The 57,550-nt window shown below is 66.2% G+C and carries 53 protein-coding genes (1 of these 53 cut by a window edge); 22 read left to right on the forward strand and 31 right to left on the reverse strand.

All coding sequences use genetic code 11. The annotated features are described in order from the left end of the window. Positions 1–171 precede the first annotated feature (171 nt). The 6 genes from IEY68_RS13415 to IEY68_RS13440 form a co-directional block, all read right to left on the reverse strand. A complete protein-coding gene (locus IEY68_RS13415; protein WP_062997984.1) occupies positions 172–630 on the reverse strand; it encodes a MaoC family dehydratase in 459 nt (152 codons plus the stop codon). Positions 631–787: 157 nt separating this feature from the next. Next, positions 788–2,572 (reverse strand): acyl-CoA dehydrogenase, encoded by a 1,785-nt coding sequence (locus tag IEY68_RS13420; protein ID WP_062998105.1) that lies wholly within the window; start codon positions 2,570–2,572, stop codon positions 788–790. A 166-nt stretch (positions 2,573–2,738) separates the two neighbouring features. Next, positions 2,739–3,668, reverse strand: a complete 930-nt coding sequence (locus IEY68_RS13425; RefSeq protein ID WP_062997982.1) for an SDR family NAD(P)-dependent oxidoreductase — start codon at positions 3,666–3,668, stop codon at positions 2,739–2,741. Between the two features lie 46 nt (positions 3,669–3,714). Further along, positions 3,715–5,352, reverse strand: coding sequence for an FAD-dependent oxidoreductase (locus tag IEY68_RS13430; protein WP_062997980.1), 1,638 nt, complete (start codon positions 5,350–5,352; stop codon positions 3,715–3,717). Then, positions 5,349–6,617 carry a cytochrome P450 gene (locus IEY68_RS13435; RefSeq protein WP_062997978.1) on the reverse strand — a complete coding sequence of 423 codons (1,269 nt, stop codon included), beginning with the start codon at positions 6,615–6,617 and terminating at the stop codon, positions 5,349–5,351. Before IEY68_RS13435 ends, IEY68_RS13430 begins: the two co-directional genes overlap by 4 nt. 3 nt (positions 6,618–6,620) lie before the next feature. Next, on the reverse strand, positions 6,621–6,815 hold the full coding sequence (locus tag IEY68_RS13440; RefSeq protein WP_062997975.1) for a ferredoxin: 195 nt from the start codon (positions 6,813–6,815) through the stop codon (positions 6,621–6,623). 293 nt (positions 6,816–7,108) lie between these two features. Between IEY68_RS13440 and IEY68_RS13445 the strand changes: the two genes are divergently transcribed. Genes IEY68_RS13445 through IEY68_RS13460 form a run of 4 tightly spaced genes read left to right on the forward strand, consistent with a single transcriptional unit; the run spans position 7,109 to position 13,770 of the window. Beyond that, entirely contained in the window at positions 7,109–8,902 is a 1,794-nt protein-coding gene (locus IEY68_RS13445) for a flavin-containing monooxygenase (protein WP_062997973.1), read from the forward strand. Positions 8,903–8,960: 58 nt separating this feature from the next. Further along, positions 8,961–10,598, forward strand: a complete 1,638-nt coding sequence (locus tag IEY68_RS13450; protein WP_062997971.1) for a flavin-containing monooxygenase — start codon at positions 8,961–8,963, stop codon at positions 10,596–10,598. A gap of 44 nt (positions 10,599–10,642) precedes the next feature. Continuing rightward, the gene (locus IEY68_RS13455) at positions 10,643–12,076 is read left to right on the forward strand and encodes an aldehyde dehydrogenase family protein (protein WP_062998103.1); all 1,434 of its coding nucleotides are present in this window, start codon (positions 10,643–10,645) and stop codon (positions 12,074–12,076) included. Between the two features lie 38 nt (positions 12,077–12,114). After that, positions 12,115–13,770, forward strand: a complete 1,656-nt coding sequence (locus IEY68_RS13460; protein ID WP_062997969.1) for a fatty acid--CoA ligase — start codon at positions 12,115–12,117, stop codon at positions 13,768–13,770. A 31-nt stretch (positions 13,771–13,801) separates the two neighbouring features. Here the strand turns inward: IEY68_RS13460 and IEY68_RS13465 are convergent, their stop codons facing one another. The 11 genes from IEY68_RS13465 to IEY68_RS13515 all read right to left on the reverse strand — a co-directional run bounded on the left by IEY68_RS13465 (position 13,802) and on the right by IEY68_RS13515 (position 24,234). Further along, entirely contained in the window at positions 13,802–13,999 is a 198-nt protein-coding gene (locus IEY68_RS13465; protein ID WP_189094243.1) for a hypothetical protein, read from the reverse strand. A 539-nt stretch (positions 14,000–14,538) separates the two neighbouring features. Then, the gene (locus IEY68_RS13470) at positions 14,539–15,339 is read right to left on the reverse strand and encodes an SDR family NAD(P)-dependent oxidoreductase (protein ID WP_062997967.1); all 801 of its coding nucleotides are present in this window, start codon (positions 15,337–15,339) and stop codon (positions 14,539–14,541) included. 4 nt (positions 15,340–15,343) lie between these two features. Then, a complete protein-coding gene (locus IEY68_RS13475; RefSeq protein WP_062997965.1) occupies positions 15,344–15,751 on the reverse strand; it encodes an aconitase X swivel domain-containing protein in 408 nt (135 codons plus the stop codon). Then, entirely contained in the window at positions 15,744–17,024 is a 1,281-nt protein-coding gene (locus IEY68_RS13480) for an aconitase X (RefSeq protein ID WP_229718762.1), read from the reverse strand. Before IEY68_RS13480 ends, IEY68_RS13475 begins: the two co-directional genes overlap by 8 nt. After that, positions 17,006–18,352: an FAD-dependent oxidoreductase gene (locus IEY68_RS13485; RefSeq protein WP_189094244.1), complete on the reverse strand. Its 1,347-nt coding sequence runs from the start codon at positions 18,350–18,352 to the stop codon at positions 17,006–17,008. Before IEY68_RS13485 ends, IEY68_RS13480 begins: the two co-directional genes overlap by 19 nt. Continuing rightward, positions 18,349–19,122, reverse strand: a complete 774-nt coding sequence (locus IEY68_RS13490; protein ID WP_063916276.1) for an alpha/beta fold hydrolase — start codon at positions 19,120–19,122, stop codon at positions 18,349–18,351. The genes IEY68_RS13485 and IEY68_RS13490 overlap by 4 nt, the downstream gene beginning before the upstream one ends. After that, positions 19,119–19,922 (reverse strand): ABC transporter ATP-binding protein, encoded by an 804-nt coding sequence (locus IEY68_RS13495; protein ID WP_062997959.1) that lies wholly within the window; start codon positions 19,920–19,922, stop codon positions 19,119–19,121. The genes IEY68_RS13490 and IEY68_RS13495 overlap by 4 nt, the downstream gene beginning before the upstream one ends. Next, entirely contained in the window at positions 19,922–20,698 is a 777-nt protein-coding gene (locus tag IEY68_RS13500) for an ABC transporter permease (RefSeq protein WP_062997957.1), read from the reverse strand. The genes IEY68_RS13495 and IEY68_RS13500 overlap by 1 nt, the downstream gene beginning before the upstream one ends. Next, positions 20,695–21,525, reverse strand: coding sequence for an ABC transporter permease (locus tag IEY68_RS13505; RefSeq protein ID WP_189094245.1), 831 nt, complete (start codon positions 21,523–21,525; stop codon positions 20,695–20,697). The genes IEY68_RS13500 and IEY68_RS13505 overlap by 4 nt, the downstream gene beginning before the upstream one ends. Further along, the gene (locus IEY68_RS13510) at positions 21,522–23,234 is read right to left on the reverse strand and encodes a dihydroxy-acid dehydratase domain-containing protein (RefSeq protein ID WP_062997955.1); all 1,713 of its coding nucleotides are present in this window, start codon (positions 23,232–23,234) and stop codon (positions 21,522–21,524) included. The genes IEY68_RS13505 and IEY68_RS13510 overlap by 4 nt, the downstream gene beginning before the upstream one ends. Position 23,235: 1 nt before the next feature. Further along, a complete protein-coding gene (locus IEY68_RS13515) occupies positions 23,236–24,234 on the reverse strand; it encodes an ABC transporter substrate-binding protein (RefSeq protein ID WP_062997953.1) in 999 nt (332 codons plus the stop codon). Positions 24,235–24,436: 202 nt separating this feature from the next. On the opposite strand from IEY68_RS13515, the gene IEY68_RS13520 reads away from it, so the two are divergent. The 6 genes from IEY68_RS13520 (at position 24,437) to IEY68_RS13545 (ending at position 29,824) form a co-directional block, all read left to right on the forward strand. Beyond that, positions 24,437–25,225 (forward strand): IclR family transcriptional regulator domain-containing protein, encoded by a 789-nt coding sequence (locus tag IEY68_RS13520; RefSeq protein WP_062997951.1) that lies wholly within the window; start codon positions 24,437–24,439, stop codon positions 25,223–25,225. 296 nt (positions 25,226–25,521) lie between these two features. Next, positions 25,522–26,256: a TetR/AcrR family transcriptional regulator gene (locus tag IEY68_RS13525; protein WP_229718763.1), complete on the forward strand. Its 735-nt coding sequence runs from the start codon at positions 25,522–25,524 to the stop codon at positions 26,254–26,256. A gap of 91 nt (positions 26,257–26,347) precedes the next feature. Next, the gene (locus tag IEY68_RS13530; RefSeq protein WP_062997949.1) at positions 26,348–26,542 is read left to right on the forward strand and encodes a ferredoxin; all 195 of its coding nucleotides are present in this window, start codon (positions 26,348–26,350) and stop codon (positions 26,540–26,542) included. Then, complete coding sequence (locus tag IEY68_RS13535) at positions 26,539–27,393, forward strand: NAD(P)/FAD-dependent oxidoreductase (RefSeq protein ID WP_189094247.1); 855 nt, start codon at positions 26,539–26,541, stop codon at positions 27,391–27,393. Before IEY68_RS13530 ends, IEY68_RS13535 begins: the two co-directional genes overlap by 4 nt. Then, positions 27,393–28,610 carry an NAD(P)-binding domain-containing protein gene (locus IEY68_RS13540; RefSeq protein ID WP_062997947.1) on the forward strand — a complete coding sequence of 406 codons (1,218 nt, stop codon included), beginning with the start codon at positions 27,393–27,395 and terminating at the stop codon, positions 28,608–28,610. The genes IEY68_RS13535 and IEY68_RS13540 overlap by 1 nt, the downstream gene beginning before the upstream one ends. Next, positions 28,610–29,824 carry a cytochrome P450 gene (locus tag IEY68_RS13545; RefSeq protein ID WP_062997945.1) on the forward strand — a complete coding sequence of 405 codons (1,215 nt, stop codon included), beginning with the start codon at positions 28,610–28,612 and terminating at the stop codon, positions 29,822–29,824. Before IEY68_RS13540 ends, IEY68_RS13545 begins: the two co-directional genes overlap by 1 nt. A gap of 48 nt (positions 29,825–29,872) precedes the next feature. On the opposite strand, the gene IEY68_RS13550 is transcribed toward IEY68_RS13545, so the two are convergent. The 3 genes from IEY68_RS13550 to IEY68_RS13560 all read right to left on the reverse strand — a co-directional run bounded on the left by IEY68_RS13550 (position 29,873) and on the right by IEY68_RS13560 (position 32,272). Beyond that, complete coding sequence (locus tag IEY68_RS13550) at positions 29,873–31,000, reverse strand: 3,4-dihydroxy-2-butanone-4-phosphate synthase (RefSeq protein ID WP_189094248.1); 1,128 nt, start codon at positions 30,998–31,000, stop codon at positions 29,873–29,875. 16 nt (positions 31,001–31,016) lie between these two features. After that, positions 31,017–31,223 carry a cysteine hydrolase family protein gene (locus IEY68_RS13555; protein ID WP_062997941.1) on the reverse strand — a complete coding sequence of 69 codons (207 nt, stop codon included), beginning with the start codon at positions 31,221–31,223 and terminating at the stop codon, positions 31,017–31,019. Between the two features lie 101 nt (positions 31,224–31,324). Continuing rightward, positions 31,325–32,272: an NADP-dependent oxidoreductase gene (locus IEY68_RS13560; protein WP_062997939.1), complete on the reverse strand. Its 948-nt coding sequence runs from the start codon at positions 32,270–32,272 to the stop codon at positions 31,325–31,327. Between the two features lie 639 nt (positions 32,273–32,911). On the opposite strand from IEY68_RS13560, the gene IEY68_RS13565 reads away from it, so the two are divergent. From IEY68_RS13565 to IEY68_RS13580, 4 genes are all read left to right on the forward strand, one after another. Continuing rightward, positions 32,912–33,223 carry a hypothetical protein gene (locus tag IEY68_RS13565; protein WP_189094249.1) on the forward strand — a complete coding sequence of 104 codons (312 nt, stop codon included), beginning with the start codon at positions 32,912–32,914 and terminating at the stop codon, positions 33,221–33,223. A gap of 79 nt (positions 33,224–33,302) precedes the next feature. Continuing rightward, positions 33,303–33,569, forward strand: coding sequence for a hypothetical protein (locus IEY68_RS13570; protein ID WP_062997935.1), 267 nt, complete (start codon positions 33,303–33,305; stop codon positions 33,567–33,569). A gap of 139 nt (positions 33,570–33,708) precedes the next feature. Beyond that, a complete protein-coding gene (locus tag IEY68_RS13575) occupies positions 33,709–34,248 on the forward strand; it encodes a nuclear transport factor 2 family protein (RefSeq protein WP_189094250.1) in 540 nt (179 codons plus the stop codon). Then, positions 34,245–34,391, forward strand: a complete 147-nt coding sequence (locus IEY68_RS13580; protein WP_189094251.1) for a hypothetical protein — start codon at positions 34,245–34,247, stop codon at positions 34,389–34,391. The genes IEY68_RS13575 and IEY68_RS13580 overlap by 4 nt, the downstream gene beginning before the upstream one ends. A gap of 722 nt (positions 34,392–35,113) precedes the next feature. On the opposite strand, the gene IEY68_RS13585 is transcribed toward IEY68_RS13580, so the two are convergent. Next, complete coding sequence (locus IEY68_RS13585) at positions 35,114–35,842, reverse strand: FadR/GntR family transcriptional regulator (RefSeq protein ID WP_062997931.1); 729 nt, start codon at positions 35,840–35,842, stop codon at positions 35,114–35,116. Between the two features lie 137 nt (positions 35,843–35,979). Next, positions 35,980–37,650: an FAD-dependent monooxygenase gene (locus tag IEY68_RS13590; RefSeq protein WP_062998095.1), complete on the reverse strand. Its 1,671-nt coding sequence runs from the start codon at positions 37,648–37,650 to the stop codon at positions 35,980–35,982. Between the two features lie 226 nt (positions 37,651–37,876). Between IEY68_RS13590 and IEY68_RS13595 the strand changes: the two genes are divergently transcribed. Genes IEY68_RS13595 through IEY68_RS13605 form a run of 3 tightly spaced genes read left to right on the forward strand, consistent with a single transcriptional unit; the run spans position 37,877 to position 40,991 of the window. Continuing rightward, the gene (locus IEY68_RS13595; RefSeq protein WP_063916258.1) at positions 37,877–38,950 is read left to right on the forward strand and encodes a cupin domain-containing protein; all 1,074 of its coding nucleotides are present in this window, start codon (positions 37,877–37,879) and stop codon (positions 38,948–38,950) included. Continuing rightward, positions 38,947–39,831, forward strand: coding sequence for a fumarylacetoacetate hydrolase family protein (locus IEY68_RS13600; protein WP_062997929.1), 885 nt, complete (start codon positions 38,947–38,949; stop codon positions 39,829–39,831). The genes IEY68_RS13595 and IEY68_RS13600 overlap by 4 nt, the downstream gene beginning before the upstream one ends. A gap of 23 nt (positions 39,832–39,854) precedes the next feature. Next, a complete protein-coding gene (locus tag IEY68_RS13605) occupies positions 39,855–40,991 on the forward strand; it encodes a 2-methylaconitate cis-trans isomerase PrpF family protein (protein ID WP_062997927.1) in 1,137 nt (378 codons plus the stop codon). Between the two features lie 46 nt (positions 40,992–41,037). On the opposite strand, the gene IEY68_RS13610 is transcribed toward IEY68_RS13605, so the two are convergent. After that, positions 41,038–41,769 (reverse strand): dienelactone hydrolase family protein, encoded by a 732-nt coding sequence (locus IEY68_RS13610; RefSeq protein ID WP_062997925.1) that lies wholly within the window; start codon positions 41,767–41,769, stop codon positions 41,038–41,040. Positions 41,770–42,041: 272 nt separating this feature from the next. Here IEY68_RS13610 and IEY68_RS13615 point away from each other — a divergent pair, with 272 nt between their 5' ends. From IEY68_RS13615 to IEY68_RS36175, 4 genes are all read left to right on the forward strand, one after another. Next, a complete protein-coding gene (locus IEY68_RS13615; RefSeq protein ID WP_062997923.1) occupies positions 42,042–43,643 on the forward strand; it encodes a class I adenylate-forming enzyme family protein in 1,602 nt (533 codons plus the stop codon). Positions 43,644–43,730: 87 nt separating this feature from the next. Then, the gene (locus IEY68_RS13620; protein WP_189094252.1) at positions 43,731–44,927 is read left to right on the forward strand and encodes an acyl-CoA dehydrogenase family protein; all 1,197 of its coding nucleotides are present in this window, start codon (positions 43,731–43,733) and stop codon (positions 44,925–44,927) included. Positions 44,928–44,934: 7 nt separating this feature from the next. Continuing rightward, entirely contained in the window at positions 44,935–45,771 is an 837-nt protein-coding gene (locus tag IEY68_RS13625) for an alpha/beta fold hydrolase (RefSeq protein WP_062997921.1), read from the forward strand. Between the two features lie 74 nt (positions 45,772–45,845). After that, the gene (locus tag IEY68_RS36175; RefSeq protein ID WP_268241627.1) at positions 45,846–46,814 is read left to right on the forward strand and encodes an alcohol dehydrogenase catalytic domain-containing protein; all 969 of its coding nucleotides are present in this window, start codon (positions 45,846–45,848) and stop codon (positions 46,812–46,814) included. Positions 46,815–46,923: 109 nt separating this feature from the next. On the opposite strand, the gene IEY68_RS13635 is transcribed toward IEY68_RS36175, so the two are convergent. Both IEY68_RS13635 and IEY68_RS13640 read right to left on the reverse strand, forming a co-directional pair. Then, the gene (locus tag IEY68_RS13635; RefSeq protein WP_373292977.1) at positions 46,924–47,883 is read right to left on the reverse strand and encodes a cytochrome P450; all 960 of its coding nucleotides are present in this window, start codon (positions 47,881–47,883) and stop codon (positions 46,924–46,926) included. Positions 47,884–48,330: 447 nt separating this feature from the next. Continuing rightward, positions 48,331–49,110, reverse strand: coding sequence for an IclR family transcriptional regulator (locus IEY68_RS13640; protein WP_189094253.1), 780 nt, complete (start codon positions 49,108–49,110; stop codon positions 48,331–48,333). 424 nt (positions 49,111–49,534) lie between these two features. Here IEY68_RS13640 and IEY68_RS13645 point away from each other — a divergent pair, with 424 nt between their 5' ends. Further along, positions 49,535–50,866 carry an MFS transporter gene (locus tag IEY68_RS13645; RefSeq protein ID WP_062997913.1) on the forward strand — a complete coding sequence of 444 codons (1,332 nt, stop codon included), beginning with the start codon at positions 49,535–49,537 and terminating at the stop codon, positions 50,864–50,866. Between the two features lie 406 nt (positions 50,867–51,272). On the opposite strand, the gene IEY68_RS13650 is transcribed toward IEY68_RS13645, so the two are convergent. The 6 genes from IEY68_RS13650 to IEY68_RS13675 form a co-directional block, all read right to left on the reverse strand. Continuing rightward, positions 51,273–52,088: a mycofactocin-coupled SDR family oxidoreductase gene (locus IEY68_RS13650; RefSeq protein ID WP_062998091.1), complete on the reverse strand. Its 816-nt coding sequence runs from the start codon at positions 52,086–52,088 to the stop codon at positions 51,273–51,275. Between the two features lie 80 nt (positions 52,089–52,168). After that, a complete protein-coding gene (locus IEY68_RS13655) occupies positions 52,169–53,653 on the reverse strand; it encodes an NAD-dependent succinate-semialdehyde dehydrogenase (protein ID WP_062997911.1) in 1,485 nt (494 codons plus the stop codon). A gap of 76 nt (positions 53,654–53,729) precedes the next feature. Then, a complete protein-coding gene (locus IEY68_RS13660) occupies positions 53,730–54,611 on the reverse strand; it encodes an enoyl-CoA hydratase/isomerase family protein (protein ID WP_062997909.1) in 882 nt (293 codons plus the stop codon). After that, entirely contained in the window at positions 54,608–55,756 is a 1,149-nt protein-coding gene (locus tag IEY68_RS13665; RefSeq protein WP_062997907.1) for a CoA transferase, read from the reverse strand. Before IEY68_RS13665 ends, IEY68_RS13660 begins: the two co-directional genes overlap by 4 nt. Continuing rightward, on the reverse strand, positions 55,753–56,907 hold the full coding sequence (locus IEY68_RS13670; protein ID WP_062997905.1) for a CaiB/BaiF CoA transferase family protein: 1,155 nt from the start codon (positions 56,905–56,907) through the stop codon (positions 55,753–55,755). Before IEY68_RS13670 ends, IEY68_RS13665 begins: the two co-directional genes overlap by 4 nt. 1 nt (position 56,908) lies before the next feature. Next, on the reverse strand, positions 56,909–57,550 hold the 3' portion of the coding sequence (locus IEY68_RS13675; protein WP_062997903.1) for an SDR family NAD(P)-dependent oxidoreductase. Its footprint extends 162 nt past the window's final position; 642 of the gene's 804 nt are visible here — the last part of the coding sequence; its start codon lies beyond the right edge, outside the window; its stop codon occupies positions 56,909–56,911.

Raw genomic sequence — 57,550 nt, forward strand, 5'->3', positions numbered from 1 at the left:
TCACACCGCGATGCTGTTCGGGGACGCGAAGAAATCGGTCGGCGCGGTCACCGAGGAACTCAAAGCCCTCTGACCTCCGCGACGATGGGCCCCGGTCGACCGACCGGGGCCCATCGTACAGATGAGATAACGGGCGGCTCCGATGAATCCCCGGAGCCGCCCGGCGGCGAATCAGTCGTAGAAGCGGTAGACCGCCTCGGCGACGCAGACCGGCTTGTCGGCGCGATCGCATTCCACGATGGCCGCCACCACGACCTGAACTCCCCCCGACACCCGTTCGGCCGACAGGAGCGTGGCGGCCAGCCTGATGCGGGAGCCCACCGGAACCGGGGCCGGGAAGCGGACCCTGTTCAAGCCGTAGTTGACGCCCATCGAAACCGGCTCGACGGTAAGCACCCGCCCGACCATTTCGCTGAGCAGTGACAACGTCAGATAACCATGCGCGATCGGGCCGCCGAACCGGCTTTCCGCGGCCGCTCGCCGCGGGTCGACATGAATCCACTGATGGTCGTCGGTAGCGTCGGCGAAGAGGTCCACCCGGTCCTGAGTGATCTCGTACCAGTCAGTGGTTCCCAGCTCCGTGCCCGCGAGCAACAGCAGGCCCGGGACGGTCGTAATCTTCGTGGCCATAAGTGTGGTATTTCCTCCTGTGGGTCAAAAGTCACGTGACAGTGACGCCGCCGTGGACGATGGCAGTCCATCCGGCGATAGAACCGGGGCCGATCCGTCGACCCGAATCCCCCTGCGAGCACACTCATGCGCCCATCCCCTGACCAGCACCGCGACCTCAGAACCAGTCGGGGTGCGCGTCGAGGGTGGTGCGGTCCAGTCCGGCGAGCAGGTCGAACCGAGGTGCGACCGTCGGGAGCTCGTGCGCGAAGAAGTACTGAGCCGCGATGCGTTTACCGTTATAGAAGTCGCCGCGTCGATCACCCACGACGAGCAGCTGTTCCAACCAGATCCAGGCGATCACGACGTGCCCGGCGGCCTCGAGATACACCGACGAATTCGCCAGCGCGAGAGCTGGATCACCGTCCGACCACAGAGTCGCGGTGACCTCCCCCAGCCGGTCGACGAAAGCCTGTAATTCCTTCGCGTATCCGGCGATCTCGCCGGACCGAGCGCGAGCTTGGTCGAGAGTTTCAGCCATGATGCCCAGCAGTAGCTTCAGGCCCGCGCTGTCGTTCGCGACGACCTTACGGCCGAGCAGATCCAAACCTTGAATACCGTGGGTGCCTTCGTGGATGGGATTGAGCCGATTGTCCCGATAGAACTGTTCGACATCGTATTCCCGGGTGTAGCCGTAGCCGCCGTGTACCTGGATCGCGAGACTGTTGGCGAGCAGACACCACTGCGACGGCCAGCTCTTGGCGATCGGTGTCAGCACCTCGAGCAGGAGCTGTGCCCGCGCCGCCGACTCGGGGTCGGCGGCGGTTTTCTGTTCGTCGACCAGTTGTGAACAGTAGAGCACCAGTGCCAGCGCACCTTGGACGTAGCTTTTCTGGGCCAACAGCATCCGTTTGACGTCAGCGTGCTCGATCAGTGCCACCGGGGCGGCGCCGGGGTTGCGAGGACCGAGCGCCCGGCCTTGGGTTCGTGTGCGCGCGTAGTCGACCGACTGCAGGTAGCCGGTGTATCCGAGCGCGGTGGCGAGCGCACCGACGCCGATGCGGGCCTCGTTCATCATGTGGAACATATAGGACAGCCCACGGTGCTCCCGGCCGACCAGATATCCCACGGCGCCGGGTTCGCCGGTCGGGCTATAGCGGCCCTCACCGAAGTTCAGCAGGGTGTTGGTGGTACCCCGGTTGCCCATCTTGTGGTTCAGGCCGACCAGCGCGACATCGTTGCGGGCGCCGCCCGGCAAGTATTTGGGCACCAGCAACAGGGAGATCCCTTCGACGCCGGGGCCGCCGCCGGGAATCTTCGCAAGCACCAGGTGCACGATGTTCTCGGTGAGTTCGTGATCGCCGCCGGAGATCCACATCTTCGTCCCGGTGACACGGTAGGTGCCGTCACCGGCCGGCCGCGCCGTGGTAGTGATATCGGCCAGCGACGAACCGGCCTGCGGCTCCGACAGACACATCGTGCCGGAGTACCGGCCGGCCAGCATCGGCCGCACATAGGTCTCGATCTGTTCCTCGGTGCCGTACTCGACGAGCAGATTGGCATTCGCGATCGTCAGGAACGGATACGACGTGGTCGCCGCGTTCGCGGCCTGGAACCACGCCAACGACGCGCGGGCGATGGTCACGGGCAGCTGCGAGCCGCCGAGATCCTCATCGAACTGACCCGCGATCATTCCCGCGGCGGCGAAGTCGTCGAGGGCCTTTTTGATGTCGTCGATCAATACGACTGTGCCATCCGGATGCATCACCGGCTCGGTGGCGTCGGATTTCTTGTTGTGCGACCGGAAGCGCGCGGCGGCGAGGTCGGCACTGAGGTCGAGGACAGCGTCGAAGGTTTCGCGGGAGTGTTCGGCAAACCGCTCGCGCGCACACAGCGCGGTGACATCGAGCCATTCGTAGAGGAGGAATTCGAGGTCACGGCGGGAAAGTATCGGGGCCGGCATATTCATCACTTCCGGGTCGGTCTCGGTCGGAACACTTCGAACAGGCCCGCTGCGTCCGGTCCGCCGCGTGCACACTCGGTCACCACCACATGCTCGGCCCAGCGCTGCCGACAGGTGTGGTGCGGGTGGCCGAGCGACCGCGCGGTGGAGGCGAAGACGGTGTTTCTCATTCCGATGTTCCAGTCGGTGCCGCGTCCGCCCGGTCTGCGATCGTCAGGTATCGGCCGGTCTGGTCGAACGCGGATTCGGTGACGACGGCGTCGGTCATATCGCTGATCTCCGCCCACCGCTGCGCGATCACCTCCGGCGCGCGAACCGCCTCGGGCAGGTACACGCCCGCGGACTCCGTCATACGCGCGACCGCGAACACCCCGCCGCCCGCAGCGAGAACAGTCTTGGTCGGCGCATCATCGGATACCAAGAAGAGAGCACCGGGAGAGATCGATTCAGGGGCGAGCCGCGCGAACGCGTCAGCGTCGACGAGCCCTTCGGTCATCCGGGTCGCGGCGGTCGGGGCGAGGGAGTTGACCCGAATATCCCGTCGGGCGCCCTCGATCGCGAGCACGTTCATCAGTCCGACTACCCCCGATTTCGCCGCACCGTAGTTCGCCTGGCCGAAGTTGCCGTAGATACCCGACGCGGAGGTGGTCATCAGTATCCGGCCGTATCCCTGGTCGGCCATATGCGGCCATACGGCTTTCGTGCAGTGCACCGACCCCATCAGGTGGACATCGATCACCGTGCGGAAATCATCCAGGTCCACTTTGGCGAACGATTTGTCACGCAGGATTCCCGCGTTGTTGATCAGGATGTCGATGCGCCCCCACCGGTCCAGGGCACGGGCGACCATATCGGCTACCGCATCCACGTCGGTGACATCGGCCCGGTTCGCCATTCCTTCTCCGCCGCGGCGTTCGATCTCGGCGACCACCGCCGCGGCGGGCCCCTCGTCGGAACCTCCGCCCGCGACGGAGCCGCCCCTGTCGTTGACGACCACCCGGGCGCCCCGTTCGGCCAGCGCGAGCGCGTGCGCGCGGCCCAATCCGCCGCCCGCGCCAGTGACGACGGCTACCTTTCCGCTGAAGTCGACAGTCAAGAAAAAGATCCTTTCAGTGCCATGCACCGGCGGACGGGAAGGTCGATCACCTGCCCGCCGCGGCCAGCATTTCCGCTAATGTCACGAATTTCTCCCGCGGCCGTGTCGGTGAATCAGCGGCGCGCCGCTTTTCCGCGGCATCGATCGCCAGCCACGCACCGTGGTCGACGATCGACGGCTGCCGCGCGGCGATCACCGCGGCCAACTCGTCCGCCGAGCAACCCGGTTCCCCGAGTGTGCCGCCGAGGAAGTCATCGAGCACCGCCTCGACGGTTTCGGCGGCGCAGACTTGATTCGTCCCGATCACCCCGCTCGGGCCGCGCTTGGCCCAGCCGACGCAGTACAACCCGAGCTCGGGATCCTCTGGCGAGGAGTGGTGAATCCGCCCGACCCGGTGCGCGATAGTCCCGGTTTCCGAATTCAGAGGAAGGCCGTCGATGGGCGCGGCCCGGTACCCGATGGCACGCAGCACCAGGCCGGTGGACAGTGTCTCCAGCTCGGCGTTCCCGTCGGGCACCGTGGGGTCCCGCCGGAAGGTGAACGATTCCACCCGGCCGCTGCCGTTGAGCGAAACCGGAACCATGTTGTAGCGCAGAATGATTCGTTTACCACCCTGGCGCGGTGTGTGCGACGCGGCCTCGGCCACATGCAGTTTGCGGCGGGTAGTGGATCGTCGTAGTCGCCGATCGTCCGCGTCGTAACCGAGTTCGGACGACTCGGCGAGCAACTCCACCCCGGGCATACGAGTCAATGCGAGCAGTTCGGGTGTGGTGTAGGCCGCGTCGAGGACACCACGCCGGGCAGCGATGACCACCTCGCGAACGTCGGCCTGCCGCAACGCTTCCACCGCGTCGCGGGCCATATCCGTGGCCTCGAGAGCATGTTCATCGGTCACCATCAGCCGGGCCGCGTCCAGCGCCACGTTTCCGTTGCCGATGATCACTACTCGCTCACCCGACAGATCGAACCGCCGGCCGGCGTGGTCGGGGTGCCCGTTGTACCAGGCGACGAAATCGCGGGCCGAATGCACACCCGCCAATTCCTCCCCGGGTATGCCCAGAGTCCGCGCCTCGTCCGCCCCGGTCGCCATGACGACCGCGTGATGGGCGCCGAGCAGTTCGCCGATCGACACGTGCACGCCTACCTCGACATTGAACAGGCAATGCACATTCGGTCGTCGAATCACCTTGGCGAACACCTTGGCGGTGTCCTTGGTCGCCAGATGGTCGGGCGCGACACCGGCCCGCACCAATCCGTACGGCGTGGGCAGGCGGTCGATCAAGGTGACCCGCACTCCGGGGATCCGGCTCAGTTGGTCCACGGTATAGCAGCCCGACGGGCCCGAACCGACCACGGCAACCCGCAACTCCGGACGATCTCCGGACAGGCGGCGCCGCACGGTCCGCGCGTCCTCGACGACCTCGAGCGGGTTCTCGGCGAAATACTCCGCGTTGATCTCCCGGAACACCTCGAGGTCTCGGGGCATATCGTTCTCGTCGTAGACGGCTCCCACCGGGCATTCGGTCATACATGCCGCGCAGTCGATACAGGAATCGGGGTCGATGTAGAGCTGTTCAGCGGACATGAACTCCGGATCATCGGGCCGTGGCCGGATGCAGTCGACCGGACATGCGCTCACGCACGCGGCGTCACTACAGCAGCCCTGCGCGATAACGAAGGTCACAGCGCCTCCAGGATCCGTTCGCTGCGCACCTTGCGACCCGGCGTATAGCGGATCCTCAGCTCGGAGAACCCGGCGTTCACACAGGCGAAGGCGTAGTTGTGGGTGTTGTCCGCGTCGACGGTGTAATCCGGGATCCGCTCGAGGAATCTGGGCACCACGGTCTGGAAGATGGCGCGTGCCAGATTCGATCCCAGGCAGCGGTGGATGCCCGCGCCGAACGCGTAGTGGCGATTCGGCGAGCGCTCGAGGTCGGGTTCGGCGGGATCGTCGAACTCGGCCGGGTCCCAGTTCGCGGCCCGATACATGAACCACATCTTGTCGCCGGCTTTGATCGACTGTCCCTCGAGCTCGAAATCCTGTGTCGCGGATTTGGCCAGCCCGACCGCCGGGCTGACCCAGCGCAGGAACTCCTCGGTCGCGGTGCGCAGGAAATCGGTGTCGTCGACGAGGCGCGCCTTGATCTCCGGCTTGTCCTGGAGATACCTCAGTGCCCCGGCCATGAGCCCGGCGGTGGTGTCGAACCCACCGACGAGGATGTCGTAGATGAGGTCTTTGACCTCTTCGTCGGTGGTCGGGCGACCATCGATATCGGAGGCGATGAGATCGTCGAGCACCCCGGTTTCCGGTTGCGCACGGCGGGCGGCGATCGTCTCGCTCAAACGCTTCTGGATCCCGGGAATCCCCGCCTCCGACTCGCCGCCGCCCGGAACACCCGAGAACGTCTGATGGATGCGCTCGGCATAGAACCGCCAGTCCGCCAGCGGCAGACCCAGGATGTCGAGGGTGATGAGCGCGGTGACGGGACTGCCGACCTGCATGACGAAGTCGGCTTCTCCGGCCTCGATCATATGGTCGATGACTTCATCGGCGAACTCGGCGATCCGGTCACGGCGCTCGTCCACGGCCAATGGGGAGAACGGACGGCTCACCAATTTGCGATATCCGTCCCATTCGGGCGGGTCGGATTCGTTGGGCAGCGCACGGTAGCCCTCCGCTGTCGGGATGGTGATACCGCCTTTGAGCTGACCGTTCTCGTCGATATATTTCTCCGCCGTGAAACGGTTGCGATCACGGAGCCCGGCGCCGACCGCGTGATGGCCACTGATCAGCCAATGGCCGCCGTAGCTCTCCGTCCACGCCACCGGGCACTTCGACCTGACCTGCGCCTCGTATCCGGTCGTCCGCTCGGCGTATTCCGGGGCGTGGATATCGAAGTCGACGCTTTCGCGGGTCTCCGCGGAGCCGGCCGGTTGCACATTGCTCATTTCTCATTCCTCCACGGTGATCGCGCGCTCCGGGCATGCGGAGGCGCCTTGCCGCGCCTTGTCCCGCAGAGCCACCGGAACATCGGGCGAGTCGACGTACGCGTGACCGTCCTCGTCATCGAGATTGAACAGATCAGGGGCCACCATGGCGCACATCGTGTGCCCCTGGCAGTGCTCCCTGTTGATTCTGATGCGCATAGATACTCCTGTCGGTCCACCGATGATCAACTCGACGAGCAACTATCTCCGATACGTTCCGCAGTGCGGAACGTCGTGCCAAGTGATCCGCGTCATAATCTGACCCACTTTCCGATCGATGTCAACAGTGGATCCCCTCGGGCAACATGGTCGGCAACGCCGGGGTTGACAACGCCACGCCACGGCGCTGTAGTCTGTGACTCGCATCACCGGAACGACGTGCCACTGTGCGGACCGACCGATAGGTTCGGATTCGTCGCGGCGCCGACGAGCGAGATTGTTGAGGTCATGGGATGAGCGAGACCGCCACCGTGAACATCGAGCAGGATGCGGAGACCGTCCTCTCCGAGCCGACGGCCGACCCGGCACAGGTGGCGCGCAACTGGTTGGCGGAGTTCCAGTCGGCGCTCACGGCCGGCGCTCAACCGCCACTGGAGACGCTGTTCGTCGCGGACTGCTGGTGGCGCGACATCCTGGCAGTCGGCTGGGATCTGCGAACCGCACGCGGCTTCGAAGAGATCCGCACGGAGTTCGGCGACCGGCTGGCATCGACGGGCTTCACCGATTTTGCTCTGGATCCGTCGATCCCCGTCGACGCCACCGATGGCGTGATCACAGCCTTCTACACTTTCGCCACCGCAATAGCCCGCGGCCGCGGCATTGTCCGGCTGATGCACGAAGACGGCGTCCACAAAGCGTGGACCCTGCTCACCAAGGTCGAAGAACTCATCGGCCACGAAGAACGCCGCACATCGGTGCACGATGCCGCCGCCGAATCCCACAACGGTCCGGTGCAGGCGCGCGAGACCTGGCCCGAGAAACGCGCCCGTCAGATAGAGTTCACCGACGGTGACCCGGATGTGGTGATCGTCGGCGCCGGTCATGCCGGCCTGACCACCGCCGCGCGACTCGGCCACCTGGGCGTCTCCACACTTCTCGTGGAGAAATCGGCCCGCCTGGGCGATGTCTGGCGGCTGCGCTACAACAATCTGTCCCTGCACGACACCAAGTGGTACGGCCAGATGCCCTACCTGCCCTACCCCGACAACTGGCCGGTGTTCGCACCGAAAGAGCTGATCGCCGACTGGTTCGAGGCCTACGCCTGGATTCTGCAGCTCAACGCGTGGACCGGTACCGAGGCCGTCCAGACGGACTACGACGAAGACGCGGGCCGATGGAATCTGCGGGTGAACCGTAACGGCGCCGAACGCATCTTGCACCCGCGCCACCTCGTCTTCGCCACCGGCGCCTTCGCCGGCGACCCCACGATCCCCACCTACCCCGGTGCCGAAGCGTTCCGGGGTGAGACGATCCACTCCAGCCAACACCACGGCGGCCGCGACCTCGAGGGGAAGAATGTCGTCGTCGTCGGTACCGGAGCCAGCGCGCACGATGTCGCTCAGGACGCCTACGAGCAGGGTGCGCACGTGACGATGGTCCAGCGCGGCCCGACCTACGTCGTCTCTTCCCGGTACGGAGTACCCGCGATGCACGAAGCGCTCTATAGCGAGTCCAGCCCCCCGGTGGAGGACGCCGACCTCATCGCACTGTCCATGCCGTGGAACCTCTACCTGGAGACGGCCCGGCCGGGCGTCGCGGCGCTGGCCGAGATCGACAAAGATCTCCTCGACGGTCTGCGCGCGGCCGGGTTCCAGCTGACCGACGGAATCAACGGCTCGGGACTGTTCGGCCTGTCGCTGACCCGCGGCGGCGGTTACTACATCGACAAGGGATGCTCACAGCTCATCATCGACAAGAAGATCAGCTTGCGCCACGGTGAGATCGACCGATACACCGAAACCGGCGTCGTCTTCTCCGACGGCACGAGCGAGGACGCCGACCTCGTCGTCTTCGCGACCGGTTGGCCCAATATGCGCGACAACATACGACCGATTGTCGGCGACGCCGTCGCCGACCAGCTCACCGAGGTCTGGGGACTCGACGAACAGGGTGAGATCCGCGGCACCTTCCGTCCGTCCGGCCATTCGCGCCTGTGGTTCATCGCCGGCGGCTTCCAGCAATCCCGCTATGGCAGCAAACTCCTCGCCCTGCAGATCAAGGCCGGCGAACTGGGCCTCAACACATAGCGGCCCCCGGCAGACCCTCCCGGCGTCCTGGACCATCGGTACGAAGGAAAAAGAACAAGTGGCAGAAACGAATGCGACCCCGACCGGCCTACCCGGCGATCCTGCGCAGGTATACGACGTAATCGTCGTCGGTGCGGGTATGGGCGGTATCTACGCTGTGCACCGCTTCGCCTCCCAGGGACTCTCGGTGCTCGGTCTGGAAGGCGCCCCGGACGTGGGCGGCGTCTGGTATCACAACGCCTATCCCGGGGCCCGGGTCGATATCGAGAGCGCCAACTACTGCTATTTCTTCGATCCGGAACTGTATCGAGAATGGCACTGGACCGAACGCTACGCCGCGCAACCCGAAATTCTGGCCTACCTGAATTTCGTCGCGGACCGATACGACGTCCGCCGTCATATCCGGTTCAACACCTATATGACATCCGGGCAATGGGACGACGAAGCCAAACGGTACACAGTGACGACCGAGCACGGTGAGACCTTCACCGCGCGGTTCCTCGTCATGACCACCGGGCAGCTGTCCAAGCCGCGGAAACCCGACTTCCCGGGCTTGGACGACTTCACCGGGCAGTGGTATCAGACATCACGATGGCCGCATGAAGACGTCGACCTCGCGGGCAAGCGGATCGGCGTCATCGGCACCGGTTCGTCCGGGGTGCAGGCGATCACCGCGATCGCGCCGATCGCCGGGCACCTGACCGTCTTCCAACGCACGCCCAACTATTCGGTGCCCGCCTACAACCGGAGCGCCGATCAACGCAAGCACGAACGAATGGCCGCGGCAGTCGAGCAGGTGTGGGAAGAATTACTGGACACCCCCGGCGGCCTGATCCTGCCGCCGGGCCGGGGTGATTCGCGGCAGTACACACACGAACAGAAGCTACAGATGCTGGAGGAGCGGTGGGCCTTCGGCGGACAATCGCTGTTGTCGCTGTTCTCCGACCAGCCCGTTGATCCCGAGACGAACGAGCTCGTCGCCGAATTCGTCCGGGACCGTGTCCGCGATATCGTCACCGATCCACAGACTGCGGAAGCCCTGGTCCCCGACCAGTATCCGATCGGGGTACGCAGACTGTGCATCGACACCGGTTATTACGAAACATTCAACCGGGACAATGTCTCCCTCGTCGATATCAAGGCCGACCCGATAACACGGATCACCCCCGGCGGTATCGAACTTGCCAGTGGTGCCGAAATCGAGTTGGACATCATCGTGTTCGCGCTCGGATTCAATGCCTTCACCGGCGCACTGGACGAAGCAGGCGTCCGGGACGAAAACGGCCGCTCCCCCAGCGACAACTGGCACCGCGGCCCACGCACCTACCTGGGCTTGACGACGACCGGATTCCCGAATCTCTTCCTGGTGACCGGGCCCGGCAGCCCGTCGGTACTGGCCAATATGAACGTCGCCAACGTGCACCATATCGATTTCGTCGGCGCCCTCATCGCGTTCATGACCGAACGCGGCTACGAGCGAGTCGAACCGACACCCAGTGCCGAAGAGACATGGACAGCGCATGCCGCGTCCTTGGCCGAACCCTTGCTGCGCCGCCACCACGACAACTACATGGTGCACGTCAATCGCGACGACGGAACCCGGGTCTTCATCCCCTACGCCGGCGGGTTCCACGATTACGTCAAGCACGTCGAGAAGGTCGTCCGCGACAACTACGCCGGGTTCGCCTTCAAGTAAGCAGGTCGGCCATCGACCTCATTCCGCACGACAAGGACATGCTCATGCGCTCCAGCTACGACCTCTTCATCGACGGTGATTTCGTCGCCGGCGGTGGTACGCCCTTCACCACCACCGATCCCGCAACCGGCGCCGCGCTCGCCGAGGTGGCCCGCGCGACCGCCGCCGACGTCGACCGGGCCGTGCGCGCCGCCGACACCGCGCGGCTCGCCTGGGCACGGACCACACCGTCGGCACGGGGCCGAGTCCTTCTCGCGATCGCCGCGGCCATCCGGGAACACGCCGACGAACTCGCCCGTCTCGAGACTCTCGACAACGGCCAAGCCCTCGGCCAGGCCCGCGGCGATGTGGAGGTCGCCGCCCGCTACTTCGAGTTCTACGGCGGCGGTGCCGACAAACTGATGGGCGAAACGATCCCCCTGGGCCCGGACTACCTCTCCTACACCCGGCACGAGCCCTACGGAGTGGTGGCCTTCGTCCTCCCGTGGAACGCACCACTGCAACAGGCCGCGCGCGGCCTCGCCCCCGCACTCGCCGCCGGAAACGTGGGCGTGGTCAAACCCGCCGAAGACACCCCGCTGACCACCCTCGAGCTCGCGCGGATCGCCACCGACTGCGGCCTTCCGCCCGGTGTACTCAATGTCGTCACCGGCTTCGGTGAGGAAGCGGGCGCCGCGCTCGTCGAGCATCCACTCGTGCGCAAGATCGCCTTCACCGGTTCGGTCGACACCGGTTCCCTCATCATGCGCACGGCATCCGATCGTGTGATTCCACTCACCCTGGAACTCGGTGGGAAATCGGCGAATATCGTCTTTCCCGATGCCGACCTCGACGCCGTCGCACGCAGTTCCTGGACCGCTTTCACCATCAAATCGGGGCAGGTCTGCTCGGCGGGCACCCGCCTGCTGATCCATACCGACATCTACGACGATGTCCTCGAACTCCTTGTCGACCGGGCCCGCTCGGCCACGGTGAGCCGCGGATTGGACGATCCCGATATCGGTCCACTGGCCACCAGAGCACAGTTCGAGAAAGTCACCGGATACCTGAAACTCGGGCTCGAGGAAGGAGCGCGGCTGATCGTGGGCGGTGGAGTACCGGCAGATCCCGCGCTGCGGTCGGGAAACTTCGTCGAACCCACCATCTTCGCCGACGTCGACAACAACATGCGGATCGCCCAGGAAGAGATTTTCGGTCCCGTACTGTGCGCCATCCGTTTCCACGACGAAGACGAAGCGATCCGCATCGCGAACGACACGCGCTACGGTCTCGCCGCCGGCGTGTGGACCACCGACCTGAGCCGAGCACACCGTGTCGCCGCGGCGCTGGACTCGGGACAGGTCTATGTCAACGAGTACTTCGCCGGTGGTATCGAGACGCCCTTCGGGGGATTCAAGTCCAGCGGTTTCGGACGGGAAAAGGGGTTCGAGGCGCTGCGGCACTACACCCAGCTGAAAACCGTCACTGTCCGTATCTGACCCATGCGAACGAGAACGCGACGAAGGACAAGACCCCGATGAAGAGCACCATGCAACAGGTGCCGCTGACCGTGGCCCGGTTGCTCCGGCACGCCGTCACCACACATCCCACGGCGCGGGTCGTGACCGCGACCGCTACCGGCACGCGCACGTCGACGTTCGCCGACCTCGGTGTGCGCAGCGCCCGTCTGGCGAACGCGCTGCGTGCGCTGGGCATTGATGGCGACCAGCGTGTGGGCACCTTCCAGTGGAACAACACCGAACATCTCGAGGCCTATGCCGCGATACCGGCCATGGGGGCGGTCCTGCACACCTTGAATATTCGGTTGTCCGAACCGCAACTGCTGTTCGTTATAGGACACGCCGAGGACCGCGTACTGCTCGTCGACGCCGCGCTGGTGGACCGGCTTGCGCCACTCTGCGCTGAGCTGAGCACCATCGAGCACGTGATCGTCTCCGGTTCCGGCAGCGAAGAGACACTCCGGCCGTTGGAGGGCTTCCACTTCCGCGTCCACCTGTACGAGAAACTGCTGGCAGAGGCCGAGGCATCGTTCGATTGGCCGACGGTGAACGAGGACGACGCTGCCGCGATGTGCTACACGAGCGGCACTACCGGCGACCCGAAAGGTGTTGTCTACAGCCATCGTTCGGTATATTTGCACTCGATGGCATGCGCCATGGGCGATGCCTTCGGCATTACGACGCGCGACCGGGTGATGCCCGTGGTCCCGATGTTCCACGCCAACGCCTGGGGCCTCCCTTACGCGGCGATGCTCGTGGGAGCCGATCTGATCCTGCCCGACCGCTTCATGCGCCCCGAAGAACTCGTCCGGCTCATCGAAACAGCCCGCCCGACAGTCACCGCCGCCGTACCGACCATCTGGAGCGATGTGCTCGGCCGGATCCGCACCCACGGCGGCGACCTGTCCTCACTGCGGCTCCTGGTAGGCGGCGGCGCACCGGTACCGGTGAGCCTCCAGCAGGATATGGCCGCGACCACGGGTGTGCTGATGCTCCAGGCGTGGGGAATGACCGAAACCTCCCCCGTCGCACTCGTCGGCTGGCCACCTGTCGAAGAATCCGATCCGCGGCACTGGGGGTTCCGCGCCAAACAAGGCCGCCTGCTCGGATCGATCGAAGCGCGCGTGGTCGCCGACGACGGCACCGAGCTGCCCCGTGATGGCCGATCTGCCGGGGAAATCGAGGTCCGCGGCCCGTATGTCACCGCGGGCTACCACGGCATCGATCACTCCGATGCCCTCCACAACGGCTGGCTGCGAACCGGAGATATCGGCACCATCGACGAACTCGGTTATATCGCCTTGACCGACCGCGCGAAGGACATCATCAAATCCGGCGGCGAATGGATTTCCTCCGTCGAACTGGAATCACTCGTCGTCGCCCACCCCGCCGTGCGGGAAGCCGCCGCCATCGGCATCCCCGACGACCGCTGGCAGGAGCGACCGCTGGTCATGGTCGCGTTCCACCCCGGTATCACCGCGAGCTGCGCCGAACTACGCGAACACCTTTCGGGCGCTCTGGCCAAATGGCAACTGCCCGATACATGGGCGATTACCGACACCGTCCCCAAGACCTCAGTCGGCAAGTACGACAAGAAGCGCATACGGCAGCTGTACCACGACGGGGAAATCATCGTCCTGCGTACCGGCCGGGAAACCGCCGCCGATGACTGAGCAATGCGCAACCGAGGTCGACGAACATCATCTACGTTTCCGGCTCGCCGATACCGCGGACCATGACGCTCTGCTCCGGGTTGTCAGCATCATGCACCGTCAAGGTCTGTACATAAGGTCGTTGCACTTCGACCGGCAGACCGACGGCGGCGCCACCATCTTCGCGACCATAGCGACCACCGGCCACCGCGCCGAGCGCTTGATTCGATTCTGTGCCAATACGGCGCACATTCTAGAAGCTCTCGCGGCCGAAGACCCCTTGATCAGTACGCATGAGACCACTCCGGGTAGCCGACGTTGGGGACCTTCGTATCCCGGTCGGTGACGACGGATACCGATCGTTACGGCGATTCGCGCGGCACGACAAACCCGACACTCGGGACGCCGGGGACCTGACATTCGAACAGACCCCGACCCGGCACGCACAACGACCACGAGCCACCGAGTTCGGACCAGAGGAAATGCGGTGCCCGGCACCAAGGCCGGCAACCACTGCCCGAGTTCTCGGGACCGCTCCGGTGGCCAGGCGGCCGGAACGAACCTGCCCGTCTTCACCTCCTGCCGAGGATATTTCAGCAGCCCCGTAGCCTCCGAGCCGAGTGATCGCGGTGCGACCCCATCGACCCCAGAGGTCCGTGCACCCTTGTTGCCCCGCACCCGTGTCCACGCCACCAGCAGGAACGCCGGGGTGGTTCCCACCTGCCGCGGTGGCGAGGTCGGCGGCAGTGCGGCAACTACGGGCACAACATCCGGCTGCAGTCCAGCGGACTATTCGAAACCGGGAAGCTCTTCGCTCGAGGCCTGGGTCAGGGCGGTGGCTCCGCCGTCGGCGACGTGGATGCTGCCGGTCATCCAGGATGACGCATCCGAAGCGAGTAGGAGCGCGAGACCGACGATGTCATCGGGCCGGCCCCAACGTCGCATCGGGATGGAGTTCTCCCACGCGGCCACGCTGGACTCGGGGCGGGGCGCCGAACCACCGATTTTCGTGACCACCGGACCCGGGGCAAGGGCATTGACGCGCACCCCGAACCGCGCCAGCTCCAGCGCGGCTTGTCGAACCAGGCCGACCACGGCGGCCTTCGACGCGACATACGGATAACTCACCCGCGGCTCGGCGCGAAGCCCGGCGGTGGAGGCGGTGACGACGATGCTGCCCGCCCGCTGCGCCTTCATCACCCGCGCGCTCTGCTGGAGGCAGTGGAACAGGCCGTCCAGGTTCACACTCAGCACCCGCTGCCACGCTTCGAAAGACAGCTCGTCGATCGCTCCGCCTGGCTGCAGCAGTGAGGGTACGCCGTTGATTCCCGCGTTCAGGAACGCGACGTCGAGGCGCCCCGACGACGCCACGACACCGTCCACCAGTGCGCGGACCGCGTCCGGGTCGGTCACGTCGCACACGTGCGCGGTCGCGTTCAGTTTCCGCGCCGCTTCGTGTACCGAGTCCGAAATGTCCGCGAGGTGCACCGTGGCGCCCTCGGCCGCGCAGGTGCGGGCGATCTCCTGGCCGATCCCGCTCGCCGCGCCGGTCACCAGCACCACTCGCCCGTCGATTCGCAGAGTGTCCATGTGATCAGTTCTCCCGTCGTATCAACACCGTGCCTGCTGTCCCGTCCACCTCGACGAGATCACCGGTGCGGATGGCGCCGAAGGCTTCCGCGCCGGTTACCGCCGGGACATCGAGCACCACAAGTCCCAGTGCGAGTTTGCTGTTCATCCGCGTGAAAACGATGGCGCACGGCGCGGTGCCCTGTAGCTTCGCCAGATGGAACTGCCCGGACCAGCCGGAGGAGCCCTTCGCGCCCGGCAGTACCAGAACCCCGCCGGCGAAACTCTGCCCGCGCTGGGGATGGCTGCTCTCGACTATTGTGCCCGTCCGTGGGTCGATGCCGCCCCAGCCGGACACCGGGGCGGTGCACACCAGCGCACGTCCGCGCGCCCGGCCGCCGACGACACCGCGGCCGTGCACCAACTCAAGCATCGGGCCACCGCCCGCTCAGCGCGGCGCCGATACAGGTCTCGACACTGCCGAACCAGCCCTGAACGCCCGCGATCGCCGGCAGGTAGTGCGCCTGTTTCGCCGAGTCGGTCGCGAACACGCGGGTTCGCGGTGGCAGGAACTGCCCGATCGCCGGGCAGGTGTCCGACAGCACCCGGCCGCCCGCTTTTTCGATGGCCGCGACGTAACCGCTGCGCTCGGCGACCGTGCGCAGCGCCCGCGGTGTGAACACCCACAGCGTCGTCGAGTCCGCGACGCGGCGGCCGCCGAGCAGCCGGGCGACCTCGCGCACCTGTTCCAGTGACGCGTGTGGACAGCCGATCATCACGAAGTCCACATCGCGGTCGCTCGCCGTCCGGCACAGCGACGCGACCGTTGCCACACGCGCCGCCGCGTCGAAGACCGACCCGTCCTCCGGCGCCCGCCCACCCAGCGCCTGCTCGACCGTGTGCGCCTCGGGTGTCACCCCGGGCAAGTGATACATCTCGACATCACCGGAAGAGGCAGCGGCCGCGCCGAACTGCTTGAGCCGCACCGGATTCGGGTCCAGACCAGGGCCGGTGAGCACCGGCACCGCCTCCTGGACCTGTTCGCCCACCCAGTATCCGAGGATGTTCCAGTCCTCGGTCGTGACGACCGGATAACGCACCTCGATCAGGTGCGTGGCCCGGCGGTGCTCGTCGAGGTGGTAGCCGCAGTAGGGCGTCCGGCCGGTGAGCATCGACGCGGCCGAGGATTCGCGGCCCTCGGTGTTGGTGCGGGCGCCGAGCACGGAGTTGATGTAGACGACCGCCGAGGACTCCATCCACGCGCAGTGCTCGCCGAACCGGGGCACGTTGCCCACCTGGTACGGCGTGCACGTCGACAGCAGGTCCACCCCTTTCTCGGCGAGGTACTTCTCGCTGTCGTCCATCGCGGCCGCATCGGTGGGCGCGACGCCCTGTAGGTCCCACTGATCGGTGTCCCGCGGCCCGATCAGCTGGCAACTGTGCGCGCGGAACGGCGGCACATCCACCTTCTCGTCCAGGTCGAGGGAGAACCGGGAGAACAGTGCGGCGGGGTCGGTGGTGCCGAGCACCCGGGCGTGCCGTGGCCCGAAGATGTTGGCGCCACACACATTGTCGGTGTCGATAAGTCGCTCGGCGCCCATCAGTTCGCCGTAGCGGACCAGCAGTTCGAGCGCGGCCTTGACCGCGGGGCCCTCCTCGCCGGCGAGCATCCGTTCGTCCGCCGGGCTCAGTGCAAGGTCAGACACGCGCCCTCGCTTTCCAACTCCGTACGCAGTCGCGAGGTGTCGACGCCCGAGACAGTGCCACGCACCTCCAGTGCCAGGTGTGCGGCGGTCCCGGCGGCCTGCCCCATCGCGAAGCACGGGCCCGCGACGCGCGCGGCGGACTGGCCGCCGTGGGTCATCGACGCACAGCGGCCCGCCACCAACAGGTTTCCGGGTCCGCTCGCGGGCACCAGCATTCGGTAGGGCAGTTGGTTGTAGCCCAGTGGGTCCTCGCCGTAGGGCCAACGGATGTCGAGGTCACCGTCCACATGCGCCTCGACCGGCCAGCCGTTGAGACCGATCGAATCCTCGAAACGGGCGCAGGAACGAACATCGTCCTCGGTCAGCACGTACTTCCCGAGCAGCCGCCTGGTCTCCCGGATTCCGATCTCGGGCCCGATGTCGACGATGTAGGCCCGTTCGAAACCGGGAGCGTGCTCGCGGATGAAACCGAACACCTCCTGCGCCTGCGCTCGGCCCTGCACCTCACCGTGTGTCAACTGCCAGACGTCGGTGCCGTCGACCGCGCTGCCGTCGGCGTTGCGCAGCTGCGTCGCGTTGGCTCGCCATTCGAGGTCGTCACGCTGCGGACGGACGATCGCGCCGCGGCGTGGGAATCGCGGACGGCCTGCGGCGACGGCCTCGTCCATCCGCTGTGGGAGGGTCTTCCACGCCGGTCCGGCCCGCTCACCGTCCACCGCATTGATGCGGAACATGGTGGACGGGAACAGCATCTCGCCGTACGGGTCGGCCTTCTCATGGCTGGTCGCGGTCCAGGCCAGCAGATCGCCGTCACCGGAGCAGTCGATGAAGACCTGACCACGCAGGACTCCCCTACCGGACTTCGACTCCACCACGACACCGTCCACGGTGGAACCCTCGGCGACTACGCCGACCGCGAACGCGTGGTAGAGCAGCTGCGCACCGGCGGCCAGTACATGATCGTCCGCGGCGCTGCGGTAGGCGGGGATGTCGTAGGCCTGCGCCTGAATACGGTCGCTGAACGACAGGTGTGGCGCCCGCAACCCGCCGAGCCGGTCGATGCGCTCGAGCAGCTCGGTGGCATGCCCGCGGACAGTCAGCACATGCTCGCCGTGGACGTTGGAGTACATACCGCAGAACGTGGACAGCCCGCCGCCGGTCCCCGCGCCGCCGAGATATCCGGTCTTCTCCACCAGCAGCGTGCTGCGCCCGGCGCGGGCGGCGGCGGTGGCGGCCGCGAGCCCGGACGGACCGCCGCCGAGCACGACGACCTCCCATTCGCCGAGTACGGGCGTGCGCCGGGCGGGCTCGGCGACGTAGGCGTTCACGATGTGGCCTTTCGGGTGGTGGCGTCGGTCCAGTGTTCGAGCAGCAGTTCGTGGAATCGGTCCGGAACCTCCTGAGTGAGCAGGTGCCCGCCGTTGGGCAACACGACGCGGCGGGCCCCCGGCACAGCGGCGGCGATCAGGTCCGCGTGGTGCGCCGGGACAACGGCGTCGGCGCGGCCGTTCACCGCGAGCACGGGACACCGGATGTGGGCCAGCCGGTCCCGCAGATCGGTTCCGGCGATGGCTTCACAGCATCCCGCATAGCCCTCCGGGTCGAGGCGGTCGACGCCGGAAACGGTGCGTGCGACCAGAACCGACGGCGCGGCGGCGACCGCCGGGGAGTACCAGCGGCCCAGCAGACCCGAGGTCGCGACGCCCATCCCGTCGTCGCGGATCGCGGCCGCTCTGCGGTGCCAGAACTGCGGATCATCGGCGAAGACGGGCGCGTTCACGGTCACGAGGCTGCGTACCCGGCCCGGATATCCGGCGGCCAGCGCGAGCCCGACGGTGCCGCCGAGGCTCACCCCGATGACGTCGACCGCCTCGATCTCCAGTGCGTCCAGTAGGGCGACCGCGTCCCCGACGAGATCGTCCAGGCTGTACGGGCCCGGCGGCACCGGGGAATCGCCGTGCCCACGATGGTCGTAGGTGATCACCCGGCGTCGCGCCCGCAACCGCTCCCGTTGCGGCGCCCACATCGCGGCGGTCGTGCCCAGTGAGGCGGACAGCAGCACCGGCTCGCCGGATCCTTCGTCGGCGAACGCGATCATGCGGCGGCCCCGGGCTTGCGGAGTCCGGCCTTCGCGTCCTGGATGCCGCGATGCACGCGGGTGCGCAGCTCGGCGAACTCGTGCGTCGAACGGCTGGTGACCTGATCCCGTTCGGCCGGCAGCCGGATGGGAACGTCGTCGAGGACGCAGGTGGGCGAGGTGGACAGCACCAGCACCCGCTCTCCGAGATAGACCGCTTCGTCGATGTCGTGGGTGACGAACAGTGTTGTGATGCCCAGGGTCCGCCACAGCGAGCGCACGAGATCTTCGAGCTCGGCACGCGTCTGCGCGTCGACGGCGGCGAAGGGTTCGTCCATCAGCAGCACCTGCGGCTCGTAGGCGACGGCCCGCGCGATCGCCACCCGCTGCTGCATACCACCGGAAAGTTGCCACGGATAGGAGCTACCCGAGTCGGCGAGGCCGACCGCGGTGAGCGCGTGGTCGACGAGCCGGTCCCGCTCCGCGCGCGGCAAACCCTTCTGCCGCAGCGGAAGGTCGATGTTCTGCCGTACCGTCTTCCACGGGAACAGGCTGCGCCCGTACTCCTGGAATACCACGGCCATCCCGGGTGGCGGAGCGGTCACCGGGGCGCCGTCCAGCACGACCTCGCCCGCCGTGGGCGTGAGCAGCCCGGCGAGGCACTTGAGCAGTGTGGTCTTACCCGCGCCCGAAGGCCCTACGATGCAGGCGAACTCCCCGCGTCCGACGGTGAAGCTGATGTCACCGATCGCCTCCACGCGGCGGCCGGCGGATTCGTACACCTTGTTGAGGTTGCGCACCTCGACCATGTTGTCGGCCATCAGCCGTTCCTCTTCTGCGACTCACGCAGGCCCAGGTACCAGCCCAGTGCCCGCTTCTCTACGACGGTGAACAGCGCGGACAGCACGAATCCGATGATGCCGAGCAGGATGATGCCGCTCCACATCTGCGGAATCGCGAAGCTGCGCTGGAACTGCACGATGCTGAATCCGAGTCCGTTGGTGGCGGCGAACATCTCGCCGATGACCATCAGGATCAGCCCGATCGACAGCGACTGTTTCAGCCCGGCCGCGATCTGCGGGCTCGCCGCGGGCAGCACCATATGCCGTAGCCGGGCTGCCCGCGTGATGCCGAAACTGCGGCAGGTGTCGATCATGACCTCATCGGCGGCGCGCACGCCCTCGACGGTGTTCAGCAGCACCGGCCATACACAGCCGGAGACGATGACCAGGACCTTCGAACCGTCCCCGATACCGGCGACGATCGCGATCACCGGCACGAGCACGGTCGGCGGGATGGCGCGCAGGAACTCCAGAACCGGCTCCGCGCCACGGCGCAGCGCGTCGGTCAGGCCGAGTGCCACACCCAGCGCCACCCCGATCACGGCGGAGAGGGCGAACCCGGCGAACAGCCGCAGCAGGCTGGGCACCACATCGTCGGCGAACCGTTCGGAGAACCACAGCCGGCCGAACCAGTCGAGGATCGTCGACAGCGGCGGAAAATAGTAGCTGGTACTGCCCGCGCTGGTGAACCACCAGAGCGCGATGAGCACGACCGGCAGGCCGAGCGCGAGCAGGACGCGACGCAGGATCGTCATCGGGCACCTCGTGATCGACGGACCGACGGGTGCCAGCTGAGCGCGGCGCGCTCGGCGAACCGGAACCCGATATTGACCAGCACACCCAGCACTCCGGTGAGCACGACGAGCGCGAACACCGCGGTCGTGGCCCCACTGCTCTGCGCCACCGAAATCAGCTGCCCGATCCCAGGGGTGCCGATGACCAGCTCACCGGTGATCGCCAGCACCAGCGCGACCGAGGCGGCGAGCCGGACTCCGGTGAATACGAACGGCAGCATGGTCGGCCAGACCACATGGCGAACCGTGCCCCACACGCTGAAGCGGTACGACCTGGCAGTGTCCTGTGCGACCGGGTCGATATCCTGGATGCCGTAGAGCACCTGCACGAGCACCTGCCAGAAACCGGCGTAGACGATGAGCACCACGCCGGACTCGAAACCCGTGCCGAAGATGAGGATGACCGCGGGAATCAGGGCCACCGAGGGGATCGGGCGCAGGAATTCCACCGTGGAGGCGGTGAGCGCGCGCAGCAGCGGCACCAGCCCGATGACCACCCCGGCCACCACACCGGCGGCGACCGCGACCACCAGCCCGATCGCCCAGGTGCGTACCGTGCGGCCCAGCGCCTCCCAGAGCGCCGCGTCGCCGGCCTCGCGGCCGAGTTCGGCCAGTATCGAGCTGAGCGGGGGCAGCGCGCCTTCGGCGAACAGGCCGGTGCGCGGGAGGAGTTCGGCCACCACCACGGCGATCACGATGCCGACCGCCGGTGCGATCCGTGGCCGGGCCTTGCGTGTCCGCGTGACCGTGTCCGGCCCGATCTCACGCGGAACTTCGAGCACCTTCATCGGGCCCCTCCGAGATCTGTCCCGCAACGGCTTTCGCAGTCCCGCCTTCCCAATACCGCACCACAGGCGAGGCTGCCGACGGCGCTGTCGTAAATGGACAGCCAGCCCGGCGTGCGGACGGTTTCGGCGATGGCAACATCACGGCTCGCCAGTTCGTCCGGATCGACCTCGACATCGACTGTGCGGGTGGTGAGGTCGATGCTGATCACGTCACCGTCCCGGATACGCCCGAGCGGGCCGCCCGTGGCGGCCTCCGGGTTGACCTCGCCGACCACGATCCCCTTGTTCACCAGCCCGGAGAGCTGGCCGTCGGTGACCACCGCGACCTTCTCCCCGAGTCCGGCGCCGTCGAGGGCGAAAACGAAGGCCGAGGCCATCGCCATTCCGGGCCCACCGTGTAAACCCATACCGCGCAGCACAACTACGTCACCGGCCTGCACCTCGCCGGCGGCGAGCCCCTCGATGGCCGTCTCCCGCGAGGAATAGCAGCGGGCCGGGCCGCGGAACCGTGCGGGCCGCTCCTCGTCGACGGGCAGTTTGACGATCGACCCTTCGGCGGCCAGCGAACCGCGCAGGATCACGATCGAGGGACGACGCGAGAACGGGTCCGCCGGCGAGCGGATGAATTCCGGGTCCGCGGCCGGTGCTTCGGCGAGCAACTCGCCGAGCGGACGGCCGGTGACCCCGACGGTGTCGAGGTCCAGCAGTGGCGCCAGCGCGGCGAGCACCCCTCGCGTGCCGCCCGCGTCGTCGAGCTGCTCGATGAGGTGCGGGCCATTGGGTCGTACCGCGGTGAGCACCGGAACCCGGTCGGCCAGTTCTTCGTACAGCCGCCACACGTCGACGTCGAGTTCCGCTTCCACCGCGATGGCCTGCAGATGCTTGACGGAGTTGATCGAGCCGCCGACCGCGAGCATCAGGGTGACCGCGTTGCGGATCGCGCCCGCGGTCAGCACCGACCGCGCCGAACGGCCACCGTGGACCATCTCGACGATGTGCCGTCCGGCCGAGCGCACCGCTTCCCACATGGTCTCGCCGTTGGCGCGGGTCGGGGTGGTGCCGGGCAGCGCGAAACCGAGCGCCTCGGCGGCCATGTGCATGGTGTTGGCGGTGCCCATCCCGGCGCACACTCCGGGACCGCGGATCGCGTTCTCCGACATCGCGAGCAGGTCTTCCGCCGACGTCCGGCCCAGCGCTGTGTGCCCGGCGTGCAGGAACACATCCTCGATATCCGCGCCGCCGTCCTCGTGCAGGGCGCTGCGCTGGTAGCCGCACGCGACGAGCACCGTCGGCAGGTCGAGCCTGCCCGCCGCCATCATGTGGGCGGGCGCGGTCTTATCGCACGAGCTCAGGCACACCATGCCGTCGAGCAACGCGCCCTCGACCACGACCTCGATATCGTTGACGATCAGGTCGCGGGTCGGCAGCACATACCGCCCGCCGGCCCCCGCGCTGGTCACGAAGTCGGCCGGGGCCGCGGTACGGATCTCGAAAGGCAGCCCGCCCGCCTCGCGGATGGCTTCCTTGAGCACCGGCACGATGTCGTCGAGGTGGGCGAAACAGGCGGCCAGGTCCGACGAAGAGTTGACGACGGCGATCTTGGGCCGGGTCATCTCCTCATCGGTGATGCCCAGCGACCGCCATTCGGCCCGGCGGACGGCCCAGCGAGACGTGCCGGCCGGCAGGTCACTGCGTAGCGGGGAGGTCATATCAGGCCACCGAACCCGACCACATGAGGTCGTTGTAGGAAACGTCGTCGCCGATCAGGTCGAACTGCCGGGCAGCCTTGACGAACACATCGACCGAAGACGGCGGGATCAGCGGCGCGAAAGTCGGCAGGATGACCCGCTGCGCGACGGCCGGGTCGATCTTCATGAACGACGACAGCTGCGCCCTGGTCTCCTCGGGATGACTGCCGGCATAAACCAGCGACTCGTCGATGGCGGCCTTCAGCGCGGGAAACAGCTTGGGATTCTGCTGGAGCTGCTGTTCGGAGGTGAAGTACACCGACGTGGTCAGGCTGCTGTTGGACATGTCGAGGTAAGGCGAGGCGATCACCCGCGTGTTCGCGCCCGCCGCGATGGTGTCGAACGGCTCGGCCGTCACCATCGCATCGATATTGCCGTTGCCCAGTGCCGTCACCGCGTCGGGGAAGGGCATCTCGACGAAGTCGACCGAGGCCGGGTCGGCGTGCGCGGCCTCGACCGACACTTGACCCAGCATCTGCAGCAGACTCTTCAGCGTGTTGACGCCGACCTTCTTGCCCGCGAGATCGGCAGCCGACCGGATGGGGCTGTTCTCCGGGACCCGGATCATCGTCACGTCCTTGCCGGCGACGCCGGTCGAACTCGAGCCCGACGCGATCACCTTCAGCGGCAGGCCCTGACTACGGGCCGCGAGCACCGAGACGATATTGCTGAACGCGAACTGATATTCGCCGGTGATCACCGGCGGCACCGCCGCGGCGCCGCCCTGTGCGGTGTTGATATTCAGCTCGATGCCGCGGTTGGCGAAGAAGCCCTGCTTCTCCCCCAGGTAGAGCGCGGCGACATCGATGACCGGGATGAACCCGGCCTGCACAGTCACCGGTGTCTGCGGCGTGGGGTCCAGTCCGGCCGGGACGGCGCCACCACTACAGGCGGTGAGTGACAGCGCCAGTGCGGCCGCGGCGGCCAGAGCCGTTCTCCGGCGCAGAGTCGGGAACTCCATCGTTCCTCCACGAGATTCGGGACCCGAAAGCCGGGGCCGTGGGATGTTCTTTTCGGACCCTACATTTCTGAACGCCTGTGCGCCAGCCGCACGCACACATGTGCGCTATGCGTACAGTAAAGAGGGCATCCGAGGGACAGTCGAGTCCGGCGGATGTGCGAGAGTGGTCGCCGCACAACCACACCGGAACGGGAGATGAGGCATGGAGCTGCTCGAGGACGGTCCGGGCGACGCGGACTTCGTCCAGGCGTTGGCGCGCGGACTGGAAGTGATCAAGGTCTTCGACGCGGATCACCCGTCTCGCTCGTTCAGCGATGTCGCCAAGGCGACCGGGTTGTCGCGCGCCGCGGTGCGGCGATCCCTGCTGACGCTGCAGCGGCTCGGCTATGTGCACAGCGAGGGAACACTCTTCGGCCTCACCCCCAAAGTGCTCGAACTCGGGCACGCCTATCTGCGCGCCCTGTCCACACCGCAGATCGCCGAGCCGCATCTGAAGAGCTTGATGCGTGGGGTGCACGAAACCACGGCACTGTCCGTTCTGGATGGTGACCATGTGGTCCACGTCGCGCGCGTGGCGACCTCCGGAGTGATCACCGTGTCCATCAACGTGGGTTCCCGGTTCCCGGCCTACGCGACGGCAATGGGACGGGTCTTGCTGGCAGGCCTGGACGAACACGCCTTCGAGGAGTACCTGGCCCGCGTCGACCTCCAGCCGCTGACCAACCACACAGTCCGCAACGCCGATGAGCTCCGTGCCATCACCACAGCGGTCCGGGAAAACGGCTTCTGCATCGCGGACCAGGAGCTGAACAGCGGACTGCGAGCGGTCGCCGTACCGGTGCGCGACCGAGCGGGCACGGTCATCGCCGCAGCCAATATCGCCGTCAGCGCGGGAGTGCGCAGCCTCGAAGAGCTGCGGAACATGGTGCCGAGATTGCAGGAGTGCGCCACCGCCATCGAGGCCGACCTGCATCTGATCGACGGCCCCTGATCACCGCTCGTCGAGGACAAGCGATCATGGTTCGCCGGCCCTGACCGGTGCGCGACCCGGTGCGGAGTCGACGTTCCGTAAGTGGTGACGCGCCTCCACGGAGCGCCCTGCACTCCCTGGATCATCGATGTCTTCGGCACGGTAGAGCTGGGCGGCCGGGGCGCGGATGCCGACCTTCGTCCGCACACCGAGGCCGGCAAGAATGCGAGGGCGCTCTCAGCGCAACGGCCCCTGCGATGCAGTACCGCGATCGGCATCCCGGCGCTCCGCGTAGGCTCGGTCCGAGGAGGTCAGGTGTGGTGAGCCGGGGAGCCGGACGATCGCGTAGTCCGCGCGGCCAGGGCGAGCAGTTGCGCCGGGAGATCCTGACCGCCGTGAACCAACTGCTCGCGGAATGGGGCGGCGTCGAGAAGCTGACCATGCGCGCAGTGGCCAATGAGGTGGGCACGACCGCGGCGAGTATCTACATGCACTTCGCCGACAAGACCGAGCTGGTGTGGGCCGCCCTGTCGGACAAATACACCGAACTCGCCGCGAAAATGGCCGCGGCCGATGCGGCCGCGGCGTCCAGCGGGCCTCGCGAACAACTCCGGGCCCAAGCCCACGCCTACTGCCGCTTCAGCCTCGACCACCCCGGCCACTACCGGTTGATGTACGAGGTGCGCCAGCCCGAGGTGGACGCATCCCGGATCGGACAGCACCCCGCGCGTCTGGTGTCGGAGGGTTTCCGCACGGCGTTCGCGCGCTGCCGCGAGGCCGGCTACGGGCTGGCGTTGCCGATCGAACAGTCCGCACAGACCCTGTGGAGCGGCCTGCACGGAGAATTGTCCCTGTCACACAGCCTCTTCTTCGACGCCTCCACCGAGTCGCTGGTACTCACGCTCGCGGACGGGCTACTGGACGCACTCCTGTCCGGTTCCCCGGATAGTGACCAGCGATGGCCATCGCCTACGGCATCGCCCGCTTCCCAGCACATCCGATCGATCATGAAGCGCGAAAACAACGGCGCCATCAGGCGCGACAACCTCTAGCAGCACCGTTGCACGATCCTGCCGGGGATGCGTATAGTTCTGACTAAACTTAGTTTAGTTACATTTGCTAACTAGTTCGGGAAGGTCTGACATGAAAATCTCTCTGGACATCGATAAGTGCTGCGGTGCAGGTCAGTGCGTCTTTGCCGCCCCCGAGGTGTTCGACCAGCGGGAGGACGACGGCGTCGTCTTCCTGCTGGACACCGATCCACCGCCCGCGCAACTGACCGCCGTCCGCGAGGCCGCCGCGGTGTGCCCCGCCGCCGTGATCGGCGTTCGCGAATGAACGCCGATCCGCCGGAATCCGTCGTCATCGTGGGTGCCTCCGCCGCCGGTCTGAGCGTCGCCGAAGGGCTGCGGCGCGCCGGGTACACGGGTCGGGTGACAGTGATCGGCGAGGAGCAGCACCAGCCCTACGACCGGCCTCCGCTGTCCAAACAGCTCCTTGCTGAGGGCTGGGACACCGAGCGGGTGTTCTTGCGCACTCCGGAGGACATTGCCGGACTCGACCTCGATCTCCGGCTGGGTCGGCGGGCCGTCGGCCTGGACATCAGGGACCGACGGGTCGCGCTCTCCGGTGGAGAGGAGGTGGGCTACGACGCCCTGGTGGTGGCCACCGGGGTCGCCGCACGCCGGCTGCGGGGAACGGAGGGGGTCGCAGGCGTCCATTCGCTGCGCACCCTGGAGGATGCTCTGGCGTTCCGCGACGCACTGCGTATGCAGCCGAGGCTTGTCATTGTCGGCTCCGGATTCGTCGGCGCCGAGGCGGCCGCGGTCGCCCGCACGTTGGGCGCCGAGGTCACGATGGTCACCGACGCCGCCGCGCCACTGGCCGACGCGCTGGGTAGCGAACTGGGCACGATGCTCACCGAGGTCCATCGAGATCACGGCGTCCGAATCGAGACCGACGCACTTGTCGACTCGGTACCGACCGAATCCGGCCGGGCCACCGGCGTGCGCCTCGTCGACGGGCGGACGATCGACGCCGACTGCGTTCTGGTCGGCATAGGCGCGGTGCCCAATACCGACTGGCTCACCGGCAGCGGTGTGCCGGTGCCGCGCGTCACCCGTGGCTACCGCCGGCATGTCACCGAGCGCACGCCCATCGAATCGCTTCTTACAGTGGGGATCTCCTGATGACACAGCAACAACTGCGAGCCGGGGTGGTCGGCCTCGGCATGATCGGCGGCGGTGTCGCCGTCAGCCTGGCCCGAAGCGGTCGTATCCCGGCCGTCTACGATATCCGGCCCGACGCCGCGGATGCGTTGACCGGTGTCCCCGCACCGTTCGACTCTCCCGCCCAGGTGGCACGGGAAAGTGACGTGGTGATGGTCGCGGTGGTCGACGCCGACCAGGCACGCGCGGTGATAGCCGGGCCCGACGGCGTGCTGGCCGGAGCTCCTCCGGGACTGATCGTGGTGCTGCTGTCCACGGTGGCACTGCCCGTGGTCCGCGAGCTCGATCAGCTCTGCGCCGAGCACGGGGTCGGATTCCTGGATTGCGGCGTGACGCCCGGGGACAAGGCCGCCGAGAACGGCATGGTCGCCATCCTCGGCGGCGACGACGCGGTGGTCTCCACCGCGCTGCCGGTCCTGCAAGCCTGGGCAAAGAAGGTGGTGCACTGCGGTCCACTGGGCGCCGGCATGGCCACCAAGATCGCCCGCAACGTCGTCACCTACGGAAGCTGGCACACCGTCACCGAGGCCGCCGCCCTGGCCGCCGCGGCCGGGGTCGACCCGGCGAAATTGGCCGAGGTGATCGAGAGTGCGGACCCGCAGGGGCGCACTCTGCTGCAACTCCTGCATATGCGTGGTGCCGACGGCGACTTGCCCGAGGAGCTCGGCCGCAAGATCGAACCGCTCATGACCAAGGACCTGGCCGCAGCCCGGGATCTGGCCGCCGAGCTGGGCGTAGAGATTCCTCTCGCCGACGTCGCCAGAACCTATGTGCGCGAGACGCTCGGCCTCCCGCCGGCGGCATCGAACAGCGCCGCGCGCGACCGCGGTCTGGCCATGATGGACGCCGTCTACGGCCCGGACTTCGGACAGAACCTGCCCGACAGCGCCAGCCCGTTCACCGACACCACGGTCGAGCACCTCTTCGCCGAGGTATGGACCCGGCCGGGTCTCGATATCCGTGACCGACGGCTACTGGTGCTCGGCGCGACCGCCGCCCTCGGCCGCCCCGACCTCGTACAGATCCAGGTGCGCGGCGCTCTCGCCAACCACGAACTGACCCCCGACCAACTACGCGAAGCCACTCTCCAACTCGCCTACTACGTCGGCTGGGGCAATGCCACAGCTACCCACCAGGGCGTCGAAGCCGCCCTGGCCGACACCTTGCAGGAGAAGTAATGATCGAGAGCATCCTCCATCAGCCGGTCACTCGCTCCACCGCCGCACCACTGGACCCGCCGGTCGAATATCACCAGCTGCGCGAGGACAAGCCGGTGCACCGTGTCTGCTTCCCCAACGGGCTCGAGGGCTGGCTGGTCACCCGCTTCGAGGAGGGCAGCACGGTTTTCGGCGATCCACGGTTCACTGCCCGCCGCCAACGCCACGACACCCTGCCCGGCGAGACCGGCCACGACACACCCTTCGACCCGGTCTTCGTGATGATGGACGAACCCGACCACAGCCTCTACCGACGCCTGTTGTCAGGACGGTTCACCCCGAAGAGCGTGCAGAACCGGCTCCAGCCCTACATCGATCAGATCGTCGACCAGCATCTCGACGCGATCGCGGCCGGCCCGGAAACATTCGACTTCGTTCAGGCCATATCGCTGCCCATTCCCTGCTTGGTGATCTGCGAACTCCTCGGCGTCCCCTACGCGGACCGCGACGAGTTCCACCACGCTACCGAGGCCCTGATGGACATGGGTAACACCCGCGCCGAACGCGATCGCGGCGCGCACTGGCTGATCGACTACATCACCGACCTGATCGCGGAAAAGAAGCGCAGCAACACCACGGGCGACCTGCTCGCCGAACTCATCGCCGCACAACGCGCGGATGCCTCCTTCGTCACCGACAGCCAGCTCATCGGCATGGGCGTGCTCCTGCTGTTCGCCGGACACGACACCACCGCCGCCATGCTCGGACTGTCCGCGTACACCCTGCTCACCCACCCCGAACAACGCCGCCACCTCATCGACCACACGGACGAACCGCTGAAAGTGGGCACGATGGTCGAGGAGCTGATGCGCTACCTGACCATCGTCCAGTTCGGCCTGGGCCGGGTCGCTCTGCAAGACGTGGAACTCGGCGACGCCCGGATCGGCAAGGGCGACCTCGTCGTAGTGGCGATGAACGCCGCGAACCGGGACCCGCGGGTCTTCACCGACCCCGATATTCCCGATTTCGAGCGAAAGATGACCCGCCACCTCGCCTTCGGCTACGGAGTCCATCAATGCCTCGGCCAGAACGTAGCCCGCGCCGAACTGAAGACCGTGCTGCCCAAACTCTTCCAGCGCTTCCCCGAGCTACGCTTGGCCGTACCAGCGGACGAGGTCCCCATGGACGTCACCGGCACCAACTACGGAGTGAAAAAACTGCTGGTCACCCGGTGACCGGCAAGTATTGCGTAGCGAACGGGGCTGTCGAGGCACGCTCTGGTGTCACTGCACAATTCCGCGCCGGACTTCGGACGCGGTTCCCAGCGGCCCGCCTCGAACCGGCGGCGATATGACCGGTGCGGAATCGTGCGAACTGGTAGCGATTCCGAAGGCAGCCAAGGTCTCGGCCATACCCGGCACCGGCACGAGTAGTTCTGCACCGATCAGACCCATGTCTCGAATGATCTGAGCGATATCGGCGATACGCCCGTCGTGGTTGCGGGCGTAGCCGAGGTCGAGGCTGTTGACCCGGCGTTCGACGATGATCACGTCGCTCCCGGACGCGGAGAGGTGAGCGAACAGCGTCTGCAGGTCGGTGTCGGCGGGATGGGCATGGGGCGCGAAGTCACGTTCTCGGTACACGTGCACCATCGGGTCGCCCCTGCCGTCCGGCTGGTCGATCCGATACGCGACATAATTCGATCCAGTTGCAGTGCTGTGGAATCCGGTCGCACAGAGGACTCCGAACGGTGTACCGCGTCGTTCGGTGAAGCAGGTGCGCACATGGTCTTCGCTGACCCGACGGTAGGCAGCGACGTCGTCGACCGTGACCCAGTTCAAGTGGTGTGCGCGGGCGAACTCGCGGCATTCGGCGGCGCCGGCGATGGCGGCAGGGTCCTTGTCCGATACGAGGGCCGCGAACGCTACCACCCGGTGCAGCCCGGCCAGGCCGGCCAGGTCGGTGCCGGCTTCGGCCGGACCGCGGTGGCCGAGAACTCCGTCGGCGACGGCCCGAACCGGTATCACGTGCCCTGGGCGGGTGAACTCGGTGGCGGTGCTGTGCGGATCGGCCAACTGCCGCAACGTGTCGGCCCGATCACTCGCCGAGATCCCGGTACCGCTGCCGACGGCATCGACCGATACCGTGTGGTTGCTGCCCGAGAGGCCCGGGACCGCTCCGACCATCGGCGGCAGTCCTATTCGATCGCAGTGGGTTCCGGTGAGGCCGGCGCAGAGGAATCCGGAGCTGTACCGCACCATGAAGGCCACGGTTGTCGTAGTCGCTTTTTCGGCAGCGGCGAGCAGATATCCATCGGGGTCGGTGCCGGGGCTTCCGATCAGCACGGTCGGACACCCCGCAGCGAGGTCGGACAGCACTCGATGCACGCGGTGGACGGGGGAACTGTCCATGGTCGGACCTCCGTTTCTACGGGCGCGTACCCGACTGGTGTCGGGCGAAGTCCGCGACCGCGACGACCTCGGCGAAACCGCAATCGCGCATGACCTCGATCCCGATCTCGTGCAGACGCGGCGTCCGGGCGGCGCAGCAATCGCCGAGCAGGGTGACCTCCAAGTCGCGCATGGTCGCCGATCGCACGGTGGTCTCGACGCAGATGACCATCGACGCTTTCATCACACAATCTCCGATCCGGGTTGTTCAGTACGAGGGCAAGTCGCCACATCGCCCCCGAAGACGGTGTCGGCCGTGACCGGTCCGCCTGCTCCAGCGCCCGCTCAGGAGAAGTCCAGGACGATCCGCCCGCGTAGACCGCCCGCGGCGACCATGCGGTGGGCCGCCGCGGCCCGGTCGGGCGAGAGGACATGGGCTACTCGGGGGCTGATGACACCCGACTCCGCCTGCTCGCACAGCCACTGAAGCGCGGTGGTGTCCGCGATCCGTGTGGAGACGAATATCGGGTGCACGGTGATCTCCCGCTCGGCCGGACCCCGCCAGCCTCGGAACGAGGCCACAGCTCCCTCTGCGGCGACCGCGGGCAGGAGGGCCGCCTCCAACAGCGCCGCGTCCACGACGCCGTCGACGCCGCCTGGAACCCGGTCGAGCACGGCGTCGACGAAACCGGCACCGCGCGGGAGCACAGTATCGGCGCCCAGACCGCGGACGAGGGAGACATCCTCGGGTCCGGCGTCCGCCACGACCACGAACCCTTGCGCCTTCGCGAGCTGAACAGCGTAGCCGCCCAGGACACCGGCGGCGCCGGTCACCAGAACCGTCCGCCCCACCGACAGGTGGAGTGCGTCGAGCCCCAACCGGGCAGTCAGGGCGTTCATGAGCACCGTCGCGGCGGCACTGGACTGCAACCCGTTCGGCGCGTGTACAACCGATCCGACCGGCACGATGATGTGCTCGGCATAGGCGCCGCCGCCCGTGGTCAGCGGGTCGACGACGGCGACCACGGCGTCGCCGACGGCGAGGCGGCCATCGCAGTCGGGACCGACCGCATCGACGACCCCGGCGGCATCCATGCCGGGCACGTACGGGGGCCCGGGCAGGACACGCTCACCCAGTGGCATGCGCCCGGCTCGCAGGACGAGGTCGGTGGGGTTGACGGCGGCGTGATGGACCCGAATCCCGACCTGCCCCGGCCCCGGCTGCGGGACCGGCATCTCGACCACCTCGAGGACCTCCGGTCCCCCGAAAGTATGGCTGCCCACAACTCTCACGGATGCTCCTTCTCGTCTCGGCGCGATTCCGGCCGGTTCCGACGCCCACTGTCCGCGCCGGGCGCCCGGCTGTGCAATGCGCAGGTCTCGCCCTGCGAGATACCACGACGAGGTCGGCGCGGCGATCGGAAACCGGGACCGCGATCTCGCCCCACGACGCCGACTCCGGGTTTGCCACGGCGCTGCGACCACCCGGGGTCTCGGTGCGTGGAACGGTGCGGTGGTGCGGGCACCAACGGCTCGGTCATGGTGAACGCGGTCCCAGCCACGACAGCCGCAGGACGCAGCATGACTACACCGCGAGACGCCGGTCAGCTCGTGCTATCCGGCGCACTGGGCCCCGTGGTCGCTAGTCGAGCCGGTTCACACATCAGCGCCGAGCTGTCGCATCCGGGATCCGTGACAGCGAATTTCGAAGGGGAGCATCGACGATGAAAAGGACACCGCTCGTAATTCTCGGCTCCAGCGCATGGAGTCCCACAGCGCCCACGGCAGCTCCTTCACCGACTCCGGCGGCCATCTGAGATGGACGGTGTCCACGACAGCGTGCGCACATATCGGGAGTCACTCGACGGGAGTACTCGGACCGGAACATGCAAACATGAGAACTGCCCCTCGTCGGTCGCGAACCCCGAGGCGGTGATCTCTCCCGGACCCGACGCGGATGCCGAGTCCACAGCGAACTCCGGCACCTGGGTACCGGGTCTTTCGACCAGTGGGCGATGGCTCGTCCGAGTGGCCCTCACCGACGTCTCGGACAGCTCGACGCTGCTGCGGCTCGTCACCGTCCTCCACACCAGATGCTCCGGGGTGGAGGACCTCGTTTTCGACGCCGCCCGATCGTCCATGGATGCGACCGTGACGTTACGGCTCGGCGGCCCGGCACGTCTGCGGCAGATGCTGCTCCGATCCGTCGACGTCACCGGAGTCGCGGTCCGCCCCGCGCGGTGAACGCGATATGCGCCCAGCCGACCAGGACCACGCCGGGTGGCCCGCACGACCCATATTTTTCTATCGAAGGACCCATGCGATGAACGATGACGACAGAATGCTCGCGTTCGCAGTGAAGTGGCGGCACTGGAACGGTGGCCCGGCCGAGGACATCTTCGTCGAGTTCGGCATCGAGACAGGACCGTTCTTCCGACGCCTGCGCGGGATCCTCGCCGACCGGCGACGAAACACGTTGCCCCGCGAATTGACCGAACACCTGTGGAGGATCTGCGACAAAAGGCTTCGCGTTTCCGCAACTACCCGGGTGGATCGACCACACCCACAACGCATCTCGATACAGCGATGACGTGCCGACGTGCCGACGTACCGTCGCCACGAGTCCGTCGCGAACGACCCCGTTCCACCACATGACACCACGTCTGTGACGGGCACGCAGCAGCCCTGTCACGCTCTCCCCACCCGCCGCGACGCAAAGGAGCGCTGCTGTGAAAGACACTATGATCACCTCGGGTCCGGGGCCCGTCGAAGACGAAGCCGCCGTACGGGATCTGCTTCTACGGTACTGCCGGGCAGTCGACCGAGTGGACCTCGCACTCCTTCGCGACTGCTTCTGGCCGGATGCGACGGTCGACTTCTCCGGGCTCATCCGCGGCGGGATCGACGAGTTCATCGAATGGCTCGGCACGAACCTGGCCGGCTACTCCTTCACCGTGCACACCCTGTCCAATGTCCTCACGCGCGTTCGCGATGACCGGGGTGTCGGCGAGTCCTACGTCATCGCACTCCATGGCGAGCCGAAAGATCTTTCCCGCACCGGATTCCGGTCCGGAGGTCGCTACCTCGACAGATTCGAGCGACGAGACGGCCGGTGGCGGATCGCCGCGCGCACCGCCCTCGTCGTGTGGTCCGAGCCGGCCGGATCCGTCGTGGCTCCCGCCGAGGGAGGCGAGTACGGGCCATCCCGGTCCCGACGCGACACCTCCGATGCCTCTTATACCCTCTTCGAGACAGAAGCCATCCGATGAGCGCCGACACCAGCGTCGCAGTCACCCTGAACGAGAACGACGACACGGCCGAAGCGGCCCCGACGTCCGAATCGCACCGCGGCGTCCTGGGTTGGACTGTGCTTCCCGCCGCGGTGGCCCTGTTCGCGAACGGGTGGTGGTAGGGCACACGGTGCCCCGCCGCCACCGCTCCGACCGGCGTGATATGCATCCATCGTTGTCTCCTGATCACAGCGGGAAGATGAACCAGACGATTTCAGAGTGGTCCCGCCCACTGCCAGTGAGCTGTTCCACCTCGTGAGAGACCTGGGCCGTCGGCACTTTCTGTTTCGGCGCCGGGGTTCGGGTCCCGCGGACCGCACCTGCAGCAGGAGTCCGCCGTCGCAGCGCCACGTGAGTTCGTCGTGGTCAGGCGCCTGACCAGGCTGTCGCCGACCGGCCGTACACAACTGCCGCTTCCGCTGACCGGACGTGACCTCAGTGGGTTTCCAGTTGTGCATCGCCGAACCTCGATGTCATGGCCTACCCGATCGACATCAGCGTCTCCGAGGACCCGTTCCGCCGCCTCGGTCGAACAGCCCCGGACATACCTGTTTTCTGACCGCGGACTACAGATAGGCGTCGGCCCGGATGGTGTCGGGGCCCGATCGGCGACCTTCTCGCGGAGTACGCAGGCGACGGCGGTGTCCATCTCCCTCGCCTGTCCCCGCTGGTGCGCCACGTCGAAACGACGATCTCCCGAACTCTCCCGCGCCCTACGCTCACATTCCTCGTGGAAGCGCGCCAAGTTGTGGAACACGGTCATCACCCGGCCACGGATCCGACTACCGGACATCCGTCGATCGGGCAGGCCGTGAACCGCGGGTGGCTATCGAATGTCAGGCCTTCAACCCATTTTTCGCTCGGCCACTTTCGCCTCCTCGGCCGAAATCAGCCGTCTCTCCACCCTGGCCAGGTGATGTGCCATTTCTTCCACCGCACTTTCGACCCTGCCGTCTCGGAGAAGCTGGAGAAAGCGGCGGCGCATCGCTGTGACGTCGGTCAGCGGTTCGGGTCCGATATTGTTCAGTCGCCGTTGCACGATCCCGGTCAGCGAATCCATCAGCATCACAAGAACTTCGTTGTGCGTCGCTTCCGCCAGGACGGAGTAGAAGTTGGTGATGCTGGATGTGCGGCTGGACCCGGCGGTGCTGCGGGAATGATGTTCCTCGAAAGCGTCGACCTCGGCTTCGAGCTCGGCGTAGTCCTCGTCGGTAGCCCGGGACCCGACCAGGCGGATCACATCCGAGGTCAGCAAGACCCGGGCTTCCAGCAGGCTTTCCGCCGACAGCGCGCCCAGGGCGACCAGATCGGTCACCGCTCGACCGACCACTCGGATATCGCCGTTTCGGATGAACACCCCACCCGCGACGCCCGGGCGGGACTCCACCAGGCCACTCATCTCGAGCCCGCGGAGCGCCTCCCGGACGCCCTGCCTACTGACCCCGAATATTTCCGCCATCTCACGCTCCGCCGGCAACCGTGATCCCGGTGTGAGCTTCCCGGCTGCCACGGCCTCCCGGATCTGCTCGGAGATGTATTCGAACCCTCTCCGGGTGCGGACCCTGGTGAACATGGAATCGTCCCTCGAGAGTCCAGGACTCCGGTTTTCGGAGACGAAGACAGAATCTGAGGCTGACATGAACATGCTCCTCGGCGGATCATCCGGACGGGGTCGGCTTCAGATTACCATCGATCCAATTGGTTCGACCTTTAGGCCGCTACCCCGTCTCGGTCTCCGGACACCGGAGCCCGGTCCCGACTCCGACCGGTGACGCGGCCCACCAGAAGCCCAGGATCGCTCGGCAGGCGCTCACCACGCCAGGCGACCGTACCGTCGGGGCGGACCAAGACGACCTTGCCGTTGTACAGTCCGGCGGCTGCGGCGTCGTCCACGTCGACGACGCGCAACGGCATGGCCGCGGCGGCGGCGGCTACGGTCAACGGGTCCAGCTCCACAGCAGGATCGAAGCGAACCGCGACGAATTCCCGACCGTACTCATCGAGCAGCGACCGATCGGCGTCCAACCACACGTGCGGCGCCCGGTGACCCGGACGGCCCGTGGGCAGATAGGTCTGCACATCGAGCGGCGGCATGGGACTTCCATCGGGAACAACCACCGGAGACCCCTCGTACGAATAGCCCAAATGTATTCCGATACTGAACCATTCGCGCTTCATTGCCTCGGTGTAGGCGTCACCGTATCGACGACGGGCAGCCTCTGTCTGCGGGCTGTCGTCGTCGAACACCTCCGGCGCGGGCTTGGCAACCCGCGGGCCGAGCATACGTCTGAGATTGTCACCCGCTTCGCTGACATTGCGAATCGCCACCGGCCGCTGTTCGTACTCATAGGAATCCAGGAGCGTCTCGCCGGCCCAGCCCTCGAGCACACCGGCCAGCTTCCAGGAAAGGTTCACCGCATCCAGGACGCCCGTGTTCATGCCGAACCCACCCGTGGGCGAGGTCAGATGAGCGGCGTCCCCGGCCAGGAACACACGTCCACGGCGGTAGTGGTCGGCCACCAGCTGTCGTCGTTCCCAGGGCAGGAGGGACAGCAGCTCGAAATCGAATTCCCGCCCGACCGCGCGAATGATCGCACGACGCATCTCGTCTTCGCCCACTTCGCTGCGGGATTCGTCGCCGATCAGGGAAAACCGCCACTGATCTCGTCCGTTGATGGCAACCAATGTCGCCCAGGTACCTTCCGGGCCGATGAAGATATATCGGTATGCCGGATTCTTCGTGTGCAGTTTCTCCAGGTCCCGGCACCTGAATACCGCGTTCGAGGTATACGTGAGCGTGCCCTCGCCGCTCATCGGTATGCCCAGTGTGGTGCGCACGGTGCTGCCGCCACCGTCGCAACCGACCAGATAGTCCGCCTCGATCCGGTACTCCTGATCGGTGTCGCGACGACGGAGCACAGCGCTGACGTGATCGCCTTTGTCTTCGAACGACACCAATTGGGTGTGGTACCGGATATCAGCACGGCCGCTACGGTTGGCGAACCTCGCCAGGACAGGGTCGAAAAAATTCTGCGGGCAGCGTTCCCTATGCGTCGGGCTCTGCTGCGGCGACCGCTCGTCACACGGAGCGGGGAATTCTTCCCGGCCGAACTCGTACCCGTTCAAGTCGGTCACCCAGGCACAGTCCTGAATATATTGCCTGTTGTACCCCGCAGTGTAGACGTCATCGACGATCCCCCACCGCCGGCAGAACTCCATCGTGCGGATCCCGACCATATCCATCTTCGGCTGAAAGACGGTGGCGTCTCTCGCTTCGACCAGGACGTTGTCCACCCCTCGCCAGCCGAGGTCGCCGGCCAGGGCAAGCCCGACCGGCCCGCCACCGATGACCAACACCGGGACCCTTTCCGTCTTCGCCATACCAGTCAGCCTCTCTTCCAGCGAACACTCGCGATCCACCTCTCGGTACGGCGGCCACGAGATGACAATCGGTCGTGACGACGATCCCGGCTTCGATCCGGAATTTTCGGTCGGCCGATGCCCACCAAGCTCTTGCGGAAGCGTCTTGACGCAACCCCTCACTGATGCGCAATAATGGTTCTACCTTTTGGCCGAGTATTTTGCAATCACTCAGAGGACCAGACATATGACTGACACGACCGTCGTCGGTGACGACGCTCGCGTTCGCGCTCTACTGCGCGAACGACTCGCGAAGGACGGACTGAGGATCTCTCAGCCCGACGAGCCTCCCCTGTTCACCCGAACACCGGAATCAACCATGGAGCCGATGCACTGGAAATGGGGCGACCTGCTGTCCCACCTCGAAGAACTGGGCACAGTTCTCGACCTGAAGCCCGGTGGCGACCGGCGGACCCTGCGACTGGCCAACCCGGGCCTGGAGTACGGTACGACGCCGACCTTCTGGGCATCCATCCAGTACATAAATCCCGGCGAGGTCGCCACCGCACATCGCCATTCCCCTGATGCCTTCCGGTTCGTCATGCACGGCAGCGGCTGTAGCACAACGGTCGAAGGGGAGAACTACGAGATGAACGAAGGCGATCTCGTACTGACTCCGAGCTGGATGTATCACGATCACATCCACCAGGGCGATCAGCCCATGATCTGGCTCGATGTCTTGAACATCTCGGTGATGCGCAAGCTGGAGAACATCTTCTTCGATCCCTACCCCGAAGACACCCAACCGGTGGGCGCCACGCCCCAGCGATCCTGGCGCGAGTTCGGATCCGGCTTGTTGCGGCCTGCCGGGCCGCCTCCGCCGACGCGGCGCAACCCACTGCTCGTCTATACCCGCACGCAGGCCGATACCGCGCTCCAGCAGGCCAAAGGCTTGGCGCCGGATCCTCGGGACGACGTCATGCTGGAATATCAGAGTCCCGTAGGCGGTGGACCCGCTCTGCCGTCACTGTCCATGAAGGCCCAGATCATCCGTCCCGGATTCCGCGGACTGACACACCGACACAGCGGCAGCAAGATCTACTACGCCGTTTCCGGCTCGGGCACCATGGCCGTGAACGACAAGGTCTTCGATTGGGCCGAAGGAGATTTCATCTCGGTCCCACCCTTCGCGCGGGTCCGGCATTCGAACGCCGGCGAAGTCGAGGGCAGGCTGTTCCGGGTGGACGACTCCCCGGTATTCCGCGCGCTGAATGCCTATTTCGAGGACACGGACACCGCCGACGGAGGTACGGCCGCATGAAGCTCGCAGTCTACGACGATTTCCGGATCGGTGTGATCGCCGGGGATCGGATCTTCGACGCCACGCACTGTGTCCCGGCGACGCTGGATTCCTGGCCGGAACAGCGGATGAACTGGCTCATCCGGAACTGGGCGTCGATCTCCGGGGACGTCGAAAAGGTAACCGATACGAGTCCGGGACAGCCGGTGAACGACACCCGGCTCCGCGCCGTCAATCCAGCCGCCGCACACGTATTCGCGATACCGGCGAACTACGCCGCGCACCTGGGGGAGATCGGCGCACGCTCGATCACCACCGGTGGCCGGACCGCACGAGATGTCGGTTTCTTCCTCAAGGCGCCGGGGTCACTGTCCGGAGCCGGCGAACCGATCGAGCTACCGTACGGGTCCGCCAGGAGATTCGACCACGAATGCGAAATGGCCGTGGTCATAGGGAAAGGCGGCCGCAATATCCGGCGTGCGGACGCCCTGGAGCATGTATTCGGGTATTCGTGTCTGATCGACCTCACCATGCGAATCGAGCCCGGAGAGCATGAGGAGGACCGGTCGCTGCGCAAATCGTTCGCCACGTTCACCCCTACCGGCCCCTGGATCGTCACGGCCGACGAACTCGGCCCCACCGACGAGCTCCGGTCCCGGCTTTCGGTCAACGGGGAACAGCGCCAGCACGCACGAATCGGGGACATGATCGTGGATGTGGCCGAATGCATCGAATTGATCTCTTCGGTCGTACCGCTGCGGCCCGGCGACATCATCGCCTCGGGTACCCCGAAGGGTGTCGGGCCCTTGGAAGTCGGTGACACGATCGAGATCGGTATCGACGATATCGGCTCCATGACCATTCCGGTCGCCGCGGCGGCTCCATCACCCCGGCCGTTCTGACCATTGTCGCCGAAAGGAATAGCATGCGCGGATATCCAGCGGTTTTCATGCGCGGAGGGACCAGCAAGGCGCTGGTCTTCCATGCCGGGGATCTGCCCGCGGACCGGCCGGAACGGGACCGGCTCTTTCTGGCGGCCATGGGAAGTCCCGACCCCAACGGCCGCCAACTCGACGGCATGGGCGGTGGGATCTCATCGCTGTCCAAGGTGTGTGTCATCGGAGCGCCGACTCACCCGGACGCCGATATCGATTACACCTTCGCGCAGGTGCAGGTGACGTCGGCCGATGTCGACTACGGGGGAAACTGCGGCAATATGTCCGCTGCGGTAGGACCGTTCGCGGTGGACGAAGGGCTGGTGTCGCGATCGGACGGCGAGGCGCTGGTACGGATACACAACACCAACACCGGCAAGATCATCCACTCGAGGTTCCGGGTCCGCGACGGCCGGGCGGTCACCGAGGGTGAGTACGAAATCGACGGTGTCGCGGGGTCAGGCTCTCCGGTTCGCCTGGACTTCCTCTGTCCGGGCGGAGCGGCTACCGGCAGGTTGCTGCCGACCGGGCAGGTCACGGGTGCCCTCCACGGCTCGGAAGGACCCGCCGTGACCGTCTCGATGGTGGATGCCGCCAATCCGTGTGTATTCGTGACAGCCGGTGAACTCGGATTCGCGGGCACCGAGCTACCCGAAGACCTCGAATCGGACCCGCGGTCCCTGCACCGGCTGGAATCGATCCGGCGAGCAGCCTCGGTGGCCATGGGCCTGGCGCCGACCGTGGAGGCGGCGGCCCGCAACCGCCTGGTGCCATTCGTCGCGATGGTGGCGGGCAGTGCCGCGTATTCCACCCTCTCGGGGCGCGCTGTGGCGGCCGGGGATACCGATCTGCTGGTGCGTTTCGTCTCGAACGGTCGACCGCACCGAGCTGTGCCAGTCACCGGTGCGATGTGTGCGGCGATAGCCGGGCGCATTCCCGGGACGGTCGTTCACGCCGCGCTGGACGGAGCCGACTGCGCCACCTTCCGCTTGGGTACCCCGTCCGGGATTCTCGAGGTCGATGCGGCGGTAACAGTCGGCACCCGTGCGGACGAGCCGTATCGGGCGGAGTACGCGTCCACCTACCGGACGGCACGGCGATTGTTCGAGGGACGTGTGCTGGTGTGACGATGGGAACCGGTGGCCACGCAGGTGGCCACCGGTCCGCGCGGGGTCAGGATGAGACCGTGGTGGCCCGTACGAACGCGAGCGTCTGCGGCCAGGAAAGCCGGTAGGCGCAAGCGTTGACCTCCTCGCCGTGCCGGCGCTCATCACTGAAGCCGTGTTTGGCTTCGGGATACAGGTGCACAATGCTCGCGGCCACCGGCCGGGACTGCAGTGCGGTCTGGAGAGCCGAGAAACTCTCCCACGGCACGATCGAGTCTTTCCCCGGGTAAGCGAGAAAAACGGGAGCTTTGATCTGCCGGGTTCGTTCCACCGTGTTCACAACCTCTTCCCCCGCGTCGAGGGTGACCGTGGGATGGAAGGCGATCACATTGGCGAGCGTAGCGTGGCGTCCGCCGAGGATCAGGGCGAAGCGCCCGCCCAGGCACCACCCGATGACACCGACGCGCTCGAGCCGCAACTCGTCCTGGAGATAGGACAGTAGCCGGGTCTGTTCATCCAGGGCCTCGTCGTCGCGCAAGACCTCGTTCCAGGCACGGAGTTCGTCGAACGGTGTGTCGTCGGAGCTCTTCCCGTGCCAGGTGTCCCAGGCCAACGCCACACAGCCGGCTTCCGCGGCGAGCTGGTCCACCCACGCCCGGACCTGCTCTCCGATACCGGTGACCATCGGGAGCACAAGCATCCCGGAAGCCTGTTCAGCGCCGACCGTGAGCCGCGGAGCCGCGCGATAGGCCCGCAGCCCTCCGATATCGACGTAGCCGGACTCGACCTCGAATGCCATGGTGCTGTTCCCTTCTCAGGCCTCGGCCCGGACGAACTCGACGCTGCGTGTACCCGGCAGAACCGATCTGCCGAAATCAGGTCAAACCATTCCGATCGAATGTGGACGCGCGTTTTCATCTGCCGAAAGTCCCCTGGCAGATGTTCCCGGATGGTTCCACCGTTAGTGGACGGTCGTGACTGGTTCTGCTCGTACCGCCGCACCGATGTGCCAGGGCGGTGGGCAACCGGACCCGAGACACATAATCCGCCGATACGAATCGAGGAGCATCCGTGGCCGACACGATGGTGAAGCAGACCGGAACAGTCTGGGGGCGCGAGGTCGTCGCCGGCATCGTCCATGGACGGCCCTCATTGATGTACCGGGATCGGCCGACAGCACTCGGCCAACTGTTGCTGGAAGGCCGCCGATGGAGCGATCGGGAATTCCTCGTCCAGGGCGACCGCCGCCTGACCTACCAGGACCATGAGGAGGCAGTGGCTCGGGTCGCCGGCCGCCTGGCCGCCTATGGCGTGTCCCGAGGGGACCGAGTACTGCTGCTGAGCTTCAACTCGATCGAGTGGTGCGTCTGCTTCTGGGCCCTGCACTCTCTGGGCGCGGTGGTGGCCCTCGGGAATCCCTGGTGGAGTACCCATGAGGTATCGGCTCTCGCAGCGAAGGTGCAGCCCAAAGTCGCCATCACCGACGTCGACGTCCCCGGTGTGTGCCGAATATCGACGACCGAGATCCGCGAACTGGTCGATAGCGCCGCGCCGGCCACATTGCGAGTGGCCGACGTCGAGGAGTCCGATGACGCCATCATCATGTTCAGTTCCGGCACCACCGGATTACCGAAGGCGATCCTGGTGTCCCAGCGTTCGGTCATCGGCAACCTGCACAACCTGCTGGCCCTGACCAACCGGCTCCCCAACGAACTGCCCGAGGACTTCCAGCCCACCACATCCATGCAGTCGGTCCCCCTGTTTCACCTGGCCGGCGTACAGACCAGCATTTCCACTCTGCTCCAGGGCGGGCGGTTGATCATGCTGGACGGAAAGTTCGAACCCGCCGAAGTACTACGGCTGATCGAAGCCGAGCGCATCCGGTCGTGGGGTGCGATTCCCACCATGGTCTCCCGGGTGCTCGAGCATCCCGATATCCAGAGCCGCGACACCTCGAGCCTGTCGTCCATACCACTGGGCGGCGCCGCGGTACCTGCCGAACTGCGCGAACGAATCTCCGCGGCGTTCCCGTCGGTGAAACAGCGGATCGGGAGCCTGTACGGCCTGACCGAGACCGGCGGGCTGCTGGCCGCGGCGTCCGGCGGCGAAATCGCCGGGCATCCCGGACGCGTCGGCCGTCCCCTGCCCGTCGTGGAGGTGAAGATCGTCGGCGCCAATGCCCAGGGCGAAGGCGAGATCTACGGTCGCACCCCCAACGCGCCGGAAGAAGTGATCGGTGAGGGGTCATTGGAGGATGCCCAGGGCTGGATAGCCTCCGGTGACCTCGGCCGGATCGACGAGGACGGCTACCTCTACGTCACCGGTCGGGTGAAGGAGATCATCATCCGCGGCGGCGAGAACGTCGCCGCGGTCAATATCGAGAACACGCTACTGCGCCATCCGGATATCGCGGAAGTCGCCGTCACGGCACTACCGGATAAGGACCTGGGGGAGAAAATCGGCGCGGCTGTCGTCGTCCGGCCGGAGGCCGCGACGCCGAGCGTCGACGACCTGCGCGAACTGTGCAGGACCTATCTGGCCCGTTACGAGATGCCCGACGAATGGTGGATCCGCCGCGACGACCTGCCGATGAACGCCATCGGAAAAACCAACAAGAAGGCGCTTACGGCGGACTGGGTCGGCCGAGGTAGCGGCACGGTCCTGGACGCCTGATCCGTGCAGCACCAGTATCCGTCGAAGAAAAGAGGAGCCGTGGAGCACGCCACCGCAGCACGACCGACGAACGAAGAGATGGAGTCGGTGCCGGAATTTCTCCGGCGGGCCACCGATTTCCTGAACGCGAACTGCAGTCCCAGAGCCGCGCGTTCCGCTCTCGTCTGGGGTGAAGGCGAAGACACCGGAGTCCGGCTCTGGGAGGAGCCGGACTCCGAAGAGGAACGCCGGCGACTCACGGAATCCCGCGACTGGCGCCGCAAGAAGTTCGATGCCGGATTCGGATGGATCGACGGTGCGCCCGAACTCGGCGGTGCCGGGCTCTCCGCCGCACACCTGCGGGCGTACCGCCGGTTGGAAGCCGACTACGAAACGCCGAGCGACACGTACTTCAAACTGGACCGGGTACTCGGACCGGTGATCCGGGAATTCGGGGCCGACCGGATACGCGATGAGCTGCCCAGGGATCTGTACCGCGGTGCTGTGCTGTGCTGTGAGCTGTTCAGCGAACCGGATGCCGGCTCCGATCTTTTCTCGGCACGGACGCGGGCCGTCCAGGTCGACGGCGGCTGGCTGCTCCGCGGCCAGAAGGTGTGGACATCCGATGCGCATCTGGCCGATATCGGTATCGTCTTCGCTCGTACGGGCGCCGAGCCCGGAAAAGACAGCTTCGGCGCCTTCATCCTCGATATGCGCCAGGACGGTGTGCGGGTGGTACCGCTACGCCAGATGACCGGTGGCGCCGCGTTCAACGAGGTCTACCTCGAGGATGCCTTCGTCCCCGACTCCCATGTTCTCGGTGAGGCCGGTGACGGATGGCCCATCGTCCGCAGGATCCTGGCCCTGGAACGGGCCGGGATCGGCGCCGGGCTCATGCGGTCGGGGTCCGGCTTGGCCAACGGCACCCGGCTCACCGCCCTGGTCCGCGCGATGGGCGCGGAAAACGATCCACTCGTCCGGCAGGAACTCATACGGACGATCTCCGGGTTCTGGGCCGCACGACAACTGACATCGACCGGTTCCGACCGCGTTGCGGCGCCGTTCTATCGGACGGATCCCGCTCCACTGCTGAGCAAACTGGCGCTGAGCGCCAATCTGCGGCGCGCCTCGGAGCTGGCCGGGAAGATCCTCGGCCCCAAGATCACCGCCGACACGGGGGAATGGGGCACCTTCAGCTGGAACTCACTCGTTCTCGGCGAACCGGGAGTGCATATCTTCGCCGGTACCGACGAGATAATCCGCAACTCGATCGCCGAAAAAGTCCTCGGCCTGCCACGGGACTGACAGCTCGATGACTTCGCAATCGCTGCGTCCGGGCCTGTACATCCACCGTGAGGGCCCCGCGGACCCCGCGGTGCAGGTGGTCCTGGTGCACGGCGCCATGGACTCCTCGCAGAGCATGGCAGGATTGGCCACCGCGCTTCCGGCCCGGTCGACCATCCGGTACGACCGCCGTGGGTACGGCCGATCCGCACTGTCGCCGGCCGCCGCACCACCCTCACTGACCGATCACATCGACGACCTCGAACACCTCCTCGGCACCACACCCACCCTTCTGCTGGGACACAGCCTCGGCGCCACGATCTCGCTGGCTGTCGCGGCGCGCCGGCCGGAGCTCGTTCGCGGAGCCGTGGCGTATGAACCCCCGTTGCCCTGGGAACCGTGGTGGCCGGCGCCCGGGATACCGGCGAGCACGGCGGGGCCGGAAGAAATCCGGGGCGCCGCGGCGCAGTTCATGCGACGGTTGATGGGTGATGCGCGGTGGGAGGCGCTCGACGACCGCCGCAAGGCGATGTTCGCGGCCTGGGGCCCGGTGTGGGCGACCGAGCTGCGCGAAGCACAGAGCAGACCGCTGTTCACCGCCGAGAATCTCTCGCTCCCGGTCGTTGTCGCATTCGGGTCCGAGACCGACGACCGGCACCGCCGCGGCGCGGCGACGCTGGCGCAACGCCTACCCGATGCTCGGCTGGAGGTAGTGCGGGGCGGCACACACGCGGCGCACAGGCGTTCGCCCGGCGCGTTGGCCCGACTCGCCGATGACCTGCTGAGCAGACTGCCGGCTCCGGATGCGCGCCCTCACCCCGATAACCGGTCCCGAACTCCTCTCGCGGGCAGGAGCGGGCTGTGAAAGCACTCAAATACCTGGGTGTGCGGAACATCGGATTCGTGGAGGTCCCGGTGCCGGAACCGGGTCCGGGACAGGTGCTTCTGAAGGTACGGGCCTGCGGCGTATGCCACACCGATGTTTCCTTCAGGGATCGCCCGAGCCTCGCCGTCGAACCCGGATTGACCCTGGGGCACGAGATCTCCGGCCGAGTGGAATCCGTCGGGCCCGATACAGACGCTGCGCCACTGGGTTCCGAAGTGGTCGTCCACACGATCTGGTCGTGCGGAGAATGTCGCCGATGCGTCCGTGGACTGCAGAACGCCTGCGTAGGCACCGGCTCCCGCCTCATCCCCCCGCAGGGCCCGGGGACACGGTACGACGGGGGCATGGCCGAGTATGTCGTGGTACCTGCCGGTGCCGTGGTCGGTGCCGCCGGCATTGCGCCCGAATTGGCGGCGGTGCTGCCCGACGCGGCCACCGTGCCGTACCACGCCATCGATTCCTCACGTGACCTGCTGGACTCCGGTGCGTCCGTTCTCGTCCTCGGCGTGGGTGGGCTCGGACAGTTCGCGGTATCCATTCTCCGGGCGATCACACCGGCGCGAGTGGTGGTCGTGGACATTCGCGATTCCGCCCTCGACGCCGTGCGCGATCAGGTCGATACGGTGCTGAACGCCGACTCGGACGATCTCGCGGACAAGGTATCGGCCGCGACCGGCGGCTACGGCCCGGACCTGGTGCTCGACTTCGTCGGTACCGATACGACACTCGGCCTGGCCGCCCGGACCGTCGCCCCGTACGGCACCATCTGGGTTCCGGGTCAAGCGGGCGGCAGTTTGACCCTCGAAGCCGACCGGACGACGACGGTCGTGCCCCGCGGTGTCGCCGTCGTCAGCCGGCCCTACGGCGGCACGCGGCAGAATCTGCTCGAGGTGGTCTCGCTGGCCGGAAGCGGACTCATTTCCGCACCGATCACCACCTACCCGTTCGATGACGCGCTGCGGGCCTTCGATGATCTGTCCAGCGGCCGGGTGATCGGCCGGCCGGTACTGACCATGCAGTAGCACACACGGCGCACCATCAAACGAGCGATCGAATCCTGTTCTCTATCCGCGTATTCCTGTGTCCCGCAACCCTTTCGGGTGCGGGACACAGGTATATTCGCCGGCTCTCTCAGCGAGCGCGGACCGTGACCCGCAGCCTTTCGACACCACTGGTCAGGCTGTTGCCCTTCAACAACGCGAGATCTTGGGCCGGATCGAAATCGACGGAGTCGATCCGGGCCGCGATCAGCTGGAACATGGTCCGTGCTTCGAGACGCGCCAGCGGCGATCCGAGGCACTGGTGCACCCCGTGCCCGAATCCGAAGTGTCCTTCGTTATCCCGGTCGATATCGAAAGAACCCGCGTCCGGTCCCCACTGCTGTTCGTCTCGATTCGCGGAAGCGAGCAGTAGCCGGACTACCGCTCCCGCGGGCAGGACCAGGCCGGCGACCTCCACCTCTCGGTCCAGCCGGCGGGGTGCCTTGTGCACAGGGCCGCGGAACCGGATCAGTTCTTCGACGAACTTGTCGACATCCTCCGGATGCCGGTTCAACCGGTCCAGCAACTGCGGCTGATCCTCGAATACGAGGTAGCCGTTGCCCATGAGCCGCGTCGTGGTGTCGAAACCGGCGATGAAAACGAAAACGCAGAGCTCGATGGCCTGCTGACGGGTCAGCACCTCGTCGTCTTTCCACGCTCGGGCGATATGGCCGGCAACGGCTTCGCTGTGCTGCCCGTACAGCCGTTCCAGGATCTCACCGAGATAGTCGAACAGGTCCTGGGAGACCTCTTCGTCTCCCGGTAGCCCGGGTGCCATCCGGGAGACCCGGGCGAACCAGGCCCACATCGATTCCGTCCAGATATCGAACTGCGCGACATCTCGGTACGGGATACCGAGGATTCCGCTGATCGTGGCCATGGTGAGCGGCCGGTTGAGCGCCTCGGTGACCTCACCCCCGCCGCGCGCGGCGAAATCGTCCACCAGGCCGGAGGCGACATCCCGGACCCGGTCGGCCACCAGGCCGATCGCCTTCGGGGTGAAACCGGCCGCGACAACCTTGCGGAGCTTCATATGCGCCGACCCGTCCATGAGGGTCGGGAATGCGAACGGCACCTCGTCGTTGACCTGGTTGCGGTAGATCTTCGCCGCGCGCATCCCTTTGCGGACATCGGCGTAGCGGGAGACGAAGTAGACGTCCTCCTGCGGGTGGGCTACCCGCAGGACCGGATGATTCTGCCGCATCCAGGCGAAATGCTCGTAGGGTTCCGCCTGGGTGCCGGTCTCGTCGATCACCGTCCACGGCGCCAGGCCTTCCGGCCATTCGAGCTCGTGGGAGTACGGCAGCTGCTGCCCGGTCGTCAGTGCATTCGTCGATGTGATCGTCATAATGCCCCTTTCTGCGTCCGCACCGGTCCCCTCCCGGCCCGGTTTCATCGCGGGCCGGGAGCTCCTGGCGACCGGGGCGTCTATCGAAGGCCGAAGAGTGTTCCCTTTCACAATCGCATCGGCCGGGTGGAGCACAGACGAGGCTTTCATTCAGCGAAAGAGCCCGGCCGGAATCCGGGACTCGTCGCTGCACTCGGAGTCGAGACGACGACGAGATCCCAGTGTCGTGGAGATCGCGAACGCGGCGGTACGCAGAGCCTGAAGGGCTCCCGGGTGCTCCCGGCCCCTCGGATACACCACGCTCAGCGCGGCCACCGCCACCTTGTCGCGGTCGAGAATGGGCACAGCCATCCCGGTCCAATCCACCATCCCGACCCCCGGAACCACCGCGCAACGCTCGCGCCGGATCGTTGCCAGCTGGCGGCGCAGCACAGCGGAATCGGTCACCGTATCCGGCGTATATCTCGCCAGTGGACGGCGTAGGAAGTCTTCCTGTACCTCGGGTGGGGAAAACGCCAAGAGAACAAGCCCGGTGGAACCGGCGTGAATGGGGTGCCGCTGTGCGATATGGGCACGCTCGACATGCATCCCATCAGGTGTGAGTCGCTCGAGGTAGAGGACACTGCCCCGGTCCAGAACGCCCAAGGTGGTGAGCTGTCCGAGCGACTCGAAGAGGTCTTCCATATACGGCAAGGCGATATTCCGGATTCCCAGACGATCGTTACCCCGGGTCGACAACTCCCACAATCGCATCCCGACCCGGATCTGCTTGTCCTCGTCACGCTCCAGCAAACCGTACTTGACCAGCTCGGTGACCAACCGGTATGCCGTGGGGACCGGCAGGTCCGCGCGGTATGCGAGCGCGGAGAGCGACAGCGCCGAATTTTGCCGGTCGAAGGCCGCGAGAATTCTCGCGACCCGACCGATCATGGATTCTCGGCTTTCCTGTTGGCCGCGGGGATGGACTGTCATTGGCAATCACCACGTTCACCTTTTCGCCGGCATGGCGTCGAGCAGATTCCGCCGCTACGGTACCTCAATGGTTCGACCAGAAATGGGAAAACCTCGAATTTCACCTGACAGAAAGCCATTACGACTCGGACGGAAGCCCTCTTCACGCCGCCGGGCTCATAACCTCCGCCGCAACCCGCGCCGCGAAATTCTGCGCATAGTAACTGGACCAACCGGAGCTCCGCAAGCAACTTTTCAGCCAACGGCGATTGTGACCCGAGTCACGATGATACTGCTAGCGTACCCAATGGTCGAACCGTTTGCACACAGGTCGGTCTGCGGCCACGTCACCACGCGTGCGATTCACGCGAACACCCCATCTGCTCACAGCCGAAGGAGCACTATGAGCGCCACGAACCAGAAGCAAGCACCCGGTCGCGCAGCGGCCGCGGGCTTCTTCGGTGGGGCCATCGAGTTCTACGATTTCTTCATCTACGGAACCGCGTCCGCCATCGCGTTCAACGCATTGTTCTTCACCGAACTGGCACCGGCGATCGGCACCCTCGTAGCCTTCGCCACCCTGGCCGTCGGTTATCTGATCCGGCCGCTCGGCGCGGTGATCTTCGGGCATATCGGAGATCGATACGGGCGGAAGAAAGCCCTGATGGCGACCCTGTACACGATGGGCGGCGCGACTGTACTCATCGGCCTGCTACCGACCACCACCGCGATCGGCGATTGGGCTGCGCTGCTCTTGGTTGCGCTCCGGCTGATCCAGGGCCTCGGTCTCGGCGGCGAGATGGGCAATGCGGCCACCCTGGCCATGGAGAGTTCTCCGCGGAACCGGCGCGGGTTCTACAGTTCGTTCTCCTATGCCGGCGGATTCGCGGGCATGGTCATGGCCACCGGCGTTTTCGCGCTGGTGCGCAGCCTCCCGGGTGATGCGTTCATGAGCTGGGGATGGCGAATCCCGTTCCTGCTCAGCGTGGTACTCGTCGTCATCGCCTATGTCGTCCGGCGGCAGATTCCGGAGCCGGACACCGCGGATCGGGTCCGTGCGGACGGCCGAGCCGAGGAAATGCCGATCAAACAGGTCCTGCGCAGCCACAAGAAGGACGTTCTACTGGCGACTTTCATGGCCACCGGGCCGAACACGGTCTACTACATCGTGGCAGTCTTCGCACTGTCCTACGCAACCAGCGAATACGGCATCTCGCAAACGACAATGCTGATAATCGTCACGATCTCCTCCGCTCTGCTCTGCGCGAGCGTACCTGCCTGGGGTGCGCTCTCGGATCGGGTGGGCCGCCGCCGATTGATCATCACCGGTTTCGTCATCGAGGCGGCGCTCACCTTCCTGTTCTTTATGACTCTGCCCGCCGCCGACCCGGTCCTGATCCTGATGGGTATGATTTCGGTCCTGGTGTTCGGACACGGGATCGTCACCGGTACTTCCGGAGCGTTCTTCCCCGAACTCTTCCCGGCCGAGGTGCGCTCCAGCGCAGTGTCGCTGGGACAGCAACTCGGTGGAGCCCTCAGCGGCCTCGGCCCACTGGTGGCCTCCGCCATCACCGTGGCAGCACCTGGCAACAGCGCACTCGTCGGGATCTACGGCGGTGTCCTGTGCCTGCTCGGCGCTTTGGCGGCCAGGTCGGCGGTCGCGCGCTGGGGCCACCAGGGCGCAGTCACCGAGCGCCTCGCCACCCGCCCGGACACCGCGCCGGCGACCTCCTGACAGACCGTCCTTCCGGGGCGGGCCGACCGGCCGCATCACAGGCGAACGGTCGGCCCGCCTCCGCGTGCCTTCGATCGTCCGGTCGTACAGATCATGCGAGTACCGGAGGGACAAGCGTGTCGAGTCCGATATCGGTGAGCACAGGACGGGGCCTGCCTCCGATTTCTCACGGACCGCGCGAAGTGGTGCGGCTCCTCCTCACATGCACGGCCTTCGAGACGACCCGACCGATCACTACCCGGGCTCGACCAGCAACGTCAACCCGAACACACCGCACCCTGGACCCGCTACCCCCGGTCAGCGCGACCGACCGGGCGTAGCGGCTGTCCGACGGACGCCCACACACAAACGCAGAGCAGCGCCGGGACCGCTGTCCCGGCGCTGCTCTCGGCATATCGCCCGTATATCAGAAATTCGTGTTGCCGGCGTCCACGACCAATTCCGTGCCGGTCACATATCGTGCCTCGTCGGATGCCAGGAACAGCACCGCATTACTGATGTCTTCGACCTCCACCCGTTCCACCGGCAGCGCGTTCATGAACGTGCCCCCGACCCGGGGGTTGGATTCGATCAGTTCGCCGATACGTCCGAGCCCCTTCGTCAGTTCGGTGGTGACACCGGTGGGGTGCACGACGTTCACCCGGATATGGTGCTGCGCGAGCTCATTGGCCAGCGTTCGGGATATACCGACCAGCCCGTACTTCGACGCGACGTAGGGCCCGAAGAAGGGTGTGCCCTTCACACCACAGGTGGAGCCGGTGCAGATCATGGACCCTCCGCCCCGCTCGATCAAGTGGGGCGCGGCAGTGGTCATGGTGTGCCAGGCTCCCGTCAGATTGGTATCGATGGTGTCCCGCCATACCTCGGGCGTCACCTCGTCCCAGGCGCCGAGAACACAGATACCGGCATTGGCAACCACGACATCGAGTCCGCCGAGTTCCGCAACTCCCTCATCGAGAGCGGATTTCAGTTCGACCTCGTCCCGCACATCGGCGACACGTGCAACAATCCGAGCGCCGAGAGCCTGCACCTCCTTGACGGTCAGTTCCAGATCCTGCGGTGTCGCCATGGGGTATTCGGTGGACGGATACTCGGCGCACGCGTCGATCGCGATGATGTCGGCGCCCTCGGCGGCGAGGCGCAAGGCATGGCTACGTCCCTGGCCTCGCGCGGCTCCGGTGATGAAGGCCACCTTCCCGGACAATCGGCCCTGTCTACTCATTTCCATATCCCGTCGTTGTCGATATCGGATTGCTTCGCTGTGCTCGTATCGAGGCGAAAAGCCCGGAAGCCGAGCGAGAACTACAGCTGCAAGGCGATGAATTTGGTTTCCAGGAACTCATCGAGCCCTTCGGATCCGCCCTCCCGGCCCAAGCCGGACTTCTTCACCCCGCCGAAAGGCGCCGCGGCATAGGCGACAGTTCCCCGATTGAGGCCGACATTGCCGGCTTCCAGCGCCTCGGAAACACGTACCGCCCGCCGTAGGTTCTCGGTGAAGACATAGGCGACCAATCCGTACTCGGTATCGTTCGCCCGGCGGACGACCTCGTCCTCGGTATCGAAAGCCATCAGCGCGGCAACGGGACCGAAGATCTCCTCGGAGTTCAGCAGCGCGTCGGAGGGCACATCGCGCAGTACGGTAGGTCGGTAGAAGTACCCGGGACCATCCGGACGCGCACCGCCGAGCACCAACTCGGCACCTTTGGCGACCGCGTCCGCGACGATCGCGGATACCGCGTCGAGCTGTTTCCGGTTGATGAGCGGACCGAGGTTCACGCCGTCGTCGCGCCAGTGCCCCGGTACGTAGCCGGACATCCGCTCGATCAATAGCCGCTGGAAGCGGTCGATGACCGACGAATGCACGTAGATGCGGTTGGCCGACGTACAGGTCTGCCCGCAATTCCACATTTTGTTGATCATCAGCGCATCGATCGCGATGTCGAGATCGGCATCGTCGAAGACGATGAAGGGTGCGTTGCCACCCAGTTCCATCGCCACGTTCAGCACATGGTCCGCGGCCTGTTTCAACAGTTCGACACCCACCGGCGTCGAGCCGGTGAACGACAGTTTGCGCGCCAGACCGGACTGGATCAGCGGTTGCATGACCGCGTTGGCGGAACTGGTGGTGACCACGTTCACTACCCCGGCGGGCAGCCCGGCGTCGAGGAATGCCTGCGCGAAAGCCATGAGTACCAGCGGGGTTTCGGCCGCCGGTTTGATCACGACCGTACAGCCGGCGGCAACAGCGGGTGCCAGCTTCCGAGCGGCCTGGGAAAACGGGAAATTCCAGGGCGTGATCAGAATGCACGGGCCGATGGGCTGCTTCACTACGATCATGCGGCCGCCACTCACCGGATTGACCTGGTAATTCCCCTCGGTACGAACGGCCTCCTCGGCGAAATGCTCGATGAAGTCGAGACCGCTGTTGATCTCGGCCCGAGACTCGACCAGCGGTTTACCCGCTTCCATGGACAGGATCGTCGCGAAAACCTCCATCCGTTCGCGCACAATTCGCGCGACGCCGCGCAGAATTTCGGCCCTCGATCCGGGGGTACTCGCGGCGAAGGCCGACTGCGCGGCGACCGCCGCCTCCAGCGCCCGCCGACCATCGGCGGGCGCGGCATCGGCGATATCGACCAATGGCTGCTCCGTCGCCGGGTCGTAGACAGTGAACGTACTACCGGATGACGCTGGTACCCACCGGCCATCGATGAGAAGGTTCGTCGGGGTGGTGGCCAGGATCGCTTCGATATCCGGGCTGTCCACGGGGATTGTTTCAAGACTCATATCGTTCTCCAGGCAGTTGTGCGGCGAAGCGAAGCCGGCGGGCTGTCCCGTGGTGGAATCAGTTCGCCGGTCGACATCAGCTCACCGCATCGTCGTCGTAGGTAGCGTCGCGATTCCGATAGGCGGCCTTCGTCCCGTTGTCCCGGCGTTCCCGGAAGAAATTGAACTCATCGGGTTCGAAGTGCAGCAGTGTTCCCAGCGTGTGGCCCAGCGCACCGCGGTAGAACTGCTGAGTTCCGCCGAGCGAGTCGATCGCCATGTTGTGGACGGCTTTACCGGTGACCAGGGCGTCCTTGGGGTTGCGGGCCACGCGTTCGGCCCATTTCTCGGTAGTCGCCTCCAGCTCGTCGAGCGGTACCGAGATATTGGCCAGCCCTATCCGGACCGCCTCCGGCCCGTCGAACTGCGATCCCAGCAACAGCATCTCCCGGACCTTCTTGGGGCCGTAGGTGAGGATCTGCATATTCAGATGCCAGGTATTGCCGGCAAAGCCCAGCCGCTGTTCGGCATGGCTGAACCGGGCGTCGTCGGCGCAGACAACGAGGTCGACGAGCTCGGTCAGGTACATACCGAATCCGACCGCGGCCCCCTGGACCTGCGCGATAACCGGTTTCTGCGCATACAGGAACGCCATGTACTCCTCGGCCAGGCGCCGATCGATGACCAGGCGCTCCCGGACACTCATCCGGTACGGGCGCCCGTTCGGGTCCTTACGGTTCAAGCCGTAGGTCTCGACGACATCGTCGAAATCGTGGCCGGAGCAGAAAGAGCGCCCGCGGCCTTTGAGGACGATGACTTTGATGCTGTCGTCCTCCTCGAGTTCACGCAGACAGTTCTTCAGCAACTGGGCGTCGCCGAAGGTCAGGGCATTGCTCTTGTCCGGCCGGTTCAATACCAGCCGCCCCACCGCCCCAGTGCGTTCGACCAGGACCGCCGGTCCGGCTCCGCTCTCGGTCATCGTGGTGCTACCTCTTCCTGCTCGATTCGACGGTTGGTCACAGCCGGCTCACCGACCACATCGGCGAGTGACCGCGCGGCCCGATGACGCACTCGGCGCTCCGGGCTCGCCCAGGGACGTCCGGGAACGACGACTTCCCGTTCGTCCTCGGTGACGACCGTGTCGAAGAACTGCCGATGCTCCCGTAGCTGCGGATCCTCGACGACTTCGGAGATCGTTTTCACCGGCGCCACTGGAATCGCGTATTTCTGTGCCATATCCAGCAATTCGGCTCGGGTGTGCTGCGCGAGCCAGGGCTCGATCAGCGCATCGACCTCGTCGGGGTACTCGACGGCGATGCCGTACAGGTCGCGGTACCGATCCAGGTCGGACCATGTCGGGTTCCCCATCATTTCGAGCAGGCTCGACCATTCCCGTTCGGACCGGCAGATCATCGCGACATAGCCGTCTTTGCAGGGAAAGAGCCCGAACGGATAGCGACCGCCGGAACCGGGCGCGCGTCGGCCGGCACGGCGTAGTGGGATGCCGTAATAGTTCGCGACGGCACCGTAGATGCGCACGTAGGAGGCGAGAACGTCCACACCGGAGATCTCGACGAGACGGCCCCTGCCCGTGGTAGTTCCCACGTACAGCGCGGTCGCCCCCGCGGCTGCGCCGTGCAGACCCAGCTGCAGCGCACCGATACCGTACGGCAGGGACAGCGGCTCCCGATCCGGGTGGCCGACCATATGCATCAGTCCGCTCTCGGCCTGCATGGACAGCTCCCCGACCGGAACGTTCTCGGGTGTCTCCCATCCCAGGAAGGTGAGTGCCACATAGCTCGATCCGGGTCGCCCGTGGCGGAGGGTCTCGGCATCCAGGCCGCGCCGGACGAGTTCCTCGGTGGGCAGGTCGGTGATCACCAGATCGGCGTGGGCGATCAGGTCGTCGACCAGGGTCTTGTCATGGCCCTGTTCCCAGGTGACCACGTCCTTTGCCGAATCCAGATAGATGCGCGCAGCCTCGGTCAGGTTGTGCAGACGCTGCTCGTCCTGAAGAGCCACCACCTGCGCCCCGGCGTCGGCGAGGTGTTTACCGGCGTTGGCCGCGGCCCTGGTGCGGCCGATCTCCACTACGAGGTAGCCGTCGAGCAAGGTATTCGTCATTTGAGCACCCCTTGATCTTCGAGTTCGGCCAGTTCGGCCGCATCGGCGTAACGCCCGAGAATCTCGGTGTTGCCCGCGCCGATCATCGGCGCCGCCCGGCGAACTCGCGGAACGGCTCCCTCCACGCGCCAGGGGACGCTGGTGATCGTCAGTTCACCGACCGCCGGGTGCGGGTGCTCGATGTCCTGCGTGTAGCCACGACCGCGGAAGCGGGGATCGGCGATCACTTGCTGCGGCGATGCCACGCAAGCCGATTCGATCCCTTTCGCGCGCAACCGTTTCAAAAGCTCCTCGCGGGTAGGACGCGGGGTGGAATCGGGCTCGGGTTCGACGACCCGAGCGGCCACCCAGGTATCGTCTTCGACCGTGCGCCGGACCGACCAGCGGGTACCGTCGGGGTCCTGGTTGCCGCGAGGGCCGGGTCGCGCGCCCTGCAACTGCTCCTCGACGAATGCCTCTCCGGCGAGCGTGGCGGCTGCTTCGATCTGGGACAGGTCCAGATGGGTTCCCGCGCCGGTGGCTTCCCGGCCGGCGAGGGCCGCCATGACCAGGAATACCCCGTTGAACGTACAGTTCAAATCGGCGAGCGCCAGGGCGGAGCAGCCCATGACCTGTCCGTCCGCGTAACCGATCAAGCCCTCGATCCCGGCCAGGGCCGTCATCACCGGGGCATAGGAACGTTGCGTTCGCATCGGCCCGGTCTGGCCGTAACCACTGGCCGACAGAATTACGAGACGCGGGAACCGGGCCCGCAAGTAATCGATGGGCAGGCCGAGCCGGTCCAGCCATCCCGGCACGAAATTCTCGATGAAGACATCGGCGTCGGCCAGCAGTTCCAGGAACAGCTCCTTGCCCCGGTCGGTCTTCATATTGAGCGTCACGCTCTGCTTACTGGCGCTGGCCTCGTGGAGCAGTTGGAAAGCCTCGTGGGAAGGGAAGCCATCCGGATCGGTCGGCCGGGGGACGCGGGCACGGTTGACATCCACCTTTGCCCGGGATTCGACCTTGACCACCTCGGCACCCAACTCGGCCAGCACTCGGCCGATCAGCGGCGCGGAGACCGCTGTGGTGACCTCGACGACCTTGACGCCGTCGAGAATGTCGACGTCGCGGATGTTCGGCGTCGCTGCGCGTAAATTCTCGGCATTCACTTCAGGTCCTCGATTCGACGACGTCGCCCGGCATACCGGCCAGAGCGGTGGATTCATAGACGTGGCCGCTGTAGACCGCGGCCGGTGCGCTGCACAGCCGGACCGCGGCGCGCGCCATCAGCTGGGGGTCTTCCGCTGCCGGGTCGTCGGGCTCCATAACACCGTGGAAGACCAGGCCGGGGGTGGGCACGATGCCGCCCGGGCGCAACCCGGTGACCGAAACCCCGTGGCCGAAACCCTCCGCCGCCAGCCCGCCGGTCATCCGTTCCAGGGCCGCCTTGCACATCCCGTAAACCGTGGTTGTGCCCAAGGCATCGAAGCGGGACGGCGGGACGGCGGGGGCTCCGGCCTCCAGTGAGGAGATATTGAGGATCCACCCCGCACCGCGCTCTTTCATACCCGGTAGCACCAGCTGACTCAGGTGCAGGGGCGCCATGACCTGGACGTCGAACATCAACCGCGCCCGGCGTTGCGGCAGTTCCGCGCCGGGGACGAAGAACGTGGTCGCAGCATTGTTGACCAGAATGTCGACCCGGCCGAATCGCTCGACGGCGGTGGCGACAATGCGCTCTCGATCGGTTGCGTCGGTGAGATCCGCCGCCACCGCCAGCACGGCCCCACCTCGCGCTGTGATGGCAGCCGC

The sequence above is a fragment of the Nocardia jinanensis genome, assembly GCF_014645735.1.
Taxonomy (GTDB): domain Bacteria; phylum Actinomycetota; class Actinomycetes; order Mycobacteriales; family Mycobacteriaceae; genus Nocardia; species Nocardia jinanensis.

What these genes read in the sequence shown, in the direction of transcription:
- IEY68_RS13415 (WP_062997984.1), bottom strand. Translation starts at nt 630, where the DNA reads ATGGCCACGAAGATTACGACCGTCCCGGGCCTGCTGTTGCTCGCGGGC.
- IEY68_RS13420 (WP_062998105.1), bottom strand. Translation starts at nt 2,572, where the DNA reads ATGCCGGCCCCGATACTTTCCCGCCGTGACCTCGAATTCCTCCTCTAC.
- IEY68_RS13435 (WP_062997978.1), bottom strand. Translation starts at nt 6,617, where the DNA reads ATGAGCAATGTGCAACCGGCCGGCTCCGCGGAGACCCGCGAAAGCGTC.
- IEY68_RS13440 (WP_062997975.1), bottom strand. Translation starts at nt 6,815, where the DNA reads ATGCGCATCAGAATCAACAGGGAGCACTGCCAGGGGCACACGATGTGC.
- IEY68_RS13445 (WP_062997973.1), top strand. Translation starts at nt 7,109, where the DNA reads ATGAGCGAGACCGCCACCGTGAACATCGAGCAGGATGCGGAGACCGTC.
- IEY68_RS13455 (WP_062998103.1), top strand. Translation starts at nt 10,643, where the DNA reads ATGCGCTCCAGCTACGACCTCTTCATCGACGGTGATTTCGTCGCCGGC.
- IEY68_RS13460 (WP_062997969.1), top strand. Translation starts at nt 12,115, where the DNA reads ATGAAGAGCACCATGCAACAGGTGCCGCTGACCGTGGCCCGGTTGCTC.
- IEY68_RS13470 (WP_062997967.1), bottom strand. Translation starts at nt 15,339, where the DNA reads ATGGACACTCTGCGAATCGACGGGCGAGTGGTGCTGGTGACCGGCGCG.
- IEY68_RS13475 (WP_062997965.1), bottom strand. Translation starts at nt 15,751, where the DNA reads ATGCTTGAGTTGGTGCACGGCCGCGGTGTCGTCGGCGGCCGGGCGCGC.
- IEY68_RS13490 (WP_063916276.1), bottom strand. Translation starts at nt 19,122, where the DNA reads ATGATCGCGTTCGCCGACGAAGGATCCGGCGAGCCGGTGCTGCTGTCC.
- IEY68_RS13495 (WP_062997959.1), bottom strand. Translation starts at nt 19,922, where the DNA reads ATGGCCGACAACATGGTCGAGGTGCGCAACCTCAACAAGGTGTACGAA.
- IEY68_RS13500 (WP_062997957.1), bottom strand. Translation starts at nt 20,698, where the DNA reads ATGACGATCCTGCGTCGCGTCCTGCTCGCGCTCGGCCTGCCGGTCGTG.
- IEY68_RS13505 (WP_189094245.1), bottom strand. Translation starts at nt 21,525, where the DNA reads ATGAAGGTGCTCGAAGTTCCGCGTGAGATCGGGCCGGACACGGTCACG.
- IEY68_RS13510 (WP_062997955.1), bottom strand. Translation starts at nt 23,234, where the DNA reads ATGACCTCCCCGCTACGCAGTGACCTGCCGGCCGGCACGTCTCGCTGG.
- IEY68_RS13515 (WP_062997953.1), bottom strand. Translation starts at nt 24,234, where the DNA reads ATGGAGTTCCCGACTCTGCGCCGGAGAACGGCTCTGGCCGCCGCGGCC.
- IEY68_RS13520 (WP_062997951.1), top strand. Translation starts at nt 24,437, where the DNA reads ATGGAGCTGCTCGAGGACGGTCCGGGCGACGCGGACTTCGTCCAGGCG.
- IEY68_RS13530 (WP_062997949.1), top strand. Translation starts at nt 26,348, where the DNA reads ATGAAAATCTCTCTGGACATCGATAAGTGCTGCGGTGCAGGTCAGTGC.
- IEY68_RS13535 (WP_189094247.1), top strand. Translation starts at nt 26,539, where the DNA reads ATGAACGCCGATCCGCCGGAATCCGTCGTCATCGTGGGTGCCTCCGCC.
- IEY68_RS13540 (WP_062997947.1), top strand. Translation starts at nt 27,393, where the DNA reads ATGACACAGCAACAACTGCGAGCCGGGGTGGTCGGCCTCGGCATGATC.
- IEY68_RS13545 (WP_062997945.1), top strand. Translation starts at nt 28,610, where the DNA reads ATGATCGAGAGCATCCTCCATCAGCCGGTCACTCGCTCCACCGCCGCA.
- IEY68_RS13550 (WP_189094248.1), bottom strand. Translation starts at nt 31,000, where the DNA reads ATGGACAGTTCCCCCGTCCACCGCGTGCATCGAGTGCTGTCCGACCTC.
- IEY68_RS13555 (WP_062997941.1), bottom strand. Translation starts at nt 31,223, where the DNA reads ATGAAAGCGTCGATGGTCATCTGCGTCGAGACCACCGTGCGATCGGCG.
- IEY68_RS13570 (WP_062997935.1), top strand. Translation starts at nt 33,303, where the DNA reads ATGAACGATGACGACAGAATGCTCGCGTTCGCAGTGAAGTGGCGGCAC.
- IEY68_RS13580 (WP_189094251.1), top strand. Translation starts at nt 34,245, where the DNA reads ATGAGCGCCGACACCAGCGTCGCAGTCACCCTGAACGAGAACGACGAC.
- IEY68_RS13585 (WP_062997931.1), bottom strand. Translation starts at nt 35,842, where the DNA reads ATGTTCACCAGGGTCCGCACCCGGAGAGGGTTCGAATACATCTCCGAG.
- IEY68_RS13590 (WP_062998095.1), bottom strand. Translation starts at nt 37,650, where the DNA reads ATGGCGAAGACGGAAAGGGTCCCGGTGTTGGTCATCGGTGGCGGGCCG.
- IEY68_RS13595 (WP_063916258.1), top strand. Translation starts at nt 37,877, where the DNA reads ATGACTGACACGACCGTCGTCGGTGACGACGCTCGCGTTCGCGCTCTA.
- IEY68_RS13600 (WP_062997929.1), top strand. Translation starts at nt 38,947, where the DNA reads ATGAAGCTCGCAGTCTACGACGATTTCCGGATCGGTGTGATCGCCGGG.
- IEY68_RS13605 (WP_062997927.1), top strand. Translation starts at nt 39,855, where the DNA reads ATGCGCGGATATCCAGCGGTTTTCATGCGCGGAGGGACCAGCAAGGCG.
- IEY68_RS13610 (WP_062997925.1), bottom strand. Translation starts at nt 41,769, where the DNA reads ATGGCATTCGAGGTCGAGTCCGGCTACGTCGATATCGGAGGGCTGCGG.
- IEY68_RS13625 (WP_062997921.1), top strand. Translation starts at nt 44,935, where the DNA reads ATGACTTCGCAATCGCTGCGTCCGGGCCTGTACATCCACCGTGAGGGC.
- IEY68_RS13635 (WP_373292977.1), bottom strand. Translation starts at nt 47,883, where the DNA reads ATGGACGGGTCGGCGCATATGAAGCTCCGCAAGGTTGTCGCGGCCGGT.
- IEY68_RS13640 (WP_189094253.1), bottom strand. Translation starts at nt 49,110, where the DNA reads ATGATCGGTCGGGTCGCGAGAATTCTCGCGGCCTTCGACCGGCAAAAT.
- IEY68_RS13645 (WP_062997913.1), top strand. Translation starts at nt 49,535, where the DNA reads ATGAGCGCCACGAACCAGAAGCAAGCACCCGGTCGCGCAGCGGCCGCG.
- IEY68_RS13650 (WP_062998091.1), bottom strand. Translation starts at nt 52,088, where the DNA reads ATGAGTAGACAGGGCCGATTGTCCGGGAAGGTGGCCTTCATCACCGGA.
- IEY68_RS13655 (WP_062997911.1), bottom strand. Translation starts at nt 53,653, where the DNA reads ATGAGTCTTGAAACAATCCCCGTGGACAGCCCGGATATCGAAGCGATC.
- IEY68_RS13660 (WP_062997909.1), bottom strand. Translation starts at nt 54,611, where the DNA reads ATGACCGAGAGCGGAGCCGGACCGGCGGTCCTGGTCGAACGCACTGGG.
- IEY68_RS13665 (WP_062997907.1), bottom strand. Translation starts at nt 55,756, where the DNA reads ATGACGAATACCTTGCTCGACGGCTACCTCGTAGTGGAGATCGGCCGC.